At 68.4% G+C, this 56,366-nt stretch carries 53 protein-coding genes (2 of these 53 only partly in view); 21 read left to right on the top strand and 32 right to left on the bottom strand.

Annotated elements, in window-relative coordinates:
* The 6 genes from ACTWQN_RS28805 to ACTWQN_RS28780 all read right to left on the bottom strand — a co-directional run.
* Positions 1-91: the 5' end (the start) of a DUF742 domain-containing protein gene (locus ACTWQN_RS28805; RefSeq protein ID WP_443206738.1), read on the bottom strand. It extends 281 nt beyond the left edge of the window; only the first 91 of its 372 coding nucleotides appear in the window; it begins with the start codon at positions 89-91; its stop codon lies off the left edge, out of view.
* A gap of 10 nt (positions 92-101) precedes the next feature.
* Entirely contained in the window at positions 102-512 is a 411-nt protein-coding gene (locus ACTWQN_RS28800; protein WP_443206737.1) for a roadblock/LC7 domain-containing protein, read from the bottom strand.
* 35 nt (positions 513-547) lie between these two features.
* A complete protein-coding gene (locus tag ACTWQN_RS28795) occupies positions 548-2,809 on the bottom strand; it encodes a sensor histidine kinase (RefSeq protein WP_443206736.1) in 2,262 nt (753 codons plus the stop codon).
* 454 nt (positions 2,810-3,263) lie between these two features.
* Positions 3,264-3,983 (bottom strand): dipeptidase PepE, encoded by a 720-nt coding sequence (gene pepE / locus ACTWQN_RS28790; RefSeq protein WP_443206735.1) that lies wholly within the window; start codon positions 3,981-3,983, stop codon positions 3,264-3,266.
* Positions 3,984-4,249: 266 nt separating this feature from the next.
* Positions 4,250-4,699 (bottom strand): type II toxin-antitoxin system VapC family toxin, encoded by a 450-nt coding sequence (locus ACTWQN_RS28785; protein ID WP_443206734.1) that lies wholly within the window; start codon positions 4,697-4,699, stop codon positions 4,250-4,252.
* Entirely contained in the window at positions 4,647-5,048 is a 402-nt protein-coding gene (locus tag ACTWQN_RS28780; RefSeq protein WP_443206733.1) for a type II toxin-antitoxin system Phd/YefM family antitoxin, read from the bottom strand. The genes ACTWQN_RS28785 and ACTWQN_RS28780 overlap by 53 nt, the downstream gene beginning before the upstream one ends.
* Between ACTWQN_RS28780 and lhgD the strand changes: the two genes are divergently transcribed.
* Entirely contained in the window at positions 5,047-6,249 is a 1,203-nt protein-coding gene (lhgD, locus tag ACTWQN_RS28775; protein WP_443206732.1) for an L-2-hydroxyglutarate dehydrogenase, read from the top strand. The two genes, ACTWQN_RS28780 and lhgD, sit on opposite strands and share 2 nt — an antisense overlap.
* A gap of 224 nt (positions 6,250-6,473) precedes the next feature.
* Here the strand turns inward: lhgD and ACTWQN_RS28770 are convergent, their stop codons facing one another.
* The 3 genes from ACTWQN_RS28770 to ACTWQN_RS28760 all read right to left on the bottom strand — a co-directional run bounded on the left by ACTWQN_RS28770 (position 6,474) and on the right by ACTWQN_RS28760 (position 8,822).
* Positions 6,474-7,217, bottom strand: a complete 744-nt coding sequence (locus tag ACTWQN_RS28770; RefSeq protein ID WP_443206731.1) for an ESX secretion-associated protein EspG — start codon at positions 7,215-7,217, stop codon at positions 6,474-6,476.
* 157 nt (positions 7,218-7,374) lie between these two features.
* Entirely contained in the window at positions 7,375-7,764 is a 390-nt protein-coding gene (locus tag ACTWQN_RS28765; protein WP_443206730.1) for a phage holin family protein, read from the bottom strand.
* A gap of 92 nt (positions 7,765-7,856) precedes the next feature.
* A complete protein-coding gene (locus ACTWQN_RS28760) occupies positions 7,857-8,822 on the bottom strand; it encodes a Ppx/GppA phosphatase family protein (protein ID WP_443206729.1) in 966 nt (321 codons plus the stop codon).
* Between the two features lie 247 nt (positions 8,823-9,069).
* Between ACTWQN_RS28760 and ACTWQN_RS28755 the strand changes: the two genes are divergently transcribed.
* Positions 9,070-10,116 (top strand): LLM class F420-dependent oxidoreductase, encoded by a 1,047-nt coding sequence (locus tag ACTWQN_RS28755; RefSeq protein WP_443206728.1) that lies wholly within the window; start codon positions 9,070-9,072, stop codon positions 10,114-10,116.
* Between the two features lie 86 nt (positions 10,117-10,202).
* Here ACTWQN_RS28755 and ACTWQN_RS28750 read toward each other — a convergent pair whose 3' ends face one another.
* Together ACTWQN_RS28750 and ACTWQN_RS28745 are read right to left on the bottom strand one after the other, a co-directional pair.
* Positions 10,203-11,546: an MFS transporter gene (locus ACTWQN_RS28750; RefSeq protein ID WP_443206727.1), complete on the bottom strand. Its 1,344-nt coding sequence runs from the start codon at positions 11,544-11,546 to the stop codon at positions 10,203-10,205.
* A 227-nt stretch (positions 11,547-11,773) separates the two neighbouring features.
* The gene (locus ACTWQN_RS28745) at positions 11,774-12,742 is read right to left on the bottom strand and encodes a D-2-hydroxyacid dehydrogenase family protein (protein WP_443206726.1); all 969 of its coding nucleotides are present in this window, start codon (positions 12,740-12,742) and stop codon (positions 11,774-11,776) included.
* An 88-nt stretch (positions 12,743-12,830) separates the two neighbouring features.
* Here ACTWQN_RS28745 and ACTWQN_RS28740 point away from each other — a divergent pair, with 88 nt between their 5' ends.
* Positions 12,831-13,610 (top strand): cupin domain-containing protein, encoded by a 780-nt coding sequence (locus ACTWQN_RS28740; protein ID WP_443206725.1) that lies wholly within the window; start codon positions 12,831-12,833, stop codon positions 13,608-13,610.
* Here the strand turns inward: ACTWQN_RS28740 and ACTWQN_RS28735 are convergent.
* On the bottom strand, positions 13,558-13,998 hold the full coding sequence (locus ACTWQN_RS28735) for a hypothetical protein (RefSeq protein WP_443206724.1): 441 nt from the start codon (positions 13,996-13,998) through the stop codon (positions 13,558-13,560). The two genes, ACTWQN_RS28740 and ACTWQN_RS28735, sit on opposite strands and share 53 nt — an antisense overlap.
* Before the next feature lie 398 nt (positions 13,999-14,396).
* Here ACTWQN_RS28735 and ACTWQN_RS28730 point away from each other — a divergent pair, with 398 nt between their 5' ends.
* Positions 14,397-14,813: a hypothetical protein gene (locus tag ACTWQN_RS28730; protein WP_443206723.1), complete on the top strand. Its 417-nt coding sequence runs from the start codon at positions 14,397-14,399 to the stop codon at positions 14,811-14,813.
* A gap of 14 nt (positions 14,814-14,827) precedes the next feature.
* Here the strand turns inward: ACTWQN_RS28730 and ACTWQN_RS28725 are convergent, their stop codons facing one another.
* Genes ACTWQN_RS28725 through ACTWQN_RS28710 form a run of 4 tightly spaced genes read right to left on the bottom strand, consistent with a single transcriptional unit; the run spans position 14,828 to position 19,401 of the window.
* Entirely contained in the window at positions 14,828-15,613 is a 786-nt protein-coding gene (locus ACTWQN_RS28725; RefSeq protein WP_443206722.1) for an enoyl-CoA hydratase-related protein, read from the bottom strand.
* Positions 15,606-17,636: an acetate--CoA ligase family protein gene (locus tag ACTWQN_RS28720; RefSeq protein WP_443206721.1), complete on the bottom strand. Its 2,031-nt coding sequence runs from the start codon at positions 17,634-17,636 to the stop codon at positions 15,606-15,608. The genes ACTWQN_RS28725 and ACTWQN_RS28720 overlap by 8 nt, the downstream gene beginning before the upstream one ends.
* Positions 17,637-17,692: 56 nt before the next feature.
* A complete protein-coding gene (locus ACTWQN_RS28715) occupies positions 17,693-18,850 on the bottom strand; it encodes an acyl-CoA dehydrogenase family protein (RefSeq protein ID WP_443206720.1) in 1,158 nt (385 codons plus the stop codon).
* A gap of 17 nt (positions 18,851-18,867) precedes the next feature.
* Positions 18,868-19,401, bottom strand: coding sequence for a thioesterase family protein (locus ACTWQN_RS28710; protein WP_443206719.1), 534 nt, complete (start codon positions 19,399-19,401; stop codon positions 18,868-18,870).
* 161 nt (positions 19,402-19,562) lie between these two features.
* Here ACTWQN_RS28710 and ACTWQN_RS28705 point away from each other — a divergent pair, with 161 nt between their 5' ends.
* Together ACTWQN_RS28705 and ACTWQN_RS28700 are read left to right on the top strand one after the other, a co-directional pair.
* Complete coding sequence (locus ACTWQN_RS28705) at positions 19,563-20,360, top strand: IclR family transcriptional regulator (RefSeq protein WP_443206718.1); 798 nt, start codon at positions 19,563-19,565, stop codon at positions 20,358-20,360.
* 107 nt (positions 20,361-20,467) lie between these two features.
* On the top strand, positions 20,468-21,043 hold the full coding sequence (locus tag ACTWQN_RS28700) for a phosphonate degradation HD-domain oxygenase (protein ID WP_443206717.1): 576 nt from the start codon (positions 20,468-20,470) through the stop codon (positions 21,041-21,043).
* Positions 21,044-21,057: 14 nt separating this feature from the next.
* Here the strand turns inward: ACTWQN_RS28700 and ACTWQN_RS28695 are convergent, their stop codons facing one another.
* Entirely contained in the window at positions 21,058-21,513 is a 456-nt protein-coding gene (locus ACTWQN_RS28695; RefSeq protein ID WP_443206716.1) for a nuclear transport factor 2 family protein, read from the bottom strand.
* A gap of 91 nt (positions 21,514-21,604) precedes the next feature.
* Between ACTWQN_RS28695 and ACTWQN_RS28690 the strand changes: the two genes are divergently transcribed.
* Positions 21,605-22,177 (top strand): TetR/AcrR family transcriptional regulator, encoded by a 573-nt coding sequence (locus tag ACTWQN_RS28690; protein WP_443206715.1) that lies wholly within the window; start codon positions 21,605-21,607, stop codon positions 22,175-22,177.
* 108 nt (positions 22,178-22,285) lie between these two features.
* Complete coding sequence (locus ACTWQN_RS28685; protein ID WP_443206714.1) at positions 22,286-23,785, top strand: amino acid permease; 1,500 nt, start codon at positions 22,286-22,288, stop codon at positions 23,783-23,785.
* Between the two features lie 429 nt (positions 23,786-24,214).
* On the opposite strand, the gene ACTWQN_RS28680 is transcribed toward ACTWQN_RS28685, so the two are convergent.
* Positions 24,215-24,484 carry a UBP-type zinc finger domain-containing protein gene (locus tag ACTWQN_RS28680; RefSeq protein ID WP_443206713.1) on the bottom strand — a complete coding sequence of 90 codons (270 nt, stop codon included), beginning with the start codon at positions 24,482-24,484 and terminating at the stop codon, positions 24,215-24,217.
* Positions 24,485-24,592: 108 nt separating this feature from the next.
* Here ACTWQN_RS28680 and ACTWQN_RS28675 point away from each other — a divergent pair, with 108 nt between their 5' ends.
* The gene (locus ACTWQN_RS28675; protein WP_443206712.1) at positions 24,593-26,158 is read left to right on the top strand and encodes a Na+/H+ antiporter; all 1,566 of its coding nucleotides are present in this window, start codon (positions 24,593-24,595) and stop codon (positions 26,156-26,158) included.
* Positions 26,159-26,260: 102 nt separating this feature from the next.
* On the opposite strand, the gene ACTWQN_RS28670 is transcribed toward ACTWQN_RS28675, so the two are convergent.
* Positions 26,261-27,004 carry an IclR family transcriptional regulator gene (locus ACTWQN_RS28670; protein WP_443206711.1) on the bottom strand — a complete coding sequence of 248 codons (744 nt, stop codon included), beginning with the start codon at positions 27,002-27,004 and terminating at the stop codon, positions 26,261-26,263.
* A 219-nt stretch (positions 27,005-27,223) separates the two neighbouring features.
* Here ACTWQN_RS28670 and ACTWQN_RS28665 point away from each other — a divergent pair, with 219 nt between their 5' ends.
* On the top strand, positions 27,224-28,423 hold the full coding sequence (locus ACTWQN_RS28665; RefSeq protein ID WP_443206710.1) for an NAD(P)/FAD-dependent oxidoreductase: 1,200 nt from the start codon (positions 27,224-27,226) through the stop codon (positions 28,421-28,423).
* Positions 28,424-28,477: 54 nt separating this feature from the next.
* On the opposite strand, the gene ACTWQN_RS28660 is transcribed toward ACTWQN_RS28665, so the two are convergent.
* The 4 genes from ACTWQN_RS28660 to ACTWQN_RS28645 all read right to left on the bottom strand — a co-directional run bounded on the left by ACTWQN_RS28660 (position 28,478) and on the right by ACTWQN_RS28645 (position 33,788).
* Positions 28,478-29,101: a sarcosine oxidase subunit gamma gene (locus ACTWQN_RS28660; RefSeq protein ID WP_443206709.1), complete on the bottom strand. Its 624-nt coding sequence runs from the start codon at positions 29,099-29,101 to the stop codon at positions 28,478-28,480.
* A complete protein-coding gene (locus ACTWQN_RS28655) occupies positions 29,088-31,940 on the bottom strand; it encodes a 2Fe-2S iron-sulfur cluster-binding protein (protein WP_443206708.1) in 2,853 nt (950 codons plus the stop codon). The genes ACTWQN_RS28660 and ACTWQN_RS28655 overlap by 14 nt, the downstream gene beginning before the upstream one ends.
* Before the next feature lie 142 nt (positions 31,941-32,082).
* Positions 32,083-32,349, bottom strand: a complete 267-nt coding sequence (locus ACTWQN_RS28650) for a sarcosine oxidase subunit delta (RefSeq protein WP_443206707.1) — start codon at positions 32,347-32,349, stop codon at positions 32,083-32,085.
* A 212-nt stretch (positions 32,350-32,561) separates the two neighbouring features.
* On the bottom strand, positions 32,562-33,788 hold the full coding sequence (locus ACTWQN_RS28645) for a sarcosine oxidase subunit beta family protein (protein ID WP_443206706.1): 1,227 nt from the start codon (positions 33,786-33,788) through the stop codon (positions 32,562-32,564).
* An 86-nt stretch (positions 33,789-33,874) separates the two neighbouring features.
* Between ACTWQN_RS28645 and ACTWQN_RS28640 the strand changes: the two genes are divergently transcribed.
* The 5 genes from ACTWQN_RS28640 (at position 33,875) to ACTWQN_RS28620 (ending at position 41,517) form a co-directional block, all read left to right on the top strand.
* Entirely contained in the window at positions 33,875-34,531 is a 657-nt protein-coding gene (locus ACTWQN_RS28640) for a GntR family transcriptional regulator (RefSeq protein ID WP_443206705.1), read from the top strand.
* 277 nt (positions 34,532-34,808) lie between these two features.
* Complete coding sequence (locus ACTWQN_RS28635; protein WP_443206704.1) at positions 34,809-37,289, top strand: GcvT family protein; 2,481 nt, start codon at positions 34,809-34,811, stop codon at positions 37,287-37,289.
* 110 nt (positions 37,290-37,399) lie between these two features.
* Entirely contained in the window at positions 37,400-38,596 is a 1,197-nt protein-coding gene (locus ACTWQN_RS28630; protein WP_443206703.1) for a glycine cleavage T C-terminal barrel domain-containing protein, read from the top strand.
* A gap of 384 nt (positions 38,597-38,980) precedes the next feature.
* Positions 38,981-39,823 (top strand): methylenetetrahydrofolate reductase, encoded by an 843-nt coding sequence (locus ACTWQN_RS28625; protein WP_443206702.1) that lies wholly within the window; start codon positions 38,981-38,983, stop codon positions 39,821-39,823.
* The gene (locus ACTWQN_RS28620; RefSeq protein WP_443206701.1) at positions 39,820-41,517 is read left to right on the top strand and encodes a formate--tetrahydrofolate ligase; all 1,698 of its coding nucleotides are present in this window, start codon (positions 39,820-39,822) and stop codon (positions 41,515-41,517) included. Before ACTWQN_RS28625 ends, ACTWQN_RS28620 begins: the two co-directional genes overlap by 4 nt.
* Positions 41,518-41,597: 80 nt before the next feature.
* Here ACTWQN_RS28620 and ACTWQN_RS28615 read toward each other — a convergent pair whose 3' ends face one another.
* Both ACTWQN_RS28615 and ACTWQN_RS28610 read right to left on the bottom strand, forming a co-directional pair.
* Positions 41,598-41,798, bottom strand: coding sequence for a DUF397 domain-containing protein (locus ACTWQN_RS28615; protein ID WP_443206700.1), 201 nt, complete (start codon positions 41,796-41,798; stop codon positions 41,598-41,600).
* 19 nt (positions 41,799-41,817) lie between these two features.
* Positions 41,818-42,204, bottom strand: coding sequence for a Scr1 family TA system antitoxin-like transcriptional regulator (locus ACTWQN_RS28610; RefSeq protein WP_443206699.1), 387 nt, complete (start codon positions 42,202-42,204; stop codon positions 41,818-41,820).
* A gap of 248 nt (positions 42,205-42,452) precedes the next feature.
* Between ACTWQN_RS28610 and ACTWQN_RS28605 the strand changes: the two genes are divergently transcribed.
* The 4 genes from ACTWQN_RS28605 to ACTWQN_RS28590 all read left to right on the top strand — a co-directional run bounded on the left by ACTWQN_RS28605 (position 42,453) and on the right by ACTWQN_RS28590 (position 45,384).
* Positions 42,453-42,854 carry a helix-turn-helix domain-containing protein gene (locus ACTWQN_RS28605; protein WP_443206698.1) on the top strand — a complete coding sequence of 134 codons (402 nt, stop codon included), beginning with the start codon at positions 42,453-42,455 and terminating at the stop codon, positions 42,852-42,854.
* 162 nt (positions 42,855-43,016) lie between these two features.
* Positions 43,017-43,289: a hypothetical protein gene (locus ACTWQN_RS28600; protein ID WP_443206697.1), complete on the top strand. Its 273-nt coding sequence runs from the start codon at positions 43,017-43,019 to the stop codon at positions 43,287-43,289.
* A gap of 45 nt (positions 43,290-43,334) precedes the next feature.
* Complete coding sequence (locus ACTWQN_RS28595) at positions 43,335-45,035, top strand: alpha/beta hydrolase (protein ID WP_443206696.1); 1,701 nt, start codon at positions 43,335-43,337, stop codon at positions 45,033-45,035.
* Positions 45,036-45,090: 55 nt separating this feature from the next.
* The gene (locus tag ACTWQN_RS28590; protein ID WP_443206695.1) at positions 45,091-45,384 is read left to right on the top strand and encodes a hypothetical protein; all 294 of its coding nucleotides are present in this window, start codon (positions 45,091-45,093) and stop codon (positions 45,382-45,384) included.
* A 215-nt stretch (positions 45,385-45,599) separates the two neighbouring features.
* On the opposite strand, the gene ACTWQN_RS28585 is transcribed toward ACTWQN_RS28590, so the two are convergent.
* From ACTWQN_RS28585 to ACTWQN_RS28560, 6 genes are all read right to left on the bottom strand, one after another.
* The gene (locus ACTWQN_RS28585; protein ID WP_443206694.1) at positions 45,600-46,331 is read right to left on the bottom strand and encodes an ABC transporter ATP-binding protein; all 732 of its coding nucleotides are present in this window, start codon (positions 46,329-46,331) and stop codon (positions 45,600-45,602) included.
* Positions 46,328-47,146, bottom strand: coding sequence for an ABC transporter ATP-binding protein (locus tag ACTWQN_RS28580; protein WP_443206693.1), 819 nt, complete (start codon positions 47,144-47,146; stop codon positions 46,328-46,330). Before ACTWQN_RS28580 ends, ACTWQN_RS28585 begins: the two co-directional genes overlap by 4 nt.
* Positions 47,143-48,378 carry a branched-chain amino acid ABC transporter permease gene (locus tag ACTWQN_RS28575; protein ID WP_443206692.1) on the bottom strand — a complete coding sequence of 412 codons (1,236 nt, stop codon included), beginning with the start codon at positions 48,376-48,378 and terminating at the stop codon, positions 47,143-47,145. The genes ACTWQN_RS28580 and ACTWQN_RS28575 overlap by 4 nt, the downstream gene beginning before the upstream one ends.
* 2 nt (positions 48,379-48,380) lie before the next feature.
* Positions 48,381-49,427, bottom strand: a complete 1,047-nt coding sequence (locus tag ACTWQN_RS28570) for a branched-chain amino acid ABC transporter permease (RefSeq protein ID WP_443206691.1) — start codon at positions 49,425-49,427, stop codon at positions 48,381-48,383.
* A 179-nt stretch (positions 49,428-49,606) separates the two neighbouring features.
* Positions 49,607-50,827 (bottom strand): branched-chain amino acid ABC transporter substrate-binding protein, encoded by a 1,221-nt coding sequence (locus ACTWQN_RS28565; protein WP_443206690.1) that lies wholly within the window; start codon positions 50,825-50,827, stop codon positions 49,607-49,609.
* Between the two features lie 177 nt (positions 50,828-51,004).
* The gene (locus ACTWQN_RS28560; RefSeq protein WP_443206689.1) at positions 51,005-51,349 is read right to left on the bottom strand and encodes an ArsR/SmtB family transcription factor; all 345 of its coding nucleotides are present in this window, start codon (positions 51,347-51,349) and stop codon (positions 51,005-51,007) included.
* A 96-nt stretch (positions 51,350-51,445) separates the two neighbouring features.
* Here ACTWQN_RS28560 and ACTWQN_RS28555 point away from each other — a divergent pair, with 96 nt between their 5' ends.
* Positions 51,446-53,344 carry a heavy metal translocating P-type ATPase gene (locus tag ACTWQN_RS28555; protein ID WP_443206688.1) on the top strand — a complete coding sequence of 633 codons (1,899 nt, stop codon included), beginning with the start codon at positions 51,446-51,448 and terminating at the stop codon, positions 53,342-53,344.
* A 46-nt stretch (positions 53,345-53,390) separates the two neighbouring features.
* Entirely contained in the window at positions 53,391-55,037 is a 1,647-nt protein-coding gene (locus ACTWQN_RS28550) for a hypothetical protein (protein WP_443206687.1), read from the top strand.
* Here the strand turns inward: ACTWQN_RS28550 and ACTWQN_RS28545 are convergent.
* On the bottom strand, positions 55,032-56,366 hold the 3' portion of the coding sequence (locus ACTWQN_RS28545; protein WP_443206686.1) for an NB-ARC domain-containing protein. 753 nt of this gene lie beyond the right edge of the window; the window shows 1,335 of its 2,088 coding nt (coding positions 754-2,088); its start codon lies beyond the right edge, outside the window; the stop codon is at positions 55,032-55,034. The genes ACTWQN_RS28550 and ACTWQN_RS28545 overlap by 6 nt on opposite strands.

Below are 56,366 nucleotides of genomic sequence, written 5' to 3'. Positions count from 1 at the left end.
GGCCCGGTCGGGTGCGGCCGCGCACCAGCGCATAGGGCCGGACCAGTGGACCGGATGCCTCGTCCAACCACAGCTCGTCGTCCTTCGGCATGGGCAGGCCTTCACCCGCGGTGGAACGGTGCTGCCACCTCGGTGCGCGGCGCGGAGCTGAGGTAGTCGCCGACCCGCACGACGAGCAGGTTCATCTCGTAGGCGATCATGCCCACGTCGGCGTCCTCCTCCGCCAGCACCGCCAGGCAAGCTCCCGTCCCCGCGGCGGTGACGAACAGGAAGAGCTCGTCCAGCTCGATGACGGTCTGCCGCACCTGGCCGCCGCCGAAGTGCCTGCCGGTTTCCCGCGCCAGGCTCTGGATCGCCGAGGCCAGCGCGGCGAGATGCTCGGAATCCGCGGTGGACAAGCTAGCGGACTTGGCCAGCAGCAATCCGTCAGCGGAGAGCACGACGCCGTCGCGTGCTCCGACGACCCGGCCGATCAGGTCGTCCAACAGCCAGTTCAGCTCACCGTCGCTCATGCCCACACTGCTCCTCGTTGTCGCTGCGCCGGTAATCATTCGCCGCTGTCGCCCCGGCGCGCTTCGCGGGTACCGCGTTGGAACGCGGTCATGTTGCCACGCGTGCGCTCCGGTGAGTGCCCGGCCTGCCCAGCATTGTCCGAATCCCGCGCCAACGGCTCCTCCCGCAGCTGCGCAACGAGGTTCTGCTGGCGCAGCCGACGCGGCAGCGCCGGTCGCTGATCGGGATCCGCCGACGGGAACTGCGGCGGCTCGGTGGTCGCCGCCAGCTGGGTCGTCAGCTCCTGCGCCAGCGGAGCTGACGACCCGCGTTCCGGTTGTGGTTGCGATCGGGACAACCGCGGCTCGAACATCCGCTCGTTGGCCACGATGTCGTTGGGTAGCAGGACGAACGCCACCGTGCCGCCCTCCGGGGCCTCGCGCAGGTCCACCTCGATGTGGCGGCGGGCGGCCAGCCGCGCCACCACGAACAGCCCCAGCCGGGAATCACCGCGCAGCGTGATGTCCTCGAACTTCGGCGGCGTGGACAGCAGCACGTTGGCGTCGTCGCGGTCGGCCGCGCGCATGCCCAGTCCCTCGTCCTCGATCTGCAGCAGCACGCCGCGCGGCGTATCGCTGCTGTAGACCTGGACCTGCGAACGCGGTGAGGAGTACGAGGTGGCGTTGTCCATCAGCTCGGCCAGCAGGTGGATCACGTCGCCCACCGCCGCGCCGACCAGCGAGACCTCCGGTGTCGGGTGCACCCTGATCCGGTAGTAGTGCTCGGTTTCGGCGACGGCGGAGCGCACGATGTCCACCAGCCGCACCGGTTTGCGCCACTGCCGACCGGGCTGCTCACCGGCCAGGATGATCAGGTTCTCGGCGTTGCGCCGGGCCCGGGTGGCGAGGTGGTCGAGCTGGAACAGGCCGTCCAGCCGTTCCGGGTGTTCCTCGCTGCGCTCCATCTTGTCGAGCACCTTGAGCTGGCGGTGCACGAGTCCCTGGTTGCGGTGCGCGATGCCGAGGAAGACCTTGTTGGCGCCTTCCTTGGCCTGGTTCTCCTGCACCGCCGCGACGACCGCGGTGTGGTGGGCGGTGTTGAAGGCGTCCGCGACCTGGCCGATCTCGTCGGAGCCGTAGTCCAGCGGGGCGAGCTCGGCTTCGACGTCGATCGGCTCGCCGCGCTTGAGCCGGGACATGATCGTGGGCAGCCGCTCGCTGGCCAGCTGCAGCGTGTCGTCGCGCAGGTTCGCCAACCGGGTCACCAGGGTCCGGTCGACCAGCCGCCGGGCGTTGCGCGAGGCCAGCACGATGCCGACCACCATGGCCGCCAGCGCGGCCAAGCTGCCCAGGAGCGCCTGGAAGAACTGCGCGTCGCCGTTGCGCGTGCCGAGTTCGGCACCGGCGTTGGCCTGTTCGACCGCGATCGCGACCAGGTCCTCGGAGACCTCGTGGGTGATCTGCTGCCATTCGGCCTCGTTCACCGCGAAAGGCCCGCCGAGCTGCGACGAATGCTCGACGAGCGCGTTCTCAAGGTCGATCAGCTGTTGCCAGTCGGGGCCGGAGGTGAGCTGCCGGTGCAGGTCGGCGGCGCGCGGCTCGGCGGCTGGCATGTCGACGGTCAGCTCGGCGTGGTAGGCGCCGACCAGGTGCACGAACGACAGGTGGTCCTCGGTGCTGAACTCGCCGCTGACCAGCGCGGCGCTGCCCAACGACGCGGCCCGCGACATCTGGTCGGCGGCCCGGAAGATCTCGGTGGCCACCAGACCGGCGTGGCTGGACTGCAGGTCCGGCACGACCCGCGCCTGCGTGTCGAAGAGGTTGACCCCGGCGTCGAGCACCTGGTTGTAGTAGTCGAAGGTCTCCCGCCGGGACACCTGGCCGGTGTCGAGCCGGGCGCGCATCTGCGGCAGCCGCGACAGCAGCGTCTCCAGGTCCCGGACTCGGGTCGCGATCGCCTGCGGCGCATCGGCGACCAGGTTGCGCAGGTTGGCCCGCATCACGCCGACGGCCTTGTCGGTCTGGGTGCGCTGCGAGGTCAGCGCGGCCGGGTCGACGCCTGGGCGGCTGAGCCGTTCGATCGCCAGCCGACGTTCGTTCTGCAACGCCACCAGGCTGTTCACCGCCGGGATCGACGCGTTCTTGACCCCGGTGGCGACCACTCTGGAGTAATAGCCGTCGTAAACCGCCAGTGCCGAGTATCCGAGCCAGATGGTCAGCAGGATGATGCTGGGAACCACGCCGACACGCGTCAGGCGGGCCCGGATCGTCTTGTACTCGCTACCGGAACTGCTCGTCCGCGCCACAGTGCTCCGCAACTGTCGAACCACTCCGCGATCTGCCCGGCTCCCAGCGATACGGGTGATCGCATTTCACATCAGCAGGATTCCGCCGCCGGGTTTCGGTGCGGAATGCGGCACCAGCGCGATCGCGGCGGGACCACGGCAACGACCATCGGCGTGGCCGTGCACCTGTGTCCGCGTCTCGCGGTCGAACCAGTGCCACTGTCACGGGCGCTCTCCCCGTAGCCACCCAGCAGGATGAACGAACCATAGCACAGGGTGATCATGAAACCACGAGAACTGTTTTTTGTTGCAAGGCATGCCAAAAATTGCGCTGGTCAGCTACCACGAACACGGCGGAGTGTTACCACGTCGCAACTTGGGGTTCGCCTGGATTCGGGATGTGAGGCCGCGCGGGCGGGGATTTGGCGTACGCGAATGGCGAAGCCGCTTTTCCAGCTACGCGCGCAAATGGACCAACGGCGGATTCTCAGGCGTCGTAGTGCGGTTCGGTGCCCAGCAGGAAGGTGACGTCTTCGCCCGGCTTGAGCTCGCGGGGATCGGCGCCGCGGCTGAACAGCCGCGCTCCGGTGCTGCCGCCGAGTTCGGCGTGCTCACCGCGGACCCGCAGCCAGGAACCTTCCCGGATGCCCAGCACCGGAACGTCGTTGTCCTCCAGGAATTCCACGATCCGCTGTTCGCGGGTTTCGCCCATGTGCGTGCTGCCCGGCTCGGGGTCCTGGTAGTGCGGGTTGATCTGGAACGGCACCAACCCGATCGCGGTGAACGACCGCGGTTCCACGATCGGCATGTCGTTGCTGGTCCGCAGGCTGGGACAGGCCATGTTGGTGCCCGCGCTGGCGCCCAGGTACGGGGTGCCGCCGCGCACCGCCTCGCGCAGCGCGTCGATCAGGCCGAGCCGGTGCAGCGCGGCCAGCAGGCGGAAGGTGTTCCCGCCGCCGATGAACACCGCTTCGGCCTCGCGGACCGCCGCGACCGGATCGTCCGCCCGGTGGATGCCCGCCACGGTGACGCCGAGCGGTTCGACCGCGGCCTGCACGGTCGCGACGTACTCGTCGTGGTCGCCCTTGGCGAACGGGACGAACAGCAGTCGCTTGCGGTCGGCCAGCAGTTCGCCCACCGCTGGCATGGCGTGTTCGAGGAAACCCGTGCCGTGCTTCACCGAACTGGACAGCAGCAGCAGTTCCACGTTGGCTTTCCTTCCCGTAGCGACCCCGTTCGCGCCCAGGCTATCGCCACGGCGGCGATCCGCCCGCTGACCGATCAACCCACCGGTGGGCGGGCCATGTGCGATGTGCTGTGCCACGTCCCACGCGTTGGTCACGTTGCGCAGAACAGCGGCTGTGCTCTCGGGATGTGGATTTCACCGGCGCCGAACCGGTTTCCAAACTGCGCACTTCGACCCGGTTCGGTCGAGCGCGAAGGCGTGGCGCTGCACTTGGCGATGGAGAACGGTCAGACCGCATGCACCGTGATCATGCTCTCCAGCCCCTTGAAGTCGTCGGCATTTCGAGTGAAAAGCGGCAGGCCATGCGCAGACGCGACAGCGGCGATCATCAAGTCCACTCGTCGTGGGCGGGGATTGCGATTCGCAGCCAACGTCAACGCGACCAGCGTCCCGTAGCGCGCGGCTGCCTCGCCGTCGAAGGGCAGCGGATCGAACTCGACGATGGCGGCACCGAGCATTTCCAGCCGCGCCGCCCTGACCACCGGATCCCGCGCCATCGCGACGCCCTGGTGCAGTTCCGCCAGCGAGACCGAGGTGAGCTCCGATTGCGCGGGCAAGACGGCACGATCAAGCAGCTCAAGATCGATATAGGCGCAGGTGGCCAACACTCCTAGCGGCGGGCGATCAGCCACGGCCGCGCTCCCAGGGGTCATCGTCACCAACTCGGTCTTCGCCACCGAAGAACTCATCGGCGTCCTGCCGCAGGTGCGCATAGCTGACGCGAGGCAGCATCTTGTGCCGCTCGATCAGTTCATCGGTGGAAAACCGCCGCCGTGGTCGAAGCGGGCGAAGCTCGGCAACCTCCACGCCATTGCGGGTGACGTGATAGATCTCGCCCGCCTCCACCGCGTCCATCACCGCAGCGGAGTTGTTGCGGAACTCCCGCTGGGAAATGATCCTCATCAGCTCATTGTAGCCCCCTGTAGCACGCGAGGCTACGGAGCTGCGGAGGGCTCGCCGGTCCTGCGCTGTTGCGGGCGGCGCGGGCTGGAATCGGGCCGGGCGGGCGGTCAGGATGGCTGTCATGACAGGGACCAACGACGTGACGATCATCGGCGGCGGCATCGTGGGCCTGGCGGCCGCCCACGCCCTCAGCCAGCAGGACCCGAACCTCCGGATCACCGTGCTCGACAAGGAACGCCACTGGGGCGCGCACCAGACCGGCCACAACTCCGGCGTAATCCACAGTGGACTGTACTATCCGCCGGGCAGTGCCAAGGCGCGGTTCGCCCGCGCCGGTGGCGAGGCGATGTACCGGTTCTGCGCCGAGCACGGCATCCCCGCCCAGCGCACCGGGAAGGTCGTGGTCGCCACCTCGGAAGGGCAGCTGCCCAAGCTCGCCGAACTCGTGCGGCGCGGCACCGCCAACGGCGTTCGGGTCAGCGAACTGGACCTCGCCCAGCTGCGGGAACGCGAACCGAACGTGCGCGGCCGCAAGGCGCTGCTGGTGCCCGACGCCGGGATCACCGATTTCCCAGCGGTGTGCCGGAAACTCGCCGAACTGCTGGCCGCATGCGGTGCCGACTTGCGCACCGGCACCGAACTGGTCGACGTGCACCGCGACGGCGCGGAGTTGGTGCTGACCACCACCGGCGGCGAGATCCGCACCCGCCGCGCGGTGAACTGCGCCGGGCTGCACAGCGACGCCGTCGCCGAGTTGGCCGGGGCCAACCCACCGGCGCGGATCCTGCCGTTCCGCGGCGAGTACTACGAGACCACCTCCTTCCGCCGAGACCTGGTGCACGCCCTGGTGTACCCGGTGCCGGACCCGGCCTTCCCGTTCCTCGGCGTGCACATGACGCGGATGGTCGACGGCAGCCTGCACATCGGTCCGAACGCGGTGCCCGCGCTGGCCCGCGAAGGCTACGACTGGGTGACCTGGTCCGGCGACCACCTGCGCCGCCTGGCGCGCGACCCCGGACTGCGGGTGCTGGCCAAGAAGTACTGGCGCACCGGCGCGGTCGAAATCGCCCGCTCGGCGGTCAAGCCGCTGTTCGTCCGCGCCGCCCAGCAGCTGCTACCCGATCTGCGGGGCCGCGACCTGCTGCGGGCCGAGGCCGGGGTGCGCGCCCAAGCGGTCACCCCGGACGGCACGCTGGTCGACGACTTCCTGGTCGTGGAGGACGAGCACTGGGTGCACGTGCTCAACGCGCCCTCCCCGGCGGCCACCGCATCGCTGCTGATCGGCGAGGACATCGCGGACCGCATCAAGGCCCACGACCGGTGATCTCGTCCAGGGCTCGCCTTGTCCTTCATGTCGCGGATCTCGGAGCCGAAACGGCGTCTGAGCGCCTGTCTTCGATTTGCGTGGCGATGCGGGCAGCAAACCTGGCGATTTCGCGGCGAAAACGCCAGCCCCACCCGAGGCGGTCGGCCCGACACCGCCACGTCAAAGACAGCTGTCCGGGTCCGCCACCCGCAGCCGGAACAAGACGAGTTGAACGACGAGTACTACCGGGGTAGTGGCTGGGTCCGTTCGCTCACGCCGGTCCACAGGCCTTCGACGTACTCCTGCAGGGCTTTGCCGAGTAGGTAGGCATCAGCCGGTGCCACCACGGTGAACGTGTCGTCCGGGGATTCCGGGATCACCGCGACCCGCCCCGACGGCGCGTGGCGCACCTCGATGGCGAACGCCCCGGTGCGCACCGCGCCGGCCGCCTCGCGCAGGCCGACGGTCAGCCGCGCGGTCATGCCGTCCGCCCGCCGCATCAGGTCGCCCACCGCCTGCGCGTCCTCGGGCGGCACCCGGCGGCGCTTGAGCTCGTACGCCAGCCAGTCGACCTGCTGGTCCGCGCGCTGCTCGGCCGCGGCGCGCGCTTCGGCCAACACCTCGGTGGGCACCGTGACCTCGCAGCCATCGGCCGGTTCCCGATCCGGCAGGCAGCCGACCAGCGCCGGCCACGGCGCATCGGGGCGCACCTGCTCCGCGGTCACCGACTCGCCCCGCACCCGCACCCGCGCCGCTTGACCGCTGCCGACTGCCACCACGGCCCGCAGTTCGGTTTCATCGCTGTCGTTGACCTGCGCGAATCCGAATACCGACGCGCGCTCCAGGGTGGTGGCCAGCTTCGTCCACTGCTCGCCGGGCGGCCGGTCCGCGTCAGCCCGCGGCGCCGGAACCAGGAAGGCGGCGAGCTCCGCTCCGACCTCTCGATCGCGCAGCAGGCCGTCGAACTCCTGCAGGCTGCATCGCATCGTCGGCTCCGTGGTTCACCAGCGTTCCCCTGTGGACGGACTTGATCAACAGGATATCCGGTGCCCGGCATTTCAGCGGCCGGAATGCCCGCAAAACCGGCACGCCCAGCGCGGGTCGCCGCCAAAATCACCCACTTGCCGCCGGAGCGTTCGAACGTCAGTGATCCGCCACCTGCGGCCGGGTGCGGCGCACGATCCCGGCCAGCGCACTGCTGACGATCGTGACGATCAGCGCGCCCCAGAACGCCGACCAGAACCCGTCGACGTGGAAGGGCAGCCGCAGCTGCCCGGCGAGGTAGCTGGTCAGCCAGAACAGCAGGGCGTTGACCACCAGGCCGAACAGCCCCAGCGTCAGCACGTAGAGCAGGCAGCCCAGCGTCTTCGCGATCGGTTTGAGCACCACGTTGACGATGCCGAAGATGACCGACACCGCCAGCAGCGTGAGGATCTTCGCCAGGCTGTCCTGGCCTGCCAGGGTGATCCCCGGCAACGCGGTGGTGATCCACACCGCGACCATGGTGATCAGAATGTGCAGCAGCAGTGCCACGACGCGCCCCTCCCTGCCGGATTCCGCACGAACATCATCGACGCTACCGGCGCGCGCCACCCCAGGCGATGCGGCCTCCCGGTCCAGGCCGGTCAGTTGAACAGGGCGGCCATGAGCTGGAGTGCGTCGCCACCGGTGGCGTCGTGGGCTTCGGCGAACCGGAAGACCAGGCCTTCGCGCAGGCCCCACGGGCAGATCTCCAGTTCGTCCAAGCCGATGGTGCGCAAGATCAGCTCCGCGACGATCGCCCCGGCCAGGATGCGGCGGGACCGGCTGCGCGACACACCGGGCAGCGCCGCCCGCTGCGCCTGGTCCAGCTCGGCCAGCCGCGGGATCCAGGGCCGCAGCTTGGCGCGGACGAGCCGGTCGGGGTGGCGGGCCACCTTCCCCGGCGAGCTCTCGGTGAGCACGGCCAACTGCCGCAGGACCTTCGACAGCGCGATCGGATGCCCCAGGTCGGCGTCCGAGAAGTTGCTCAGCGAACGCGGGACGGCGCTGCGGACCGCCGCGACGAGTTCCTCGACGTGCCGTGGCCGCGGCGGGTCGTCCGGCAGGTATTGCCTGGTCAGCCGAGCCGCACCGAACGGCAGCGAAACCACGTCGGTGGGTCGCGCGTCGATGCCGGTGGCCACGTCGGTGGTGCCGCCACCGATGTCCACAGTGGTCAGTCTCGATCCGCAGCGACCGTGCCAGCGGCGGGCGGCGTGGTAGGTGACCGCGGCTTCGTCGCGCGGGCTGAGCACGCCGATCCGCACCCCGGCGGCGTCGCTCAACCGCTGCCTCAGCTCCGCGCCGTTGGCCGCATCGCGGACCGCCGAGGTGCCGAACGCGATCAGCACGTCAGGGCCCTTGTCGATGCCCGCGCGCACGCAGTGCCGCACCGCGCGCACCGCCTGCTCGACGCCGGGTTCGGTGACCGAACCGTCCGGTCTCGTGTGTTCGGCGAGCCGGGTCCGGGCCTTCACGCTCCAGTCCGCGCGCGGCATCCGGGACCGGTCGAGATCGACGATCTCCAGGCGCGCAGCAGTGGACCCGATGTCCAGCAGAGCCAATCTCATGCGGCGCCCATCCGCACGCCGCGCAGCTCGCGCGGCGGCTCAACGGCCCCGATGGACGACATATCCCCATTGTCGGGGCCAGCACGACAGAAAAGCTATCCAGATGGAGGATTCTTGAGAGGCGAGTCACATTTCCCGAGGTTCGACGGCGAGTGCCGATGTTCCGTACTCGGCGGTAACCTCTGGGCAACCTCGGCGGCGTGACCCAACGCTCCGGCATCGCTGCCCCAGATCGGAAGGAACGGCCATGCGCATCGGTATGCCGCTGAGCTACAGCGGAGGCTTCAAGGAGACCGTCGACGACCTGGCCACCTACGAGAAGGCCGGACTCGACATCGTGTTCGTCCCGGAGGCCTACTCCTTCGACGCGGTGAGCCAGCTGGGCTTCATCGCCGCCCGCACCGAGCGCCTGGAGATCGCCTCCGGCATCCTGCAGATCTACACCCGCACGCCATCTCTGACCGCGATGACGGCCGCCGGGCTGGACTTCGTCTCCGGCGGGCGGTTCACCCTCGGCATCGGCGCCTCGGGGCCGCAGGTCATCGAGGGTTTCCACGGCGTGCCCTACCAAGCGCCGCTGGGCCGCACCCGCGAGATCGTCGACATCTGCCGCCAGGTGTGGCGCCGGGAGAAGGTCCAGCACGCCGGAAAGCACTACAACATCCCGCTGCCCGCGGGCGAGGGCACCGGACTGGGCAAGCCGCTGAAGATCATCAACCGCCCGGTGCGCGAGCGGATCCCGATCATGATCGCCGCGATCGGCCCGAAGAACGTCGAACTGGCCGCCGAGATCGCCGAGGCGTGGGAGCCGTTCCTCTACCTGCCGGAGAAGGCCGAGCGGGCCTGGGGCGAGTCGCTGGCGGCGGGCAAGGCCAAGCGCGACGCCTCGCTGCCGCCGCTCGACGTGGTCGCCCAGATGCCACTGGCCATCGGCGAAGGCCTGGACGACCTGCTGGACTACGGACGACCAGACGCGGCCCTCTACATCGGCGGCATGGGCGCCAAGGGCAAGAACTTCTACAACAACCTCGTCCAACGCTACGGCTTCGAGCCCGAGGCCGAGCTGATCCAAGACCTCTACCTCAACGGCAAGAAGGACGAGGCGGCCGCCGCGGTCCCCCGCGACCTCCTGCAGAAGACCTCCCTCATCGGCTCGGAAGGCCACGTCCGAGAGCGACTGGCAGCCCTGAAGGAATCCGGCGTAACCACCCTCAACATCACCCCACTAGCCCCCGACACAACCACCCGCACCAAACTCATCGAACAGATCAAACAACTGACCACCGACCTCTAACCCCGTTCGGGTTATGAGTGAAGGGCACCTTCGACCGGCTTACTCGGTCAAAGGTGCCCTTCACCCGGCGGAAAACACCGTTCCCGTTACAGACCCTCGGCTGTTGCTTTTGTGGGTTGGGGGGTTTTGGTTTGGGTTGGGCGGGTTTCTCGTAGTAGTAGTGCCGAGGCCAGGGTGCATAGGCCCATCAGGAGTAGGAATAGCGAGACCGATGCTGAGGTGCCGGTGGCTGCGAGTAGGGCGGTCATGATGAACGGGGTTCCGCCGCTGACCAGGATTGCCGCTAGTTGGTAGGCCAGTGATGCGCCTGAGTAGCGGACTCGTGGTGCGAACAGTTCGCTGAGGTAGGCCGCCAGCGGGCCGTAGGTCAGGCTTGAGCCGATGCTGCCCACCGATGCCGCGATCGCCACTCCGACTATCGACGCGGTGTCCACCAGCCAGAAGAACGGGAACGCCCACAACGCCAGCAACCCGGCGCCGACCAGGATCAGCGGACGCCGACCCCAGCGGTCCGACAACGCGCCCGCGTAGTAGATCACGAACACCCCGATCAGCGACGACACCAGGGACACCGCCAGCAGCGACTGGCGCGCCATGCCCAGCTCGCGGGTTCCGTAGTCCAGCAGGCCCGAGATGCTGATGTAGAACACCGAGTTGGTGGCGAACAGCAGGCCCGCACCGAGCAGCACGGTCCGCTTGCTGTTGCGCAGCACCTCCATCAGCGGCGCCCTGACGACCTCCGCGTCCTTCTTCTCCTTGCGTTCCTGCAGTTCGCGGAACACCGGGGTGTCCTCGATCTTCATCTGGATGAACAGCACCACCGGCGCCAGCACCGCGCTGGCCAGGAACGGGATCCGCCAGCCCCAAGCCTGGAACGCTTCCGGGCTCAGCACCGCGCCGACCACCAGGAACGCGACGTTGCCGAGGATCACGCCCAGCGGCACGCCCATCTGCCCGAAGGTGCCGGCCATCCCGCGACGGCCGCCGCCGGCGTTCTCGGTCAGCAGCAGGACGATCCCGCCCCACTGGCCGCCGACCGCGATGCCCTGCAGGAACCGCAGCGTCACCAGCAGGATCGGGGCGAGCACGCCGATCGAGCTCGCGCCGGGCAGCACGCCGATCAGGAACGTCGCCGAACCCATCATGATCAGGCAGGTCACCACGGCCGGTTTGCGGCCGATCTTGTCGCCGAGGTGGCCGAAGACCAGGCCACCGATCGGCCGGGCGATGAACCCGGCCCAGAACGTGGCGAACGACAGCAGCACGCCGACCAGCGGGCTGGCGTCGGGGAAGAACAGGTGGCCGAAGACCAGGGCCGCGGCCGTGGCGTAGATGAAGAAGTCGTACCACTCGATGGAGCTGGCGATCAGGGCCGCGATCAGCAGCTTCTTCGGGGTTGCGTTGGCGTGCGTCGGGTCGCTCGCAGTCATCGACGGACTCCCTTGGCTTGGTGACTGGAGACCAAGATCATTTACAGACCGACTGGTTGGTACGACTGTGATGTGCGTCTCTGCCTGCGTCAAGACCGAAATCACATCTAGAGCAAAGCCGTCTCAGTGCACCCGTTTCGCGATCGATCGACCGCGCACCACCAGGGCTCGTGAGTGGTCGTTCCGGTGCGAACCGGAATCTCACGAGCCCGTGCTGCCGCGCTGAGTCACCCGGCGTTGAGCACGCGGATTGGGGATCCCTGCAGGTAGGCGCTGATGTTCTCGACGATTTCGGGGTAGAAGACCTGGTAGGTGCCGTCGGTGACGTAGCCGAGGTGCGGGGTCAGCACCGTGCGCGGCGTGCTGCGCCACGGATCGTCGACGGGCAGCGGTTCGCGGCCGAACACGTCGATCCCCGCCCCGGCGAGCCGCCCCTCGCGAAGCGCGTCCTGCAGCGCGGCCTCGTCGACGATCGGTCCCCGCGAGGTGTTGATCAGATACGCGGTCGGCCGCATCAGCGCCAACTCCGCCGCACCGATCAAGCCCCGGGTTCGCTCGCTGAGCACGGTGTGGATCGTCAGCACGTCCGAGGCCCGGAACAGGTCGTCCTTGGTCACCCGACGCACGCCCACCGCGGCCGCCGCCTCGTCGGTGAGGTTCTGGCTCCACGCGATCACGTCCATGCCGAACACCCGGCCGACGCTGGCGACCTGCGCGCCGAGCCGCCCGAGCCCGAGCACGCCGAGCGTCCGCCCCGCCACCTCCTGCCCAACGGTGCGCTGCCAGCCGCCTTCCCGGATCATCCGGTCCTCCTGCGGGATGTGGCGCAGCAGCGCGAAGATCAGCCCCCAGGCCAGCTCCGCGGTCGGCCCCCACGAGCGATCTCCGCCGCCGTTGCCGGTACCCGAGACGACGATGCCCAACTCGCGCGCCGCGACCATGTCGATCGATGCGTTGCGCATGCCGGTGGTGACCAGCAGTTTGAGGTTGGGCAGCGCTTCGAGCACCTGCCGGGGGAACGCGGTGCGCTCCCGCATCGCGGCGATCACCTCGAACGGCTCCAGCCGCCGCACCAACTCCGCCGGATCGGTCAGGTGCTCGTTGAACACCTCGACCTGCGCGGGCAATGCGCTCCAGTCGGCATAATCCCGCGCGACGTCCTGGTAGTCGTCCAACACCGCGACTCGAACCGTCATGGAATCCTCCTCGCCACACATCGAAAACCGCTCCGGATCCTATGCGCCTGATCGCGTCGACCGGGGTGGCCGGGAGAGACTGTCGAGCGTGACTGGATCTACGCTGCTGCACCTGCTGCCGCTGAGCACCTTCCACGCCGACCGGACCGCACCGATCCACGCCGCCAGTCTCGACCGCGAAGGGTTCGTGCACTGCTCACCGGACGTGCGCACCACGCTCGCGGTCGCCAACACCCTGTACCGCGAAACAGCCGAACCGATGGTGGCGCTGGAACTGGATCCGGCCAAGCTGTCGGCACCGGTGCGCTGGGAGGCCGCGAATCCGGCGCCGCCGCGGGGCGTGGCCGCCGACGCGCTGTTCCCGCACGTCTACGGGCCGCTGGAGCGGGACGCGGTGATCGGCGTCCGCTACGCGCGCCGCGACGCGGCGGGCCGCTTCCTGGCCCTGGAGACGCGCAGCCGCACCGCCGAGGAATTCGACCTGTTCCCGCACCCCGAAGGCGGCTGGTACCGGCGGACCTGGACCAGCCCGGTCGAGGTCGAGCGGCCGGGCGGGATGCGCCCGACCGCGACGGCGATCTACTTCCTGCTGCCGCCCGGACAGCGTTCCACCTGGCACACGGTGGCTTCCGACGAGCTGTGGCTGTGGCATCGCGGCGGCCCGCTGATCCTGTCGCTGGGCGGTGACGGCCCGCAACCGGTCACCGAACCCGAGCAGTTCGTGCTGGGCGCGGGCGCAGGGCAGGCGCCGCAGGCGGTGATCCCGGCTGGCACCTGGCAGTGCGCGAGCGCGGCCGCGACGGTCGAGACGCTGGTCAGCTGCGTGGTTTCGCCCGGTTTCGACTTCGCCGACTTCCGCGTTCTGTAGGCCGGTCGAACGAGTGCCGGGGGCCGGGGCGGCGCATCGCGCCGGGACCGCCGACCGATACCGCGCGACGGCTGCGGACCACTCCGGACGGCGTCCGCACCGTCTCGTAACCGACCGAGAACACGGCGAGGACCACGGCGACCACCGCGAAGACGGCCGACAGGGCGCTGCGGTGAGCTCGCGGCTGGGCGGTCAAGTTGGCGCGCTGGTGACGGTATTCGGCGACGAACCTGCTGGTTTCGCGATGTCTGCTGCGGGCCGGTTCGCGGCGCGGCACGCCGGAACCGAGCATCCTCCGCTCCACCCAGGACATCACGATCAGCATTCCGATGATCGCGCCGATGCCGACTGCGGCCGCCATCGCGAACCCAGCCAGTGAATTGATCACCGGCACCACCCCCCAAAGGCGTAGCGGACCACCCACTTCTCAGCGACTGTCGCATTCAGCGCCGAACCAGCACCGCACCCCTGCCGGTTCTGCTGTGGCCCTTGGGTTTCACCGTAGGTCCGGGCGGTCGCAGCCGCTGGGCGCGGCCCACCCCCCTCGCCCGAACAGGTGAAAAACGATCAGACCCGTAACGGTCGGATTCTTGATCGGACGAAGCACCGCCGATCACGCGAACCGGGCAACTCCGGAGCTACCATCGAGTGAGACGACTTCCGACACGCCCCGGCGTGACCTGGCGCATGTTCGGGCAACCGGCCGCGATCGGCGCGCGTGTTCTTCCAGCACGCCGATTCCACCGGCACATCGACGATCGCGATTCAGGGGGAGGTAATCGGGTCGTGAGGGGCTACACCGTCCACTTGCTCTTCCACCTGCTGGCGATGGCGGCTGGTGCTGCCTGCGGGGTCGCGGGTGCGTTGTGGTGGTTCGGCGGCTTCCCGACCGGCCTGTGGTTGGCGATCGGCGCGCTGATGGTCGGGATCATCGTGCTGATCCTGGAAGGCCTCTACATCACCGCCAGCCAGCCGCTGCCGTACCCGCCACCGCCGCCGGTGTCCCGCCCTCGGATACCGACGCCGCCGCAGCGGCCCCGGGAGCGCACCCGTCCGGATCTCGAACCCGCCGCGCCGCAACCGGAAACCCTGCTGCAACCGGTGGCGGACACCAGCAGGGCGGTGGATCAGGAGACCAAGACCACCGCCGCCGAAGCGCTCGACGAGCGGTGGACCAGCAACCCGCCGTCCCGGCAGAGCTGACGGCTGGTGCGGGTTCAGGTCCCGGTCCACCTCGGTGCGCGCCGCTCGGCGAAAGCTCGCGGACCTTCTCGGGCGTCGTCCGAGCCGAGCATCGCCCGGTAGTTCGGCAGGTCGCCGGTGCGCAACAGCCGGTAGCCGGATTCGACGTCCAGGGCGGCGGCGCGCCGGGTGATCTCCTTGACCGCGGCGATCGCCAGCGGGGCCGCCGCGCAGATCCGCTGGGCCAGTTCGAACGCCGCGCCGAGCAGGTCGGCGGCCGGGACGACGCGGTTGACCAGGCCCCACCGCTGCGCCTCGGCAGCCGCCATCCGGCGGCCGGTCAGCAGCAGCTCGCTGGCCACGGCCCGCGGCAGGCGCTCGGGCAGTCGGAGCACACCGCCGGAGTCGGCGACCATGCCGAGGGTCACTTCGGTGAGCGCGAACTCGGCGTGTTCGGCGGCGACGATCAGGTCCGCGGCCAGCGCGAGTTCGAACCCGCCGCCCAGGGCCAGCCCGTTGACCGCGGCGATCACCGGCTTGTCCAGGTCGAAGAACTCGGTCAACCCGGCGAAGCCGCCCGGCCCGTGGTCTGCGTCGATGGCCTCGCCACCGGCGGCGGCCTTGAGGTCCCAGCCCGCCGAGAAGAACCGGTCGCCCGCGCCGGTGAGCACCGCGACGCGCAGCGAGTCGTCGCGCCGCAGGCGGTCGAACGCCTGGTGCAGCGCACGGCTGGTGGCGACGTCGATGGCGTTGGCCTTCGGCCGGTCCAGGGTCACGGTGAGCACCCCGCCGTCGACGTCCAACCGCACCTGATCAGTCATCGGCACTCCTCGCTTCGCTAACCAGCACGTCCACCGCGACCGCGCCCCGGTGCAGCGCCAGCAGCGGATTCACGTCCAACTCGACCAGTCGTCCATTGCCGCGCGCGTGTTCGACGATCGCGGCGATCGCGTCCACCACGGCGGCCACGTCGGCGCCCGGTCCCCGGAACCCGGCCAGCAGCGGCCAGATCCGCAGTTCGCGCAGCGCATCCCGGATCTGCTCGCGGCTCACCGGCAGCAGCAGCGTGACCGAATCGCGCACCAGTTCCACCAGGACACCACCTGCGCCGATGGTCAGGGCCAGGCCGAACTGCGGGTCGCGGTGCACGCCGACGATCAGCTCCGCCACCACTCCGCCGATCATGCGCTCGACCAGGAACGCGTCGCTGAGCGCGGCCATTCCGGCGACCGCCTCGCGCACCTGCTGCTCGCTGGTCAGCCCGAGCCGCACGCCCCCGACTTCGCTCTTGTGCGCCAGATCGGCCGAAACCGCTTTGACCACAACGGGAAAGCCGAGCCGGGCAGCGGCCTGCGGTGCGTCGTCGGCGCTGGTCACGACACCTTCCGGGACGGCGAGACCGGCCGCCGCCAGCGCGCGCTTGGCGGCCCACTCGTCGAGCTGGTACCGCTCACCGGTGACCGCGGCCGGGATCTCCAGCGGGGCCGTCGAGTCCGCCCTCCGCCGCGCGGCACCGATTGCGGCCGCCGCGGCGATGGCCGCCAGGCAGTCCGCGACGCCTTGCATGGGTGCCACGCCCTGGCTCAGCAGCTGCTGCCCGATCGGCTCCGGGAGTCCTTCCGGCAGGGAGCTGACCACGCATCCCGGCGCGCCCACGGCGCGGTGCGCGGCCAGGAACGCATCCGCGGTGGTCGACCAGGGCCCGTCGACGCAGCGGTCTTCGCGGGGGAAGTCGACCAGCAGCAGGTGGCAGTCGAAGTCGGCGCCGAGCAGTTCCGCGAAGCACGCCGTTTGCGCTGCCAGATCGCCCCAGATGTAGGTGTGGTAGTCGAGCGGGTTCGCCACCGCGACCCGCTCGCCGAGCAGCCGCCGCAGCCGCCGCTGGGTGTCCGCCGGAAACGACGGCAGTTCGAGCCCGTGCCGTTCGGCGAGGTCGGCGACCAGTGCCGCCTCACCGCCGGAACAGCTGGCGGAGGCGATCCGGCTGCCGGTCAGCGCGCCGTGCACGTGGAGGAATTTCAGCGTCTCCACGAAGGCCTCCACGTGGTGCACGCGGGCCATGCCCAGCCGCCGGAACAGCGCGTCGCAGAGCACGTCCGAACCGGCCAGGGAGCTGGTGTGGCTGAGGTTGGTCCGCGCGCCGAGCTCGGAACTGCCCGATTTGAGCACCACGATCGGAATTCCGCTGCGCAGCGCCAGCAAGCCCACCCTCGACAGGCCCGCGACGTCGTCGATGCCTTCCAGGTGCAGGCCGATCGCGGTGATGCGGGGATCCGCCAGCATGGCCTCGACGAGGTCCGCGACGCCGGTCACCGCGCCGTTGCCGAGGGTGATCAGCTGGGCAAGCGGCAGCGACCGGCGCTGCATGGTGAGGTTCTGGCCGATGTTGCCGCTCTGGGTGAGCACCGCGACGCCGCGATCCACCCGGTGGCCGCCGTGCTGGTCCGGCCACAGCGCGGCACCGTCGAGGTAGTTGAGGGTGCCGATGCAGTTCGGGCCGATCAGCGCCATGTCCGCCGCGGCGGACACCAGGGCGCGTTGCAGGGCGGCGCCGTCGGTGCCGTGCTCGGCGAACCCGGCGGCGTGGCACACCACTCCCCCGGTGCCGCGGGCCGCCAGGTCGGCGACCACGTCGACCGTGGTTTCCCTTGGCACCGCGACGAAAGCCGCGTCCGGTGCGGCGGGCAGTTCGGCCGCGCTCCGGTAGCAGGGCAGTCCTTCGATGCTGGTGCGTCGCGGGTGCACCGGCCAGATCGGCCCGGCGAAGCCGACCCGGCGGCACTGCCGGATCGCCTCGGCCGCGGCGTCCCCGCCGAACACCGCGATGTGCCGGGGCGCGAGCATGCGGCGCAGGTTGGACGCTCGTGAGTCGGTTTTCCGGTCCTTACCGGAGAAGTCGCTCACGAGACTTCGCGCAGCAGGGCGCGGGAGATGATGTGGCGCTGGATTTCGCTGGTGCCGTCCCAGATCCGCTCGACCCTGGCGTCCCGCCAGAACCGCTCGACGGGCAGTTCGGCCATCAGGCCCATGCCGCCGAAGATCTGCACCGCGCGGTCGGTGATCCGGCCCAGCGCCTCGGAGGCGAACAGCTTCGCCATCGCCGCGTCCCGATCGGTCATGCCGCCGCTGTCCAGCTTCGCCGCCGCCCGAAGCGTGAGCAGCTCGGCCGCGTCCAGTTCGGTGGCCATGTCCGCGAGTTGGAAACCGACGCCCTGGAACCTGCCGATCGGCTGACCGAACTGCTGCCGCTCGGCGGCCCAGCGGGTGGCCATCTCAAGCACCCGCCGCCCCCGGCCGACGCTGGTCGCCGCGACGCTGAGCCGACTGGCGCCCAGCCACTCGCCCATCAGCTCGAAGCCCTCGCCTTCCCCGCCGAGGCGCTGCCCGACCGGCACCCGGCAGTCGACGAAGGCGAGTTCGCACTGGTGGTAGCCGCGGTGCGACACGCACGCCGAGCCGCGCCGCACGGTGAGTCCGGGGGCGTCGAGGTCCACCAGGAACGCCGTGATCAGGTTCTTCGGGCCGCGCGAGGTCTGCTCGACACCGGTGGCGGCGAACAGCACCACGAAGTCGGAGGTGTCGGCGTGGCTGATGAAGTGCTTGGTCCCGTTGAGCACGTAGTCGTCGCCGTCGCGCACCGCTCGGGTGGTCATGGACCGCACGTCCGAACCGGCGCCCGGCTCGGTCATGGCCAGGCAGTCGTGCCGCTCGCCCCGGATCGCGGGTAGCAGGTAGCGCTCGCGCTGCGCGCCTTCACAGGCCCGCAGGATGTTGCTGGGCCGGGCCACCAGCATCTGCAGCGCGTAGCTGGTGCGGCCGAGTTCGCGTTCGGCCAGCGTGATGCCGGTGGCGTCCAGTCCGCCGCCGCCGAGTTCCGCTGGCATGTTGGCGGCGTAGAGACCGGCTTCGATGGCCTTGCTCCGGATCTGCTCGGCCAGTTCGGTCGGCACCTCGTCGAGGCGCTCGACCTCGTCCTCGTGCGGCTCCAGTTCGACGGCCACGAACTTGCGCACGGTGTCTACGATCATCCGCTGCTCGTCGGTGAGCTCAAAATCCACTGCGTGCTCCTCGGGGTTCAGCGTCGGATGCCCATCGGGCGGCCGATGACGTCGGGGACCGGCAGCACCGCGTGCGCTTGGTGGATGGCGGCCAGCCGGTGCCGCAGGTGGTGCGGCAGTTCGCTGGACCGGCCCCGCCGGGTGTCGACGTGCACCAGCAGTTGTTCGGCGGTGGCCAGCAGGGCCTCGGTTTCGCCGTGGTGCATTTCGTGGAAGATGTGCACCCGCTTGGCGTCGTGGTCGAGCAACCGCAGGCTCAGCGCCAGCGGCTCGCCTTCGGCGACCTCGCGCCGGTTGTGGATGTGGGTCTCCACTGTGTACAGCGAGTGCCCGTTTTCCCGGTACTGCTCGTCGATTCCGAGGTAGCGGAAGAACGCATCGGAGTTGTCGCCGAAGACCAGCAGGTAGCACGACTCGCTCAGGTGGCCGTTGTAGTCCACCCACCTCGGGCTGACCGTGGTCCGGTGCAACAGCAGCGGCGCGGGGATCTCCGCCGAGTCGTCCCACGGACGGTGTCCGCTGCCTTCGTACGGGGTGACCACTCTTTCCATACCGCCTCGCATGTGGCTCGCATTATGCGCCGAGTGTTCGCAATATGCGAAGCTAGGTTTCGCGGGCGGCAGCCGTCAAGCAACTCCGCCTGACCGGACCAGCGCGACCGCGCCACCCCCGGGGACCGAGCCACTCCGGCGGGTGGCACTAGGGTGGAGGGATGCGCGCCGAAGTGGCCCACACCCAGGATGAGCAGCACGAATCCCGGTCCCCGACCGGTCGCGTGCAGTCCCTGGACCGCGCCGTCGCGCTGCTCAACGCCGTCTCGGCGAGCGCCCCGGACGGCAGGCCGGTGGCGGAACTCGCGGCGGAGTGCGGGCTGAACCGGGCGACCGCGTGGCGGCTGCTGGCCACCCTGGAACACCACGGGCTGGTCGAACGCGACCCGCTGACCAACCGCTACTCGATCGGTTTCGCGATCAGCCGGATGGCCGCGACCGCGGGCGTGGACGGCCTGGTCCGCCGCGCGCACGAAGTGCTGGAGCGGCTCAGCAACGCCACCGGCGAGACCGCGAACCTGGCCGTCGCGCAGCGACTCGGTCTGACCTATGTGGACGAAGTGGTGCCGCCGGTGGTGCTCAGCGCCCGGTGGCTCGGTCGGCAGGTGCCGATGCACGCCACCTCGGCTGGCAAGGCCTTCCTCGCCTGGCTGCCGGAAGCGGAGGTCGAATCGATGCTCGCCAACCCGCTGCCGGAGTACACCGCGAGGACCCGCACCGACCGCGACGCCCTGCGCGCCGAACTGGCGGAGATCCGCCAGCAGGGCTACAGCGTCAGCGTCGGCGAACTGGAAACGCAGGTCTACGGCGTGGCCGCACCGGTGCTGGACGCCAGCCACCGCCCGTTCGCGATCGTCAGCATCTGGGGCCCGCGGGAGCGGATACCGGAGTCCCGCTTCGTCGAACTCGGCCCGCTCGCCCGCGAAGCCGCCGAGGAGATCGCCGCCGCGATGAGCTGACGCCGGAAGAAACGGGCCGCCAAGTGGCGAATCCGGTCGCTCGCGGTTCTCCCCCGGTTCATGCGCAGGCATCTTCGAACTTGGTACTGCGTCGTTAGGGTCGGGCCATGACCACCCAGCGGACCGGCGCGCGACAGCTGAACCCCATCGATGAGCTGGCCGAACTGTTCACCGGCGAAGGCGGCGGGGACTACCACGGCGAGGCCGTCACCATCGCCGCGCACATGCTGCAGGCCGGTGCCCGCGCGCAGGCCGCCGGGGCTTCGAACGCCCTGGTGGCCGCCGCGCTGCTGCACGACATCGGGCACTTCTCCGGCCTGATCCCGGATCGCGATCGGGTGGCGGGCGCCGACGACCACCACGACGACCGGGGCGCGGACTGGCTCGCGCGTTGGTTCGACGGTGCGGTCACCGAACCGGTGCGGCTGCACGTCGCGGCCAAGCGCTACCTGTGCGCGGTCGAGCCGGACTACTTCGCCAGGCTCTCCGCGAAGTCGGTGCACACCCTGAACCTGCAGGGCGGACCCATGAGCGAGCAGGAAGTGCGCGATTTCGAGGGCTCCCAGCACGCCGAAGCCGCCGTCGCGCTGCGCCGCTGGGACGAGGCGGCCAAGGACCCGCAGGCCCCGACGCCCGACTTCGAGCACTTCCGCCCGCTGCTGGAGTCGCTGGTCAGGCCGTAACAGGTCCCCACCGGTCACTGGATCGGCAGCAGCACGCCCCGCTCGGATTCCGGGCGGGGGCCCAGGATCCGGCGCTCGGCAGCGGTGATCGGGACGTCGTTGATGCTGGCCTCGCGCCGCCGCATCAGCCCGTCCTCGGCGAACTCCCACAGCTCGTTGCCGTAGCTGCGCCAGTACTGCCCGGCGGCGTCGTGGCACTCGTACTGGAAGCGCACCCCGATGCGGTTGCCGCGGAAGCCCCACAGTTCCTTGCGGAGTGCGTAATCCAGCTCGCGCGACCACTTCTCGCGCAGGAACGCCACGATCTCGTCCCGGCCGGTGACGAACCGGTCGCGATTGCGCCATGCGGAGTCCGTTGTGTACGCCAGCGCGACGCGCTCGGGATCGCAGGTGTTCCAGGCATCTTCGGCCGCCTGCACCTTCTGGGCGGCGGTCTGCTCGTCGAACGGCGGGAACGGCGGACGGGACATCTCGGGACTCCTCACAGGTGGAGAACGGTCGTTCTCCACCTGTCCGATAAGATAGACAACGATCGTTCTCCCGACAACCCGTGGAGTTTGCGTGCAGCGCGACGAGGCCGAGTCGAAGCTGCTGGACGCCGCCGAAGCCCTGTTCTACGACCGCGGCATCCAGGCCGTCGGCATGGCCGAACTGCGCACCACTTCCGGGGTGTCGCTCAAACGCCTCTACCAGTGCTTCGCCTCCAAGGACGAACTCGTCGAGGCCTACCTGCGCCGCCGCGACGGGCGCTGGCGCACCGCACTGTCCACATACGTCGCTGGGCAGCGCGGCAGCCCCGAACGAGCGGTGTTGGCGGTCTTCGACTGGCTGCACGACTGGTTCAGCGAACCGGACTTCCGCGGCTGCGCCTTCCTCAACTCCTTCGGCGAGCTCGGCGACAGCTCGCCGGGGATCGCCCGGGCGGTTCGGGACCACAAGGACGAAGTGCACCGCTACCTGCGGAAACTGGTCGACGACCTGAACGTGGCAAACCCCGGCGACCTCGCCGAGCAGCTGCTCATCCTGGTCGACGGCGCGACCGCCACCGCCGCGATCAACGGTGACCCCGGCCCGGCCCGCACCGCTCGGGCCGCCGCCGTGGCGTTGATCACGGCTGCCTCACGATGTACTTGACCGTCTTGCCCCAATTGAGCCCACGCACAATCCTGTCCTCAAGATGCGCCGGATGTGGCGCGAGCGGGCCAGCCGACCTGCTGGGGCACCAGGGTGAGGAGGCCACCCATGACAATTATGCGTGTCAAATCTGTCGAACAGTCCATTCGCGACGCGGAAGCTCCGGAGTTCCGGTTGCGCCGCGTTTTGCGGGCAGTGGACCTGCTGGGGATCGGCATCGGCGCGATCATCGGCACCGGCATTTTCGTGCTCACCGGCGTTGCCGCGGCCACTGATGCCGGGCCCGGTATCAGCATTTCGTTCGTCATTTCCGGCATCGCCTGCGGTCTGGCCGCGCTGTGCTACGCCGAGTTCGCCTCGGTGGTGCCGGTCGCCGGATCCGCGTACACCTTCTCGTACGCATCAATGGGTGAATTCCTGGCCTGGATCATCGGCTGGGACCTGATGCTGGAGTTCGTCATCGGCGCCTCGACGGTGTCGGTGGGTTGGTCGCAGTACCTGGTCGAAGCGCTCGATTCCATCGGGATCGCAGTGCCCGACGCACTGACCGCGGCACCCGGCGCAGGTGGTGTGATGAACCTGCCCGCCGCGGTCATCGCGCTGGTGCTGACCGGGGTGCTGGTGGTCGGCATCCGGCTCAGCGCCGCGGTGACCAACGTGATCGTGGCGATCAAGCTCCTGGTGGTGCTGTTCTTCATCATCTTCGGCGCGTTCTTCATCAAGGCCGCCAACTGGAGCCCGTTCATCCCGCCGCACCAGCCCGCGGAGCCCGGGGCGGCTGGCTCGATGCTGGAGCAGCCGCTGGTGAACGCCATCTTCGGCAACGTCGGATCGTTCGGGCTCAGCGGCCTGGTGGCCGGTGCGGCGCTGGTGTTCTTCGCCTACATCGGCTTCGACATCGTCGCCAGCGGTGCGGAGGAGACCCGCAAACCGCAGCGCGACATGCCGATCGGCATCCTCGGTTCGCTGGCCATCTGCTCGGTCCTGTACGTGCTGGTGTCGCTGGTGATGACCGGCATCGTCAAGTACGACCAGCTGGACACCGCGGCGCCGATGGCCACCGCGTTCCAGGCGATCGGCGCGCCGTGGGCGGTCGGTCTGGTCTCGCTGGGCGCCATCGCCGGTCTGACCACGGTGATCCTCATCCTGATGCTGGGCCAGGCCCGGGTCGGCTTCGCGATGAGCCGGGACGGGCTGCTGCCGGTGTGGTTCGCCAAGGTGCACCCGAAGTACCGCACGCCGTACCGGATCACGCTGATCACCGGGGTCGTGGTGGCGATCATCGCCTCGCTGACCCCGATCGACGTGCTCGCTGAGATGACCAACATCGGCACCCTGTTCGCGTTCGTGCTGGTGTCCATCGGTGTCCTGGTGCTGCGCCGGACCCGGCCGGACCTGCCGCGGGCCTTCAAGGTGCCGTGGGTGCCGGTGGTCCCGATCCTGGCGGCGGTCGCCTGCTTCTACCTGATGCTCAACCTGGAGGGCTGGACCTGGATCCGGTTCGGCATCTGGATGTTGCTCGGCCTGGTCGTCTACTTCGTCTACAGCCAGCACCGCAGTCGGCTCGGCAAGGGCGAGACCATCGAAGAGGCCGCCGAAGAAGTCTGACCCGGCCAATCGAACAGAGCTCCCCGGCACCCGCGAACGGGCGCCGGGGAGCTCTGCTTGGGAGCCCCTCTTTGGTCTTGTTCTTGAAGCGGCGTAGCCGCTTAGCCCACCTGAGCAACTCGCGCCGCCGCGGGTTCTCAGACTCTGCCCACTGGCGTTCTCTGGGAGGACAGCCTCGACGTGGTGTATCGGCATACATGATGTCGGGGACCCCGGACCGAGATCGCCCGGGGTGCGGGGTGTCCCCGCACAGGCACTGCCTGAGTGCCTGTTTTTGAGGTGGTCGTGTCGGGCCGTCCGCCTCGGGTGAGGTGGGCGATTTCGCGCGAAATCCCCGTCTCCCATGCGGGGCGGGTGGCGATTCCGCGCGAAATCGCCAGGTCTGCCACCCGCACCGCCACGCAAAACGAGTAGAGACTGTCTACAACCTCAACCGAGCCGTTCGTCGAGGTAGCACCAGGTCCAGGACTCGCCTGGTTCGAAGGAGCGGATGACCGGGTGGTTGGTCTGCCGGAAGTGCGCGGTGGCGTGCCGGTTCGGGCTGGAGTCGCAGCACCCCACGTGTCCGCACTGCGTGCACATCCGCAGGTGCGCCCACACGTCCTCGCCCGCCGCGAGGCAGTCTTCGCAGCCGTCTTCGCTGCTGGGTGTCGGCTCGCGAGCGGCCGCCGCGAGCAGGTGCGCACAGCTACTGGACATCGGAACCTCCTGGTGGCGAGCGCGGTATCAGCGGCTCGAACGACAATGTCGTGTCGAACGTAGTCACTGGTCGCGGCCTTCGCAGCGACGCCCGGTACGGGAGAGGAAATGCACGAGTTACCCGAACTGATGGCCCTGCTCGTCGGGGCGCTCGCCGTCACCGCCGTCGCCCGGCGGGCGGGCCTTTCCGAGCCGTTGGCGCTCGTCGTGGTGGGCCTGGCGGTGTCGGCCATTCCCGGCGTGCCGGACTACGCGATCGATCCGAACGTGGTGCTGCTGCTGATCCTGCCGCCGCTGCTGTACTCCGCGGCCTTGAACAGCTCCACCATCGGCATCCGCGCCAACCTGCGACCGATCGGATTGCTCGCGTTCGGGTTGGTGCTGTTCAGCACGGTGGTCGCCGGGGTCATCGCGTGGTGGTTGGTGCCGGGCATGCCGCTGAGCGTGGCGCTGGTGCTCGGCGCGGTCATCGCGCCACCGGACGCGGTCGCGGCGACCTCGATCGGCCGTCGGCTGGGACTGCCGCGCAAGATCATGACTGTGCTCAGCGGGGAGAGCCTGGTCAACGACGCCGCCGCGCTGACCGCCTTCCGGGTGGCCGTCGCCGCGGTGATCGGCACCGGCTACTCGCTGCTGGCCGGGGTGGGCATGTTCCTGCTGGCCACGGTGGGCGGCGTGGCGATCGGCTACGCCTTCGGCTGGATCGTGCACCGGTTTCGGCGGCTGCTGCGCGACGACATGCTGGAGAGCGCCGTCGGACTGGTCGTGCCGTTCTTGGCCTACCTGGTCGCCGAGGAGGCGCACACCTCCGGGGTGCTGGCCGTCGTGGTGGCCGGTCTCTACCTGGGGCATCACGCGCCCTCGGGCAGCGCGGCGACCCGCCTGCAGGACCGGGCGGTGTGGAGCGCCGCCGACACCCTGCTGGAAGCGGTCGTGTTCGCGTTGATCGGCCTGCAGTTGAGCAGCGTCGCGGCGAGCGTGTCGACCGACTTCGGGCCGCTGCTGATCGCCGGGGCGGCGCTCACCGCGGGCCTGGTGCTGGCCCGCGGCGCGTGGGTCTTCCTGGTGATGTACCTGCCGGAACTGCTCAGGCGCCGCAGTCCCAACTGGCAGCACAAGGTGATCGTGTCGTGGGCGGGGATGCGCGGGGTGGTGTCGCTGGCCGCCGCATCGGCGATCCCGACCGCCACGCTGGCCGGTGCGCCGTTCCCGCACCGCGACGAGGTGCTGTTCCTGACGTTCTTCGTGACGCTGGCGACGCTGCTGCTGCACGGCACCACGCTGCCCTGGCTGATCGGCGCCCTGGGCGTCCGGGGCAGCGAGGACTACACCGACGCGCTCGCCGAAGCGGAAGCCCAGCACAACGCCGCCCGAGCCGCGCGGGAACGGCTCGACGAGCTCACCTCGGAATCCGAGCCGCCCGGCGACATCGTGCAGCGGCTGCGCCGCTCGGCGGAGCAGCGCAGCAACCGGGCTTGGGAGCGACTGGGCCGGTCGGCGGACGAGCTCGGCGAGAGCCCGACCGAGGCCTACCGCCGCCTTCGGGGCGAGATGCTCGCCGCCGAGCGCGCGGTGTTCATCCAGTTCCGCGACAACCGCCGCATCGACGACGAGGTGCTGCGCCGCGTCATGCACCAACTCGATCTGGAGGAACTCTGGCTCTCCCGCGACTGAAACGCCGTTCGGGTGAACGGTGAGGGGCACCCGTGACCAAGTTACTTGGTCACGGGTGCCCCTCACCCCGTCCTCATCGTTGTGAACGCGCGGGAAGTTCAGCTAGGCGAGGAAGCCGAGTTGGGATGAGAGTTCTTTGGCGGCTACGCGCATCGCGCCCACCACGTCGCGCATGCGTTTGCGGGAGAAGCGGTACGACGGGCCCGAGGCGCTGAGCGCCGCGATCACGTCGCCCTCGTGGTTGTGCACCGCGACGGCCGCGGCGTTGAGCCCGAGTTCGAGTTCCTCGTAGCTGGTCGCGTATCCGTCGCGGACGATCAGCTCGAAGTCCTTGCGCAACTGGCCCGCATTGGTGACAGTTCGAGTCGTGTACCGCTCCAGCTGCCGGACCAGCAACTCGTCCTGGTCATCCGGCGGTGCGTGCGCCAGCAGCACCTTGCCGCTGGACGTCGCGTGCAGCGGGGTGCGCTGCCCGACCCAGTTGTGCGCCGTGACGGCCGCGGTGCCCCGGGCCTGGCTGATGTTGATGGCGACGTCGTTGTCCCGGATCGCGATGTTGACCGTCTCGCCCAGGTCCAAGGCCAGCTGCTCGCAGAACGGTCGGCCCAGTCGAGGCAGGTCCATCCGCTCGGTCGCCGCCCCGGCAAGCCGCACGATGCCGAAGCCGATCGCGTACTTGCCGCGTTCGCCCAGCTGCTCCACCAGACCTCGTGATTCCAGCACGCTGACCAGCCGGGAGGCCGTCGACTTGTGTACTCCCAGCTCCCCGGCGATCTCGGTGATGCCGGCTTCTCCGTTGCGCGCCAGCAGTTCCAAGACGGTCACAGCCCGATCAACGGACTGCACCAGAGCGCCAGAGCTCCTTCCGCGTGATTCAGCTGCGCTACCCACCGGTCAACCGTATCCGTTCGAGGTGCACATACCGGAACCATCCGTTATCCCTCTTGACGTTGTCGCAACAAAAGGGTCAGATTTGTTGCACATACTACGCGCTGTTCCTCATTGTGCAACGGAGGTCGGCTTGTTGTCATTTACGGGAGCTGCGGCGCCCGCCGTGATCGAAGTATGAACACGGTTGCCGTCGTCGGCTCCTCGGTGGCCGGCTGGCGGGCGGCGCAGGAACTGCGCGAACAGGGCTTCGACGGGCGGCTGGTGATCATCGGCGCGGAACCGCACCGGCCCTACGACCGGCCGCCGCTGTCCAAGGAGTTCCTGGCCGGCACGCTGCAACCGGAAGATCTCGCGCTGGGCAGCGAGCAGGAAGAGGCCGACCTCGCCGCCGAGTGGCGGCTGGGCACCGCCGCGGTCCGGCTGGACGCCCGGCGCGGGGCGGTCGTGCTCGCCGATGGCAGCGAGGTCCGCGCCGACGGCGTCGTGCTGGCCACCGGGTCGGTGCGGCTGAGCCTGCCGGGCTGCGGGGAATCGCCTGGTAGCCACCGGCTGCGGACCGTCGACGACGCGCTCGCGCTGCGCGGCGACATCCGCGCCGGGGCTCGCGTGGTGGTCGTCGGCGGCGGGCTGATCGGCACCGAGATCGCCTCCACCTGCCGGTCGCTGGGCGCCGCGGTCACCCTGGTCGACGCCCAGCACCTGCCGTTGGCGCGGACCCTGGGCATCGAGTTGGCGCCGCTGTGCTTCGCGCAGCACGAGGACCACGGGGTGCGGGTGCGCTGCGGTACGCCCGCCACACGGGTGCTCGCCGACGACCGGGTCACCGGCGTGGAACTCGCCGACGGGCGGGTGATCCCGGCCGATGCGGTGGTCGTCGAGGTCGGCGCGGAGCCCGCCACGCGTTGGCTGCGCGGCTCCGGGTTGAAGCTGCGCGACGGCGTGGTCACTGACTCCGGGTGCGTCACGGCGCTGCCGAACGTGGTGGCGGTCGGCGACATCGCCCGGTACCAGCCGGTGCACCGGCCGCACACGGTGCGCAGCGACTACTGGTCGACCGCGATGAACCAGCCCCCGGTCGCGGTGCGCAACCTGCTCGCCGGGCGGACCGTGGCCGCCTACACCGGAGTGCCGCACTTCTGGTCGCGGCAGTACGGTTCGACGCTGCAGTTCGCCGGGTACGCGGGGCCGAAGGACAAGATCACCATCGTGGACGGTTCGCTGAAGGCGCGCCGGTTCGTCGCGACCTACCAGCGCGGCGGCCGAACGATAGCGGTCTTCGCCATGAACAGCCCCAAGCAGTTCGCCGCGCACCGCCGCCGCCTCAGCACCACGCTGTCACCCCCGACCCCAATCCCCTCCCACTCGGGTAGGTGATGAGTGAAGGGCACCTTTGACCGACTATGCCGGTCAAAGGTGCCCCTCACCTGTTCAACAATCTTCGTGGGTGGCGTCGAGGAGTAGGTCTGCCAGGTAGTTGGCGAAGGAGTCGCGGACGAGGATCCGGTAGGTGGGTTCTGGGGTCAGCTGCCAGAGGATGGCTTGGGTTCGGCCGAGCATGGTTTGGGCGCAGTGGCCTGGGGTGAAGGCTCTGGGGTGCAGGTCCAGGGAGCAGATCTTCTCCAGGGCCGCTCGGGCCATCGGGCCGGACAGGCGCAGCGTGGTGCGGTTCGCCGAAACGTCCACCGTGGATCCGAGTGAGTCCGACATGGCGGTGCGCACCGATGCGATGAGCTGATCGGCGTGGCCGTCGGGGGCCACCAACAGCCACTCGTCCGGGCCGAGCCACAGCGCCGCACCGTGCTCGTCGCCCGACACCAGGTTCGGTTCGTGGTGCGGCAGCGCCAGGTCCAGCGCGTGCTCGATCCTGGCCACCGCCGGGCTTCCCGCGTGCACCCGCAGGTTGACCTGGGTCAGGAACGGTTCCTCGGCCAGTCGGACACCACGCGGCCCGTCGGTGCTGCGCGCGGCGAGCTCCGCCGCGCGGTCGGCCAGCGGACTGCGACGCAGCGGCAGGGTGCCGATCCGGGGATCGGCGGGACTAGCGACCGTCACGGCGGGCTCCTTCCTCGTCGTAGAACACCGGCTTGGTCACCTCGACCGGGATCGACCGGCCGTCGACCGGCACGTGCAGCACCTCGCCGATGCGCCGCTGACCGCCGCGGACCAGGGCCATCGCGAAGGTCCGGTCCAGGATCGCGCTGCGGTAGCTGGAGGTGACGTGCCCGAGCATCGGCACCGGCGGCTCCAACGGCATCGCGGGGCCAATCGGATCGGGGGGTTCGACCAGGTGCGCACCCTCCGGCAGCAGTTCCGCCGGATCCACCGGCAGCAGCCCGACCAGTTGCTTGCGGTCCTCGCGCGCGGTGTCGGGCCGGGTGAACGAACGCTTGCCGATGAAGTCCTTGCGCTTGGACACCACCCAGTCCATGCCCAGGTCGTGCGGCGTCACGGTCCCGTCGGTGTCCTGCCCGACGATCACGAAGCCCTTCTCGGCCCGCAGCACGTGCATGGTCTCGGTGCCGTAGGGCGTGATGCCGAAGTCCTGGCCCGCCTCGTGCACCGCCTCCCACACCGCCAGGCCGTACCAGGCGGCCACGTTGATCTCGAAGGCCAGCTCGCCGGAGAACGAGATCCGGCAGATCCGGGCCGGGATCCCGTTGCCCAGCACGGTTTCCCGGAACTCCATGAACCCGAACGCCGCCGCCGAGACGTCCAGGTCCGGCGCCAGGCGGGCCAGCACCTCCCGGGCGTCCGGCCCGACCACCGCCACCGTGGCCCACTGCTCGGTCACCGAGGTGCAGTGCACCGCCAGGTGCGGCCACTCGGTCTGCAGCCACTCCTCCAGCCAGTCCAGCACCGCAGCGGCGTTGCCGGTCGTGGTGCTCATCAGGTAGCGGTCCTCGGCCAGCCGCATCGACACGCCGTCGTCGAAGACCATCCCGTCCGCGGTGCACAGCACGCCGTAGCGGGCCTTGCCGACCGGGAGCTTGGCGAAGGCGTTGGTGTAGATCCGGTTCAGGAACTCCGGCGCGTCCGGCCCGACGATCTCGATCTTGCCGAGCGTCGTCACGTCCATCATGGCCACCCCGGTGCGCGCCGCCAGGCATTCCCGCCGCACCGCGGCCGCCATGTCCTCACCGGGACGCGGGTAGAACCAGGGCCGCTTCCACTGGCCGACGTTCTCGAACTCGGCGCCGTGCGCCACGTGCCAGGAGTGCATCGGGGTGGTGCGCACCGGGTCGTGCAGCCTGCCCCGATCACGTCCCGCCAGCAGCGCGAACGACACCGGCGTGTAGGGCGGCCGGAACGTCGTGCTGCCCACCTCGCCCGGCGATTCGGCCAGCAGTACATCGGCGATGACGCCGATGGCGTTCACCGCGGACGTCTTGCCCTGGTCGCTGCCGGTGCCGATGGTGGTGTAGCGCTTGACGTGCTCGACCGAACGCAGCCCGGCACCGACCGCGCGCCAGACGTCGGCGACCGTGGAATCCCGTTGCAGGTCGACGAAATGGTCCGTCCACTGTGCTGGGTCACCGGACTCCCCCGGCACCAGCCACAGCGGACGGGGCTGCGCGACGGGCCGGTCACCGGTCACCGGCGGAACCGGTGGCGCGGCCACCCGGAAGCCGCTGGCGGTCGCCGCCTCGGCCCCGGCGGACAGACCCTGGGCGAGGCAACCGGCGAGGTCGTAGGTGCCGCGCGCGGCCCCGATCACCCTGGGCAGCCCGGCTTTCTGCACCGGCACGAACCCGGCCACCAACTGGTCCCAGCGCAGCGTGCCGCCCGCCTGGCCGAACAGGTGCACAGCGGGGCTCCAGCCGCCGCAGACCGCGAGCAGATCGCACCCGAGGTCCACCGGAGTCCCGGCGAGCAGCCCCTCGTCGTCGATCGCGGCGATCCGCGCGGCAGCGATCCGCAGGTCCCCGGTGGTGTCGAGGACGGCCGAACCGGTCAACACCTGCGCGCCCAGCGAACGGGCCTGCTCGACGAGTCGCCGCGGCGGTTGCGGCCGGGTGTCGACGACCGCGCGCACCCGCGCGCCCGCGGCGGCCAGGTCGAACGCGGTCAGGTAGGCGCTGTCGGACGTGGTCACCACGACCGCTTCCCGACCCGGCAGCACGGCGAACCGCTTGAGGTAGCTGCGCACCGCCGAGGCGAGCATGATGCCCGGCCGGTCGTTGTTCGCGAAGACCATCGGCCGCTCGTGCGCGCCGGTGGCCAGCACCACGCGCTGGGCCCGCACGTGCCACAGCCGCTGGCGGTTGTGGCGGCGCTCGGCGATGAGCAGGTAGTTGTGGTCGTAGTGGCCCACCGCGGTGGCGCGGGTGAGCACCCGAACCTCCGGGAGGTCGACGAATTCCCGGACCGCGCGGGAGATCCACTCGTCCGCCGTCCGGCCGTCGATGCGCTCGCCGCCGTCCAGCAGCGACCCGCCGAGTTCGCGGCCCTGCTCGACCAGCAGCACCCGCGCGCCGCTGCGCCCGGCTGCCAGCGCCGCCGCGATCCCGGCTGGCCCGGCGCCGACCACGACGACGTCGGCGTGCACGTACTTCTTGTCGTAGACCGTGGGGTCGGGGGCGTTGCTGAGCCATCCGATGCCGGAGAGGCTCGCCACCTGCAACCCGTCGTGGAGCTCCAACTGCGTCGCGGGCACCAGCGGCTCCGGACCACCGCTTAGCACCTGCACCAACGCGTTCGGCTCGGTGCAGTCGGCCGTGACGATGCCGCGCGGCCGGTCGCGGTAGATCGAAGGCCCGACCTCCATCCGGTCGCTGGCCAGCAGCGCCGACGCGAGCGTGTCGCCGGGATGGCCGGTGAGCTGGATGCCGTCGAAGGTGAACCACAGCGTGCGGGTGCGGTCGATGCGACCGCCCGTCCCGAGGCGTGTCATGGCTGGTCAGTACCGCCTCTCCGCGATTCACAGTGGTGGTTGCGTGCAGCACGAATCTCCCGTTTCGGGGTTTCGCGTGGCTGGTTTGCGTCACGTTCCCCTGAGGTGCGGTTCGGGAGGACTGAGGTTGACGCAAGGGGTGTCATGGCGCCACCTTTCCGGCTGTTTCCGGGTACATCTCGTTGGTCGCGGTGTCGCGGACGACGTTGAACCAGCGGCGGCAACCCGCGGTGTGCGTCCAGCGCTCGTGGAACAACCCGCGCGGGTTGTCGCGCACGAACAGGTACTCCGACCAGGCGGCGTCGTCGATGTCGGCAGGGCTGTCGGGGTAGTCGACGTGGGCCTGACCGCCGTAGTGAAACTCGGTCTCGTCCCGATCCCCGCACCAGGGGCAGCGAATCAGCAGCATTGCGGGCTCCGTTCTCCCGTCGACTTCTTTGCGGGCATACCCGAGTTGGGGCCGTAGAACTGCCGATTTCGCGCGAAATCGCCACTCGTTCCCCACGGGAGGCGACGATTTCGCGCGAAATCGCCCACCCCCGCCGGGCGAGCCCCCAGCCACTTCGAAGGCCGGCTCCGAGATTCCGCCACCCGTACCGCTACGCAAGCCATAACAGTCCTTCAGTGGGCGACGGCGGCGGCGCCGTGTTCGTCGATCAGGGCGCCGGTGGTGAACCTTTCGAGTCCGTAGCGAACGTTGAGCGGATGCGGCCGACCGGTGGCGATGGTGTGCGCGTAGACCCAGCCCACGCCGGGGGTGGCCTTGAAACCGCCGGTTCCCCAGCCGCAGTTGAGGAACAGGTTCTCGACCGGGGTGGGCCCGATGATCGGCGAGGCGTCCGGCGTGACGTCCACGGTCCCCGCCCAGGTCCGGATCACGTGCGCCCGCGCGAAGATCGGGAACAGCTCCAGCGCCGCGGCCATCTGGCGCTCGATCACGTGCACCGAGCCGCGCTGGCCGTAGCCGTTGTAGGAGTCGATGCCCGCGCCGAGCACCAGCTCGCCCTTGTGCGCCTGGCTGCAGTAGACGTGCACGTGGTTGGACATCACCACGCACGGGTGGATGGGTTCGAGCAGTTCCGACACCAGGGCCTGCAGCGGGTGGCTCTGCAACGGCAGCCGCAGCCCGAGCGTGTCGGTCAGCAGCGTCGTCCGCCCGGCCGCCGCGAGCGCGACTCGGCCCGCGCCGATCGGGCCGCGCGAGGTCTGCACCCCGGTCACCCGGTCGCCGTCGGTCTGGAACCCGGTCACCTCGCAGCCCTGGATGAGGTCCACGCCCATTTCGTCGGCCTTGCGGGCGAACGCCCACGCAACGTGGTCGTGCTTGGCGATCCCGCCGCGACGCTGCAACGTCGCGCCCAGCACCGGGTACCGGATGTCCTGGGAGAGGTTCAGGATCGGGCACAGCTCGGCGATCTCGGCGGGCCGCACCCATTCCGCGTCGACCCCGTTGAGCTGGTTGGCGAACACCCGGCGCCGGGAGTCGCGGACCTCCTGCTCGGTGTGCGCGAGGTTGAGCACGCCGCGCTGGCTGAACAGGAAGTCGTACTCCAGCTCGGCGGGCAGCTGCTCCCACAGGTTCAGGGCGTGGTTGTACAGCGCCGCGCTCTCGTCGAAGAGGTAGTTGGAGCGGATGATCGTGGTGTTGCGAGCCATGTTGCCACCGGCCAGCCAGCCGCGTTCGAGCACCGCGACATCGCGGATGCCGTGATTGCGCGCCAGGTAGTAGGCCGTCGCCAGACCGTGGCCGCCGGAGCCGACGATCACCACCTCGTAGTGCCGCTTCGGCTCCGGGTTGCGCCACAGCCTGGGCGGCGGCTCGGGCAGGACAGGACGTGTCAAGACCACGGCTACCTCCAGGACGACCAGGGAACATCTAGAAGTAGAAGTTGAACGACAACTGATATATCAGTCTTTCGGGTAGGCTACGAGACGTGTCCGCAGCCGTCAATTCCCGTTCCGGCGACAACCTGTCGCAGGCCGAGCGCGCGTACCTGACGTTGCGCGACCTGATCCTGACCCTGCGGCTGCCGCCCGGCTCGCCGGTGCAGGAGGAGCCGCTGACCACCGAACTCGGCATCGGACGCACCCCGTTCCGGGAAGCCGTCAAGCGCCTGGAGGCCGAGTCGCTGGTGGCGATCTACCCACGCCGCGGCAGCTTCGTCACCGAGGTCAACATCACCGACCACGCGCTGATCGCCGACGTCCGCCGCCGCCTGGAGGGCCACGCCGCGCGCCGGGCCGCCGAACGCGCCACCGACGCCGAACGGTCCGAACTGGACGAACTGCGGGTACTGGCCGAAAACCTCGGCGGCGAGCAGCCGGTGATCATGGACGTCGACTCGCGGGTGCACCGCACCATCTACCGCTGCACCCACAACCGCTACCTCGAAGGCACTCTCGGCCAGTACTACAACCTGGCGCTGCGGATCTGGCACCTGTTCTTCGACCGGTTGCCGGACGTCTCCGAACACGTCGGGGAGCACAGCGAACTGCTCAAGGCGGTCATCGCCGCCGACGCCGACCGCGCGGACCGCATCGCGGTCGCCCACGTCGACCACTTCGAGCAGGCCATCCGCCAACTGATCTGATCCGCTGCCCGCCCGAGAGCGCCGCGCCCGCGAGCGGCAGAGCCCGTGGCTGTTCGCAGATCAGGCCGCATTCCCTTAGCCCATAACGGGATCCGCCTTGATCCATTCGGCGGGTCGCTGCCGCCCGGAGGCCACGGTGCGTGGCCTCCGACCCGATCCGCGACCCGGTAGATCGACGTTCAAAATGACTCGCCCGTGTCCTTGACGCGGCCCATGGTCAAAGCGCACTGTTGCGTTTAACGCAGGGAGTTGTCGTAGACGCAACAGGGCGGCAGCGATGGATTCGAGCGCTGAAATCCTCCTTGTCGGGGCGGGCATCGTGGGGTGCAGCACCGCTTACCACCTCGCGCGCCGGGGCATCACCGACGTCCTCGTCGTCGAGCAGGGGCCGCTGTTCGCCACCGGCGGCTCCAGTTCCCATGCGCCGGGCCTGGTTTTCCAGACCAACCCGTCGGAGACGATGAGCCGCCTCGCCGCCCGCACGGTGCGCTGCTACGCCGGGCTGGAACTCGACGGCCGCCCCTGCTTCCACCAGGTCGGCGGGATCGAGGTCGCCGCGACATCGCAGCGCTGGGCGGACCTGGAGCGCAAGCTCGGGTTGGCGACCGCGTGGGGCATCCAGGGCGAGCTGCTCGATCCGCGGCAGATGCACGAGCGCATCCCGCAGATCGATCCGGCGCGCATCCACGGTGGCCTGCACGTGCCCACCGACGGGATCGCCAAACCGGTCCGCGCCGCCGAAGCGATGGCCCGCGAAGCGCGGCGGCTCGGCGTGCGATTCGCCGGTAACACCGAGGTGATCGGGTTCGACGTGCAGGACGGACGGATCCGCGCGGTGCGCACCTCCGGTGGCGACGTGGCGGTGCGGACCGTGCTGTGCTGTGCGGGGATCTGGGGCCCGAAGATCGGTCGGCTGGCCGGGGTTTCCATCCCGGTGCAGCCGCTGGCGCACCAGTACGCGGTGACCAGCCCGGTGCCCGGCCTGCCGCCGGGCACCGACGAGGTGGACCAGCCGATCCTGCGGCACCAGGACAGCTCCATGTACTTCCGGCAGATCCACGACCGCTACGGCATCGGCTCCTACCAGCACCGCGCGATTCCGGTGAACAGCAACGACCTGCAGCCCACCGCCGCACCCGGCGCGGGCGCGGAGGCACCGTCGGAGGGCGGCGGCTGGAAGGGCATGGCGTCGGTGCACCCGTTCACCCCGGAGGACTTCGCCAAGCCGTGGGCCGACGCCCGCGAACTGCTGCCGGTGTTGCGGCGCACCGAGATCGCCGAAGGCATGAACGGCCTGTTCCTGTTCACCGCGGACGGCATGCCGGTGCTCGGACCGTCCAACGAGATCGAGAACTTCTTCGTCGCCGAGGCGGTGTGGATCACCCACGCCGCCGGGGTCGGCCGCGCGATGGCGCAGTGGCTGACCGGCGAAACGCCCGACATCGACCTTCGGCAGGCCGATATCCGCCGCTTCGAGGACTTCGCGCACAGTCCGTCCTATGTGGCCGAGCGCGGTGCGCAGAGCTTCCGCGAGGTCTACGACATCATCCACCCGCAGCAGCCGCCGGAGCACCCGCGCCCGCTGCGCACCAGCCCGTTCCACGACCGCCAGCGCGACCTGGGCGCGGTGTTCCTGGAGGCGAACGGCTGGGAGCGACCGCACTGGTATGAGAGCAATAAGTCCCTGGTCGACGGCCGGGACATCGTCGAGCCTGGGCTCTGGGCAGGGCGCTACTGGTCCCCGATCGTCGGCGCCGAACACCAGGCCACCCGCGAGCGAGTTGCGATGTATGACATGACTTCCCTTCCTCGGGCGGAAGTCCGCGGGCGAGGCGCGCTCGACCTGCTGCAACGGCTGACCACCAACCAGCTCGACCGCCCACCCGGCTACGTCACCTACACGCTGATGCTGGACCGCACCGGCGGCATCCGGGCCGACATCACGGTGGCCCGGCTGGACCGGGACACCTTCCAGGTCGGTTGCAACGGGCCGCGCGACATCGCCTGGCTGCGGCGGCACGCCGACGAGACCGCGCAGGTCCGCGACATCACCGGCGGCACCTGCTGCATCGGTCTCTGGGGTCCGCGAGCCCGTGACGTGCTCGCCGCGCTGGCCGACCGGGACGTCTCGGCCGAGGCATTCCGGTTCTTCCGGGCCAAGCGACTGTTCGTCGGCGAGGTGCCGGTGCTGGCGCTGCGGTTGTCCTATGTGGGCGAGCTGGGCTGGGAGCTCTACACCTCCGCCGAGTTCGGCCGACGGCTGTGGGACCTGCTGGCCGCCGCCGGTGCCGAGCACGGCATCTTCCCCGGCGGCCGGGGTGCGTTCAACGGCCTGCGCCTGGAGAAGGGCTACCGCGCCTGGGGCGCGGACATGTGGAGCCTGCACGATCCCGACGAGGCGGGCCTCGCCTTCGCCGTCAAGGCGGACAAGGGCGAGTTCATCGGGCGAGACGCGTTGCTGCGGCGCCGGGAGCGGGCACCGCAGCGGCGGTTGTGCTGTCTGACGATCGACGACGGCACTGTGTTGATGGGATCCGAGCCGGTGTTCGCCGATGGATCCGGTGGTGGGGCAGTCGGTTTCACCACGAGCGCCGGTTACGGCTACAGCGTCGGAGCGAGCCTCGCCTACGCGTGGCTACCGGCCGACTGCTCCGGTGCGGGCACCCCGGTGCGGGTGTCCTACTTCGACCAGCGACATCCGGCCACGGTCGTCGCTGATCCCGTGTTCGACCCCGAGATGACCCGAATGCGCCGCTGATCGGCGCATTCCCCCTACCAGATCTGCAAACCGCCCGGCCGTGGCGATCGGCCAGTGGTGTGGGTATCGCCTACCCACATCCCGCTACTCGGACCCATTAGGAGCAAGCCATGAGCATTAACCCGAACCCCGGTGTCCTGCTCTACCCGCGCATCCGGAAGTCGCCGTTCTTCTACGCCTCGCGGCGGCACGGCGTCGGCCTTTACAGCGTCTACAACCACACCTACCACGCCCGCCACTACGGCGACCCGATCGGCGAGTACTGGGCGTTGTTGGAAGGCGTGACGCTGTGGGACGTCGGCGTCGAGCGGCAGGTGGAGATCACCGGACCCGACGCGTTCGAGTTCACCAACATGCTCGTGCCCCGAGACCTCACCAAGTGCAAGGTCGGGCAGTGCAAGTACGTGTTCGTCACCGCCGAGGACGGCGGCATCATCAACGACCCGGTGCTGCTGCGGCTCGGCGAGAACCACTTCTGGCTGTCGCTGGCCGACAGCGACGTGCTGCTGTGGGCGAAGGGCCTGGCGCACAACCTCGGGATGGACGTGCGGATCCGCGAGCCCGACGTGGCCCCGGTGCAGGTCCAGGGACCGAAGTCGCGGGATGTGCTGGTGGATCTCTTCGGTGAGTCCATTTTGGACGTTCCGTACTACTACGCCGTGGACCGGGAGCTCGACGGCATGCAGGTGGTGGTGTCGCGCACCGGCTACACCGCCGAACTCGGCTACGAGATCTACCTGCACAACGCCAGCCGGGACGGCGTCAAGCTGTGGGACACCATCTGGGAGGCCGGGCGGCCGCACGACCTGTCGGTGATCGGACCCTGCCACATCCGCCGCATCGAGGCCGGAATCCTCTCGTGGGGCTGCGACATCACCTACGACACCAATCCGTTCGAGGTGGGCTACGGCTTCGAGAAGACCTGGATGGTCGACCTCGACCAGGAGGCCGACTTCATCGGCAAGGACGCGCTGTGCCGGATCAAGAACGAGGGCATCTCCCGCAAGCTGGTCGGCGTGGAGATCGGTGGTCCGAGCGTGGGTTCGTTCAACGACGGCGAGATGATCGACGTCTTCGACGTGCACGACCCGCACGGGCTGCGCATCGGCGAGGTCACCTCGGCCTGCCACTCGCCGCGCCTGGGGCGCAACATCGGCTACGCGATGGTGCCGATCGCCTACCACGAGCTGGGCACCGAGCTCGTGGTGCACACCCAGCACGGCCCGCAGGAAGCCGTAGTCGTCGAGAAGCCGTTCCTGGACCCCACCAAGGACATCCCAAAACGCCTGGCACGGGCAACGGTGTGAGAGGACTGTTTTAAATGGCTTGCGCAGCGGTGCGGGTAGCAGACCTGGCGATTTCGCGCGAAATCGCCACCCGCCCCGCGTGGGAGACGGCGATTTCGCGCGAAATCGCCCACCTCACCCGAGGCGAACGGCCCGACACGACCACTTCAAAAACAGGCACTCAGGCAGTGCCTGTGCGGGGACACCCCGCACCCCGGGCGATCTCGCTCCGGGATCCCCGACATCATGTATGTCCGATACACCACGTCGAGGCTGTCCTCCCAGAGAACGCCAGTGGGCAGAGTCTGAGAACCCGCGGCGGCGCGAGTTGCTCAGGTGGGCTAAGCGGCTGCGCCGCTTGAACAGAGCAAATTGAAACGAGGAGCCGCCGGGGAGGTGAGTGCGATGGACGCCAACGTCGAGCAGTTGCGGCAGTCGCTGCTGAACGCGCGGTTCGAGGTGCTGCCGCTGCGGGGTGTCGAGGTGGAGGCCGAACTGCTGCCGCCGGGCACGACGGTGACCGTCACGTCGTCCCCGACCAAGGGCACCGAGGCGACCTTGGACGTCGCCGCCGGGCTGCTGGGCCGGGGGCTGCACGTGGTGCCGCACCTGGCCGCCCGGCTGATCGCCGACACCGCGCACCTGACGGCGCTGCTGGACCGCGTCGAAGGGCTGGGGTTGTCCGAGGTCTTCGTGGTGGCCGGGGATTCGCCCGAGCCGCTGGGCGAATTCCCGGACGCGCTGGCGCTGCTGCGCGCGATGGACGAGTTGGGGCGCAAGCCGATGCGGGTGGGCATCACCGGTTACCCCGAACGCCACGCGTTCATCTCCGACGCCTCCACCATCCGGGCCATGACCGAGAAGGCCCGCTACGCGGATTACATCGTTTCGCAGATCTGCTACGACCCCCTCGCGGTAGCGTCGTGGGTGAAGGACGTGCGCACCCGTGGCCTGCTGCTACCGATCTACATCGGGGTGCCGGGAGTGGTGGATGTGCACCGGCTCTTGCGGATCTCGTTGAAGATCGGGTTGGGTGAATCGATGCGGTTCTTGCGCAAGCAACACGGCGTAGTGTCGAAACTGCTCAGCCGCTACACGCCGGAGGAGCTGTTCGACGAGTTGGCCCCCTACCTCATCGACCCCGCCCGCGGCATCGCGGGCTGGCACTTCTTCACCTTCAACGAAATAGCGAAGACGGTGCAGTGGCGGCACGACATGGCCGCCAGACTCCGGGAGGTTCCCGCATGAGCATTCCGTCCGACCTGGACATCTCCCGTGCCACCGCGCTCCGGCCGCTGGAGGACATCGCAGCGCAGCTGGGCATCGGTGCACACCTGCTCGAACCCTACGGGCGCAGCGTCGCGAAGATCTCGCTGGACGCGCTTGAGGAGCTGTCCGACCGGCCGACGGCCCGCTACATCGTGGTCTCGGCGATCACGCCCACCCCGCTGGGCGAAGGCAAGACCACCACGACGGTGGGGCTCGGCCAGGCGTTGCGCCACCTCGGCAAGCGGTCCGCGGTGGCGATCCGGCAGCCGTCGATGGGCCCGACGTTCGGCATCAAGGGCGGCGCAGCGGGCGGTGGGTACAGCCAGGTGGTGCCGATGGAGGCGCTGAACCTGCACCTCACCGGCGACATGCACGCGGTCACCGCGGCGCACAACCTGCTGGCCGCGATGCTGGACAACCACCTGCACAAGGGAAATTCGCTGGACATCGACCCGCACCGGATCACCTGGCGGCGGGTGCTGGACATCAACGACCGGGATCTGCGCAACATCGTCACCGGCCTCGGCGGGCGGCTCGACGGCACCCCCCGGCAGACCGGCTTCGACATCACCGCGGCCAGCGAGGTGATGGCGGTGCTGGCGCTCGCCACGTCGTTGCAGGACCTGCGGCAACGGCTGGGCCGCATCGTGGTCGGCTACACCCGCGACGGGGAGCCGGTCAGCGCCGAGCAGCTGCGCGCGGCCGGGGCGATGTCGGTCATCATGCGGGAGGCGATCAAGCCGAACCTGATGCAGACCACCGAGAACACCCCGGTGCTGGTGCACGCGGGCCCGTTCGGCAACATCGCGCACGGCAACTCGTCGGTGGTGGCCGACCGGATCGCCAGTCGGTGCGCGGACTACCTGGTCACCGAGGCCGGGTTCGGCGCGGACATGGGCGCCGAGCGGTTCTTCAACATCAAGTGCCGCACCTCGGGGCTGCGCCCGGACGCGGCGGTGCTGGTGGCGACGGTGCGTGCGCTGAAGGCGCATTCGGGGCGGTACAAGGTGGTCGCGGGCAAGCCGCTACCGGCGGCGATGCTCGCGGAGAACCCGGACGACGTGCTGGCCGGGGCGGCGAACCTGCGCAAGCAGATCGACAACATCCGGTTGCACGGGGTGTCCCCGGTGGTCGCGATCAACGCGTTCCCCACCGACTACCACAGCGAGCACGAGGCGATCCGGCAGGTGGCCGAGGCCGAAGGGGCTCGGGTGGCGGTCAGCAGCCACTTCTCCGAGGGCGGCAAGGGTGCGCTGGAACTGGCCGAAGCGGTGGTGGCGGCGGCCGAGGAGCCGAACGGATTCCAGCTGCTGTACCCGGATTCGGCGGACCTGCGGACCAAGATCGAGACGATCGCGACCAAGGTCTACGGCGCGGACGGGGTGTCCTACCTCCCGGCGGCGGCCCGCGCGCTGGACAGCTACGAGGCGAACGGCTTCGGCAGCCTCCCGGTGTGCATCGCGAAAACCCACCTGTCGCTGAGTTCGGACCCCACCCTGCTCGGCGCGCCAACGGGCTGGACCCTGCCGGTGCGCGAGGTCCGCGCCTCGGTGGGCGCGGGATTCGTGTACCCGATCTGCGGCGAAATGCGCACCATGCCAGGCCTCGGCTCCCACCCGGCAGCCGAGAACATCGACATCGACGAACACGGCCAAATCATCGGCCTCAGCTGAGTGAACTTTTCGAGGTGAAGGGCACCTTTGACCGGCATAGTCGGTCAAAGGTGCCCTTCACTCATCACCGGATCGGGTGCTCAGATCAGATCGAAACGACCGGACTTGATGCTGCTGACAAGGCTCTCGAACGCGGTGTCCGATGTGCCGAGAACCGGCGATGATTCACCTAGTTTCGAATCGCGCACAAGGGCTAAACCAGGCAGGTTCGTCGCGACTTCAACGCAGGCGTTCGCCTGTCCCGAACGGCTTGACTTCTTCCACATGGGGTCGAGGCGCACCGTAATACTCCTTCACACGTTAGTGGTGTTCGCGGGCGATGCTACGCAGCAGATCGGCTGAGCGGTCTTCTGGAAGAGCTCGGGCCTGCAACGACGCGAAAAGACGTGCCAACTCGGCCACATCCCTAATGTCGTCGATGACGTGCCCACCAAGCGGTGTGTCGCTGTAGGCAACATCGCTCTGGCTGGGAACAAATCGGCCGCAGCATGGAGGCGGCGAAGACGCGTTGACTGTTAGGTATCTGGTCGCACGAATCGAGCCGAAATCGGCAGCGGCCGTGATCGATTTTACGAACCGACCACGATCCGCAGGACTCCGGCCGACGACGTCGACGAAGATGCCTGGCTTCGCACACTTCCGCTCAAACGACGAGCGCACGCATGATCCGCTGTTGCTGCGCCGCATTCTCGCTGAACTGCGGCACACATGGACCGGCTCGGTGCTGGCAGCATTCCCTCCCCGACACCCAGCACCGAGCCACCCGGCCGGGCGGCCAACAGCCCCTCGAAACCGCCCGGCCGGACCCACCTCCCGGCGCACAGCTAAATGGCCGACTCGTATCGTGGTGGTATCGGGACGCGGCAATCCGCCGCAACCGACTCCCGAATGCCGGAAGCCTCCCCTTTTCACTCGAACCTGGAAGACATTGCGTCATGCCGAGCTATCTCACCACCCGCACCGAAGAAACCCTTGCACGGCGGATGGCTACCGACTACCTCGAACACGGTGTGTCAATCCGCGTGCTGATGTTCCAGGAAGGGCTGTCTTACGGTGCGGTACATCGGTTACTGACCAAAGTGGCCGGTGTCGAGCTGCGGCGACGCGGTGGTCCGGATAATCACCCAGCGGTGCGCAGCGAGTTCGACGACCTCGATGATAATCGCCGCGACCAACTCTCTGCCAAGTGCGCCGATGCCTTCGCGCAGGGCACCCGGATTGCCGAACTTGCCCAGAAACTCGACCTGTACCCGTTGACCGTGCAGCGCCTGCTCGAACATGCCGGGGTCGCCCCGCTCCGGTTGCTCGACCGAGCACCGCGCCGTAGCCGTTCCTAACGCGGCCCCGAGATATCTGGCCACCTCAGCGCCCCGCAGCAGATCCGCCTGCTGCGGGGCGCTGCTCTGTCCGAGTGAGGTAAGCAGCGGATTGGGTAGAAATCAACACCACTCGTAGTTGCTTCGCTACCGTCCGATCATCACAACGATCATGGGATCGGGATGAGCGTCAGGATCGATCCAGTAAAGCTCTCCGAAATAGCGGGCAGTATCGAGCGCTCGACTGACGAACTGGCCAAGGCGCAGCCGCTTCCACCAGGAGATGCGGGGCCGTCCAGTGCGGCGGTATCGGCGACCGTGGCCGATCTACTGGGCGCCGCCGCCGGATACGTAGAGACCGTGCACAGAGGTGCGGCGGACCTAGATGCCAACAAAGCGACATACAGCGGCATTGATGACAGCACCGCCGGAATGTTCGACCAACTGGGGCGGTAGCAGATCATGACTTTGAATACGTGGGTTGCGGGAAACCCTGACACGATGCGCGCGTATGCGCGGCAGGTCCACAGCTTCGGGCCCCATACAGAGCGCGTAGCCACCGGCCAGTACACAGCACGGAATCAGGCTGCCAGCGAGTGGGAAGGCGAAGCATCAGAAGCGTTCCAGCGCTGGGCCGCCCAACAGGGCCGCGACGGCGACGCACTGGCTCAACTCTTCCCAGCAGTAGCGCGCGCTGTAGACGCGTGGTGCGGCCGGATCGACACCGTGAAATCGCGTATGGAGCAAGCCGAACAGGTCGCGCAAGAAGGCCAGTTGAAGGTGCTCACACCGCTGATCTATCCACCCAAACCGCTTCCCCCGGCTTCGCAGGACATCAGCCTGCCAGGAAAAGACCTTTCACCAACGCCGGAGGAGGCAGCGGCAGCCAAATTGCTTGAAGCCAAACAAGAAGCCGCCTTCACCGAGGCCCGAGAAACCGTCCGACACGCGCGGCACCTGGAACGCAACGCCCACGAAAAGCTCGTCCAAACTCTGACTTTGATCAAGGAGAACCTCAAGAACATTCCCCAGTCATCCGCTTGGGAGCAGACCGGTGCGCTCCCCACAAGTCCCGCCGCAGAAGCCTTGGCCAACGCAGCCACTTTGGTGGAGAACCGCGCCGCAGAGGCCACCAAGGGCATGTTCGAGCAGGCCATACAACAAGGCCCGGCGGCCACGCAAGCTATGTGGACATCGCTGTCGGCGGCCCAGCAGACGGATCTGATCGACCGATATCCCCAGATGGTGGGTAATACCAACGGCGTACCGATCTTGTTCCGAGACCAAGCGAACCGGAGACTGCTGCCGACAAGTCGCGAGGAGGTCCTTCGCAAGCTCAACGACGTTCGGCAGGCCCAACGCCAAATCAGTGACCCGAAAGACCCGGTTGCGCGCCAACTGGCAGAAAAGTCCGCCCAGCTCAACGAAGCCCTGAAAGGAATCCGGGACTTGGAGACTCACCTCACGCAGAGTGAGACGTACCTCATCGGCTTCGATCCAACTGCCGACAGCCGAGGCCGCGCCATCGTCGCCAATGGAGACCCGGACACGGCGCAGCATGTGCTGACCTACGTGCCCGGCACATTCTCGGACCTTGGTGGCGTCAACCACGACCTGGCGAACAACCGAGCGATCTTCGACCGGGCTCAACAGCTGGCACCTGAAGGTCAGAAGGTGGCGACGATCGTGTGGGAGGGCTACGAGTCACCGCCGAACTTGGGCGAAGCTGGCAAGGACTACTACGCGAACAACGCCAAACAGGACCTGTCGGAATTCCAGCAAGGACTCCGGGTCACCCACGACGGCGCACCGTCGCACAACACCGTCCTAGGCCACAGCTACGGATCGACCGTTGTCGGCTATGCAGCCCGCGATCACGGTCTGCACACCGACGACATTGCGTTCCTGGGATCGCCAGGAGTCGGCGTCGACAACGCTCATGATCTGGGCGTGCCACCCGAGCGAGTGTGGGCAGGGACCTCGGAGGCCGACTCGATCAACAGCGCCGGACCTCCCGAAATCGCTGACCGGCTCGATGGGGTTGACGACCAATGGTTCGGAGTCAGCCCGTCCGACCCGACCTTCGACGGCAATGTCATCCCCACCGACCCCACCACAGCGCACTCGGACTACTGGAAGAAACCCCAGACCGTCGACGAACTCGCCCGAATCGTCAGCGGCCAGAAAGACGTACAGCGATGACCTCCACGAACCGAGAAAGCAGACGGAGGTGAGCAGCGCTGGTGCACGGCGATCGATGTTCGCTCGCATCGCCGGGTCAATCGTCGCCGGAATACTGGCAATCGCAGGCCTTTTCATGTGGGTAGCCACGATCGACAGCATCCTCCGGTACGGCTCTGGTGGCGTCGCCCTGCCTTTCGCACTGTTCTGGACCGCCGTATGGCTTCTGCTGTGCTGGGCCGCTGCCGGGATGCTCGTCGTACTGTTCGGCATGCGAAGTCGGGCAGCAAAGGTCACCCTGTGGACTGCGGTCGTCATCACGGTCATCGGCCTCGTGATCTGGGGCATCGGTCTCGGCATGTCGAACTAGACACCAAGCTCGTCCGACGCGCTAACCACACCTGGCTTCACCGAAGACTCGCGGCCCCATACCCGCTGATACGTCCATTCGACGGACACGGTCTGATCATCGCCCTCAGTTGAGTGATCTTTTCGAGGTGAGGGGCACCTGTGACCCAGTTACTTGGTCACAGGTGCCCCTCACCCATCACCCGATCGGGTTTTTGGTTGGTGGCGGGTGCCGGGTCAGGTGCCGAGGTAGGCGTTGGCTATTTCGTTGTTCTTGGCCAGGTTTGCTGCGGTGCCGTGGAGTTTCAGGGTGCCGGATTCGAGGACGTAGGCGCGGTCGGCGACCGCCAGGGCGGCCAGCGCGTTCTGTTCGACGAGCAGGACCGTCGTGCCCTGCTCGCGGATGCGCGTGATGGTGTCGAAGATCAGATCCACCAGCACCGGTGCGAGGCCCATGGACGGTTCGTCGAGCAGCAGCAGTCGGGGGCGGGCCATCAGGGCTCGGCCGACCGCGAGCATCTGCTGTTCGCCGCCGGACATCGTGCCCGCCTGCTGCCGGATGCGTTCGCGCAGCCGGGGAAACAGCTCCAGCACGTTGTGCAGGTCCTCGGTGATGGCCTTCTTGTCCTTGCGGGCGAACGCGCCGAGTTCGAGGTTCTCGGCGACCGTCATGAGCGGGAAGATCCGCCTGCCCTCCGGCGCGTGCGCGATGCCCCGGCGCACGATGTCGTGCTCGGCCACCCCGTTCAGCCGCCGCCCCTGGAAGGTGATCGTGCCGCGGCGCGGGCGCAGCAACCCGGAGATCGTGCGCAACGTGGTGGACTTGCCCGCACCGTTGGAGCCGATCAGCGTCACGATCTCGCCGCTGCGCACGTGCAGCGAAAGCCCTTGCACCGCGGCGATGTTCCCGTAGTGGACGTGCACGTCGTCGAGGTCGAGCAGGGGCTCTGGTCCGTTGTCGCCGGTCATGACTCCCGCCCCAATGCGTTTTCCGGTTCCTGCGCGGCCTTGCCGAGGTAGGCCTCGATGACCCTCGGATCGGTGCGGACCTCCGCCGGGTCGCCCTCGGCGATCCGCCTGCCCCGATCGAGCACCGTGACGCGGTCGGAGACCCGCATCACCACGCTCATGTCGTGCTCGATGAGCAGCACCGACAGGTCCTTCTCGTCGCGAACGCGGCGGACGAAGTCGGTGAACCGGGCGGATTCCTGCGGGTTCATCCCGGCCGTCGGCTCGTCCAGCAGCAGGATCGACGGATCCAGCGCCAGCGCCCGGGCGACCTCCAGCCGCCGCTGGTCGCCGTAGGAGAGGCTGCGGGCGTATTCCCCGACGGCGTGCGGAATTCCCACGTACTCCAGCAACTCCACCGCGGTCTCGGTGGCCTGCCGTTCCTCCCGGCGCTGCCGAGGGGTCCGCAAGATCGTGCTGATCGGCCCGGAGCGCAGGTGCGAGTGCATCGCCACCTTGACGTTCTCCTCGGCGGTCATCAGCCCGAACAGCCGGATGTTCTGGAACGTCCGCGCCATGCCGAGCGCGGCGATCCGGTGCGGTGACAGCGCCGTGATGTCCCGCTCCCCGAGCACGACCCGGCCGCTGGTGACCCGGTACAGCCCGGTCAGCACGTTGAACAGGGTCGTCTTGCCCGCCCCGTTGGGGCCGATCAGGCTGACGATCGCACCCCGCGGAATCGTGAACGTCACGTCGTCGATGGCCACCAGGCCGCCGAAGGTGACCGTGATGTGCTCGGCCAGCAGCGCCGTGGTGTGCTGCGCGGTCATGGTCATCGCCCTTCACCGGCCTTGTCCAGCCGACGTTCGGTCAGCACCTCGTCCAGTTCGGGTGCGGCCTGCTCCAGGTCGGCGCCCTGCGCCTCAAGATCTGTGCGGCTGGGTTCGCGCAGGATGAGCCGGGTGCGCGACTCGGGCAGGATGCCTTCCCGCCGGTAGAGCATCATCAGCACCAGAATTCCGCCGAACAGCAGGAAGTTGTACGACGGGAAGTTGATGTCGGTGCCGAACTGGGCGTTGAAGGCGTTGCCGAACTGCGGCAGTCCGGTGGAGTTCACCCAGGCCAGCAGCAGTGCGCTCAACGCGACGCCCCAGACGTTGCCCATCCCGCCGAGCACCACCATGGCCAGCAGCGTGATCGAGATCGAGAAGTTGAACCGGTCCGGCAGCACCGCGGACAGGTGCGTGGCGAACGCGACACCGGCGAGCCCACCGGCGACCGCGCCGACGGCGTAGGCGGCGAGCTTGGTGCGCATGATCGGCACGCCCATCATGTTCGCCGCCAGCTCGTCCTCCCGGATGGCCAGCCACGCCCGGCCCAGCCGACCTTCCCGCAGCCGCTGCGACATGAAGATCACCAGCGCCGCGATCAGCGCGAAGATCACGTACTTCCACACCAGGTCGAACGGGCCGAGCCGGACCGGGCCGATGTTGATCGGGTCGACGGGTGCGATGCCCTTGGTGCCGTTGGAGAGGTTGAAGCCGAAGATGTTCTCCCCGTTGGTGAAGACCTGCGGGATGATCTCGCCGAAACCGAGCGTCACCAGCGCCAGGTAGTCGCCCTTGAGCCGCAGCGTCGGCGCGCCGATGATCACGCCCCACAGCGCGCAGAACGCCGCGCCGACGATCAGCACCGTCCAGAAGTTGAGGTGGATCCCCGGCAGTGCGGCCGGGGTGCCGTCCAGGAAGTGCACGTTGACCTGGTGGAAGAAGCCGGACATCAGCCAGCCCGCGGTGTAGCCGCCGAGCGCCCAGAAGGCCACGAACCCCAGGTCCAGCAGACCGGCGTAGCCGACCACGATGTTCAGCCCCAGCGCGCAGATCACCCACACCAGCGCCTCGTTGACCGCGGTCAGCGGCAGCCAGGTGCGGAAGAAGCCCTGCGCACCGGAAGGCAGGTTGGGGATCAGGTAGTAGTACGCGAGGAACACCAGCACGGCCACCAGCACCGCGCCGACCGGCCAGCGCAGGTGGGCCGGAACCACCAGGTGTCGCTTGGAGTTCGCCATGGCTACACCTTCTCCGTGGTCGGCCGACCGAGCAGGCCCTCGGGCTTGAACACCATGAGCAGGATGAGGATGGCGAACACCACGCTCTGCGACCACTGCTGGCCCAGGCCGAAGGGCAGCCCGTCGTTGAACGCCTGGATCAGTCCGATTAGGACACCGCCGAGCACGGCGCCGGTGATGTTGCCGATGCCGCCGAGGACCGCGGCGGTGAACGCGATCAGTCCCATCTGGTAGCCGAGGTTGTACGCCGTGGTGCCGACGACCTGCTGGTACATCAGCCCGGCGGCCCCGGCCAGCGCCCCGCCCAGCGCGAAGGTGAACGCGATGGTGCGGTTGACGTTGATGCCCATCAGCCGCGCGGCGTCCTTGTCCTGGGCGGTGGCCCGCATCGCCCGGCCCTGCCTGGTGTTGCCTACGATCCAGCGCATCAGCAGCAGGAGCGGGACGGTCGCCGCGATGACCACCAGGACGCTGTAGGAGATCCGCACCTCGCCGAGCTCGATGGCCCCGTCGGGCAGCACGTTCGGCCACTGCTGGGGCGTGGAGCCGTTCCACTTCAGCCCGATGAACTGCAGGATGAAGCTCATCCCGACGGCGGCGACGAGTTGGGCGAGCTTGGGCGCCATCCGCAGCCGCCGGTAGGCGATCAGCTCGATCAGCACGTTGAGCACGGCGCAGAAGGCCATCACCGCCACCAGCGTGACCAGCAACAGCAGCCAGCTCACCGGGCCAGCGGTGGTCTGGCCGAACACCGTGGTCAGCAGGAACGCGCTGAACAGCGTGCCGAGCATGAACAGGTCGCCGTGCGCGAAGTTGATCAGGTCGATGATGCCGTAGACGAGGGTGTAGCCGAGTGCGATCAGCGCGTACAGCAGTCCGATGTTGAGGCCGTCGGCGGCGACGGAGAAGAACTGGGCGGGGGCGTGGATCAGGTTGAACAGGAGCCAGCCACCGACCCCGACGAGGATGAGGGTGGCTGCCGACCGCTCCACGATGTGCCGGATGGCCAGTGGCCGGGCGACGGGGCGGCTGATGGCGGTGTCTGCCATGGGGTTCCTAGTGCCAGGTGTGCGGGCTTTTGGAGGGTGCGCGGGTTGGATTGCGTGGCGGAACCTCAGAACCCGCTGAGAGCGGGTGGCAGCGGCTGACGCCGAGCTGCGGTCATACCCAATACGCGCACGTTCTTCCGGGCCTGGGCACCGCGACGGATGCCCAGGCCCGGGGGGGATCAAAGCGGCCAGGGTTTGACGAAGGTCTCCTTGCTGTCCCTGATCTGCATCACCGAAACGTCCCGGATGCTCGCGTCCCCGGTCTGCGGGTCGATCTTGACCTCCTTGCCGACCACCGACTGCTCGGCCGGGATGGTCACACCGGCGAACACCTGGTCCCGCACGCCTTTTCGAGTGCCGTCGGATTTCTCGATGGCCGCCAGGATCACCTGCAACGCCTCGACGCCGTAGAGCGCGTAGCTGGAGGCCGGGTCCGCGCCGTACTTCGCCCGGTAGGCGTCCAGCAGCGTCGCGCCCGCACCGCCGCCCTGGCGCAGGGTTTCCGCGGTCAGGCCGGAGAACGTCAGGTACGCGCCCTGGGCTTCGGCCAGGTTGTTGAACTCCGGGTAGCCGCTGAAGCCGTCCGGCACCATGAGCTTCACCGCGTTGTTGTCGCCGAGCACCCGGACCTTGTCCCGGACCAGCTGGCCGCCGTTGTTGTCGAAGATCCCGGAGAGGTAGATGCAGTCCGGATTCAACGCCTTGATGCTGGTGAACAGCGCGGCATAGCTGGGCTGCTTGAGGTCCCACGGCGCGTTGCCCAGGACGGTGACGCCCTGCTTGGGCGCTTCCTCCGCGAAGACCTTGGCCACGCCCTGGCCGTAGGTCTGGTTGTCGTTGAGCACGTAGCAGCGCTTGACCCCGAGGTCCTGGGCGGCGAACCGGGCCGCCGCGACGCCCTGGTAGTCGTCGGTGCCGATGACGCGGGCGAAGTTGCGAACGCCACCCGGGTAGAACTTCTCCGGCTCGCCCGGATCCCACGGTTTGGTCAGGCCGGGGTTGGTGGAGGCGTGCGAAACGATCAGCATCGGGCCGGTGGGATCGGAGTTCAGCACCGGCACCTCGATCTTGGCGCAGCCGGAGTTGAACGGGCCCATCACCGCGACCTCATCCGGGTTCGCCACGTGGTCCTGCGCGTTCTTGGCGCAGGTGGCGTCGTCCCAGGCACCCTTGGCGGCTGTGGAGTTGTCGTAGACCTTGAGCTCCACGTCGTAGTTGCCCGCTTTGTGCCCGACCTGCTCCAGGTAGAGCTGCATCGCGTTGACCGTCGCCTCGGAGGCGTCCTTGGCCGCGCCTTGCAGCGGGAGGTCCACCCCGATGATCAGTTTCGAACCGCCACCGCCGCCGACCGTGCCGCCGGAGGAGTTGCCACCGCAGGCGCTGATAGCGATGGCGAGCAACGCGGATACTGCAATGAATCTTCGTGACCTGATCATCGTGCTCCTTGATTTGCCCGCTTTAGCGGGAGAAATCTAGGAGGCCCTTGTTACGCGCGAAGAACGCGGACGTTGCTTGCCCGCACTCACCCTCAGCAATCCAATTGCGCCGTTCGGGGTATTCGCACGAAATGATCTTCGTCAGTCGGGCAGCCCGAGCCGCAGGTGTTCGATGTGGTAGACGGCCTCGTCGAGCAGTTGGGCGACGTGGTTGTCGTACAGCGAGTAGACGACGCTGCGGCCGGAGCGGTTGCCGGTGACGAGGCCGAGCGCGCGCAGCAGCCGCAGCTGGTGGGACACGGCGGACTGCTCCATGCCGACCGCCTCGGCGAGCTCGCCGACCGCCATCGCCCGCTGGCGCAGTTCGCTGAGGATCAACAGCCGGGACGGGGTGGCCAGCGCCTGCAGCGTCTCGGCGACCGACGCCGCCGAGGCCGCGTCCAGCCGCGCAGCGGGCGTGACTTCGCGCTTGACCCCGTGACCCATGTCCGGAATTCTAGCCATTCGAGATACATGAACGATTGATCAGGCATTCATGTATCGTGCCCGGTTGTCCGTCCCAACGCCGGAAGGGTGCTCGCGATGACCGCCGTCACCGACCGCAGCACAACCCGAGCAGTCGAGCAGCCGAACATCGGGCGCCGCCTGTTCGCACTGCCCGAGGCGCGCTGGGCCGCCGCGGCGCTGGCGGCGTTCCTGCTCGGCCTGGCCGTGCAGCTCGCCGACGGCCCGACCTGGCTCTGCTGGGCGTTGTACCTGGTCAGCTACGCAACCGGCGGCTGGGAACCCGGCCTGGCGGGATTGCGGGCGCTGCGCGAGAAGACCCTGGACGTCGACCTGCTGATGATCGTCGCGGCGCTCGGTGCCGCCGCGATCGGGCAGATCACCGACGGCGCCCTGCTGATCGTCATCTTCGCGACCTCCGGCGCCCTGGAGGCCTTCGCCACCGCCCGGACCGAGGACTCGGTGCGCAGCCTGCTCGACCTCGCCCCGGAGACCGCGGTGCGGGTGCGCGACGGTGTCGAAGAGACCGTCGACACGGCGAACCTGCGGGTGGGCGACGTGATCGTGGTGCGCCCCGGCGAGCGGATCGGCGCTGACGGTGAAGTGCTCGACGGCGCCAGCGACGTCGACCAGGCGACCATCACCGGCGAAGGGCTGCCGGTGCCGAAGCAGCCCGGCGACGAGGTGTTCGCGGGCACCCTCAACGGCACCGGTGCGCTGCGGGTGCGGGTCGTCAAGGACGCCTCGGAATCGGTGATCGCCCGCATCGTGGCACTGGTCGCCGAGGCCACTGCGACCAAGGCACCGACGCAGCTGTTCATCGAGAAGGTCGAGCAGCGGTATTCGATCGGCGTGGTGGTGGCGACCATCGCGGTCTTCGCGATCCCCCTGCTGTTCGGCGACGATCTGGCGGGCGCCCTGCTGCGCGCCATGACGTTCATGATCGTCGCCTCGCCCTGCGCCGTGGTGCTGGCCACCATGCCACCGCTGCTGTCCGCGATCGCCAACGCCGGGCGGCACGGCGTGCTGGTCAAATCGGCGGTGGTGATGGAACGCCTCGGCGAAACCGAGCGGGTCGCGCTGGACAAGACCGGCACCCTCACCGAAGGCACACCGCGCGTGGTGCGGATCGACCCGGCACCAGGGCACGACGCCGCTGATGTCCTCGCCCTGGCAGCCGGTGCCGAGCACCTCAGCGAGCACCCGTTGGCCCGGGCGATCGTCGCGGCGGCACGCGACCACGGGCTCGCCATCCCGGCCGCCGAGGACTTCCTGGCGACACCCGGCCACGGGGTGTCGGCCGCGGTCGAGGGCCGGAAGGTGGCCGTCACCAGCCCCCGCGACGCGGAACCGGCCGCCGAACTCGAAGCGGCCGGGCACACGGCGGTGATCGTCACCGTGGACGGCGCGGTCGCCGGGGTGCTCGGCATCTCCGACCGGCTGCGGCCGGACGCCGCCGCAGCGGTGCGGGCGATGCGCGCGCTGACCAGCGCCGAACCGGTGCTGATCACCGGCGACAACCCGCGCGCCGCCGCACACGTGGCGGCCGAGGTGGACATCACCGACGTGCGCGCGGGACTGCTGCCACCGGAGAAGGTCGCCGCGGTGCGGGAATCCGGACGGCCGACGATGGTCATCGGCGACGGCGTCAACGACGCTCCCGCGCTCGCCGCCGCGCACTGCGGTGTCGCGATGGGCCGGGCCGGTTCCGACCTGGCGTTGCAGACCGCCGACGTGGTGATCGTCCGCGACGAGCTGGCCGCTGTGCCGAAGGTCGTCGACCTCTCCCGCCGCGCCCGCCGACTGGTCAAGCAGAACCTCGTGATCGCGGGGACGTTCATCACCGTGCTGGTGGTGTGGGACCTCGTCGGCCACCTGCCGCTGCCGCTCGGCGTGGCTGGGCACGAAGGCTCCACCATCATCGTCGGGCTCAACGGGCTGCGGCTGCTCGGCGAGCGCGCCTGGCGCCGCCGCTGACCGGGCACGACTATCGTGACGCCATGGCGACCTCCTGGGCCGAGTCGTGACCGGCAACGGTCGTTCTGGCGATCACCACGCACGCTTCGACACCGTCCGGACCAGCAGGCGCGTCCTGGTGATCGTGGACAACGTCACGGCGCTGACGCGACTGCTCGACGTGGTCGACCTGTTCGAAGGAGACTTCCGCGTCGAACTCGACTTCGCGTGGAACAGCGCCGACCCAACCCCGAACGGCCTCGCCGAACTGTTCACCACCAAGGGCATCTTCCCGCTTTCGAGAGGTGAAGTCACTAGACGGCATTTCGATCTTGCCATCACGGCTGGCCACAGTGGACTAATCGATATTAAGGCACCGATTCTTTCTCTACCACACGGAATTCGCTACACCAAGATCATTCAGGATTCCTACCAGGACGGGCGCCGAGGAGTATTGGGTCTATCGAGAGATTTAGTGCTCCACGAAGGTCGTCCGATCCCTTCGGCGATCGTGCTCTCGCACGACGAACAACTGGCACGATTACACGCTTTAGCCCCAGAGGCCGCCGACGTCGCGGTCGTCACCGGTGATCCGTGCTATGACCGACTACGAACGAGCATGCCCTGGCGGCTGCGCTTTCGTCAGGCACTCGGCGCCGACGATGATCAGACTGTGCTCGCAATAAGCTCAACCTGGCGGCCGAAATCGTTACTGGGCGAAGTTTCGGACCTGTACGAGTTGCTGCTCGCCGAGCTGCCTATCGACGCCTTCCGTTTGGTGGCGATCCTTCACCCGAACATCTGGTACCAGCACGGCCCGCATCAGGTGCACCGATGGTTGGCCCCGCACCAACGGTCTGGTCTGATCGTTGTGCCCCCCGAGCACGGATGGCGGGCGAGCTTGATAGCTGCGGACCAACTGATCGGTGACCACGGCTCCGTGACCGCGTACGGTGCAGCGCTCGGTTTGCCCACTTCGCTGGCAACTTTCCCGGAATCTGAGGTCGCCCCCAACTCGGCGGTGGCGCTTCTTGGGTCGCTGGCTCCTCGACTGGATCTGACACAACCCCTCCTGCCGCAACTGCAGAAGGCAGCGGCAGAACACACGCAAGAAAAATCCGCCGCGCTGCATGAAATAATCACTTCACGTCCCGATGAGGCAGCGAAGCGCCTGCGGACGCTGTGCTACTCGCTGCTCGCCCTAGACGAGCCACGGACCGAACCAATGGTGCCACCAGACAGCGCAGCTGGACTCCCCGATGAAGCGTGGCCGTGGCGCCCCACGGCAATGTACGTCAGCGGAGTGGTTCATAGCGGGCAGGGTGTCTCGCTGGACCGCTATCCGGCGGAAATGCTCCGTCCGGAACAGATCCCTGTTCACGGCCACTTGGTCGTGGCCGCTGACCACCCCGGCCGAAGGCTGAGGTCGATCGCTGACATCCTTGTTTTGACAGACGCCCCTCAGTGGGGACGCCACGCTGAACGCTGGCTAGAAGACGCCCTCGCCTCGCACCTCGGCCTACAACTCGCTGCTGCAATCCACGGCGACTCGTGCACCATCCGGACGCACGAAGGCAACCTAGTCCGTCTTAGCGGAACCGACGACCCTGTGCTTTACGCATCGGCGGTATTCGAGTGGCTGGCCGCCGGTCGCGAACTCACTGACCTCGCCCCGAGCGTTACGGTCAACGGTCGGCCAGTAGCAGTGTCATGACTGATTTTGCAGCAGCGCCCGCGCCCGCCGATTTCCCAACACAGTGAGGATTTCGGCTGCTTCCCGCCGCTGCGCCGACGCTGCGCGCTCATCCCCGTTGCGGGCGCTGAGATCCGCAAGCAGTTCCAATGCTGCGGCCTCATCTGCAGGCATCCGCGCGTCCTGGCATAGTCCGAGAGCCTTGCGCCCCCAACGCCATGCCTGCTCCAGGTCGCCGCATTGCAGCTGCGCTTCGGCCAGCGAGAGCGCGACTTTTCCGCTGTTCGCCAACTCGTCTAGCACAGTGCAGAAAAAGTTAAATGCCTTAACTAGACGCGGAATCGCCTCCGCCGCTCGGCTAGCCTGCACCAAAATCCGCCCGGAGTGCATGCGATACAGCGCGAGCGGCCGGGGTTGACGCGTGGACTCGAAACAACTCTTTACGATCTTGCGGGACTTGTTCAACCAATTGAGCGCCTCATCGATTTTCCCAACTTTTTCACAAATTAGACCACGCCATTCAAGTGCACTCTGCATCCCCCATTCGTCGCCGTTTTTCTCTGCGATCCCATAACAGATATCGAAATGAAACATCGCAACATCGTATGCACCCACCGCGTATAGCGCTGAACCGTACTGCGAGTGCATGCGTACCTGGGCTTTGTGATCGCCAAGTTCTTCAGCAGCTCTTATTCCGATCTTGTGGATCTCGATTAGATCTACGAAGTAATTGCGATCAGTGAGGTACGGAAACAGGCTCTCACACAACTGCCAGGCGCGGTCATAGAGCCCAACCTCAGCCGCAATGCCAACCAGCGCCGAAAGAGTGTCGCGCTCTGCCTCCAAATCATCCAAGGCTTTGTCTGCCGCATTCTCTCCGCAATAAGCAGGACGCACATTATCGTACCGCATACTGAGCCTGCGTCGCCGGGACAATACAACATCTCGCGCCATTACGAATTCGTGGTAGAACTCGACCATTCGACGCAACGCGGGCTGCGCTTCGTCGTCAGCAACGATCTTCGACTTTGCATGCTGACGCAGCAGAGCGTGCATACCATATCGCCCACGGCCGATCGAAACTACGAGATGCGCTCGCGACAATTTCCTCAACAGGTCCTCTGCCGCAAGGACCGACTGTCCAAGAAGAGCTGCGACTGCCGCCAACGAAAATTCAGGGGCAGGATGACATCCGAGTAGCCGATACGTATGCTGATGCTCTTCTGACAACGCCGAGAACGCGAGCTCAAACGCCCTTTCGAATGGGCGTTCCTTATCGATTTCCAAATGCCGCAACAGATCTGGCACTACATGGTCCACGTAGGATTCGATTGAAGATCGGCCGCTCAA

The organism is Saccharopolyspora antiqui, assembly GCF_052246905.1.
Classification (GTDB): Bacteria; Actinomycetota; Actinomycetes; order Mycobacteriales; family Pseudonocardiaceae; genus Saccharopolyspora.
Note: the sequence above shows the minus strand (reverse complement) of the source record. Positions and strands in the feature narration are given on the sequence as shown.

Coding starts and splice junctions, on each gene's coding strand:
- ACTWQN_RS28680 (WP_443206713.1), bottom strand. CDS start 24,484: ATGTCCAGTAGCTGTGCGCACCTGCTCGCGGCGGCCGCTCGCGAGCCG.
- ACTWQN_RS28610 (WP_443206699.1), bottom strand. CDS start 42,204: ATGCGGCGCAGCAACAGCGGATCATGCGTGCGCTCGTCGTTTGAGCGG.
- lhgD (WP_443206732.1), top strand. CDS start 5,047: ATGACAGGGACCAACGACGTGACGATCATCGGCGGCGGCATCGTGGGC.
- ACTWQN_RS28685 (WP_443206714.1), top strand. CDS start 22,286: ATGACAATTATGCGTGTCAAATCTGTCGAACAGTCCATTCGCGACGCG.
- ACTWQN_RS28600 (WP_443206697.1), top strand. CDS start 43,017: ATGAGCGTCAGGATCGATCCAGTAAAGCTCTCCGAAATAGCGGGCAGT.
- ACTWQN_RS28555 (WP_443206688.1), top strand. CDS start 51,446: ATGACCGCCGTCACCGACCGCAGCACAACCCGAGCAGTCGAGCAGCCG.
- ACTWQN_RS28575 (WP_443206692.1), bottom strand. CDS start 48,378: ATGGCGAACTCCAAGCGACACCTGGTGGTTCCGGCCCACCTGCGCTGG.
- ACTWQN_RS28665 (WP_443206710.1), top strand. CDS start 27,224: ATGAACACGGTTGCCGTCGTCGGCTCCTCGGTGGCCGGCTGGCGGGCG.
- ACTWQN_RS28625 (WP_443206702.1), top strand. CDS start 38,981: ATGGACGCCAACGTCGAGCAGTTGCGGCAGTCGCTGCTGAACGCGCGG.
- ACTWQN_RS28580 (WP_443206693.1), bottom strand. CDS start 47,146: ATGACCATGACCGCGCAGCACACCACGGCGCTGCTGGCCGAGCACATC.
- ACTWQN_RS28630 (WP_443206703.1), top strand. CDS start 37,400: ATGAGCATTAACCCGAACCCCGGTGTCCTGCTCTACCCGCGCATCCGG.
- ACTWQN_RS28695 (WP_443206716.1), bottom strand. CDS start 21,513: ATGTCCCGTCCGCCGTTCCCGCCGTTCGACGAGCAGACCGCCGCCCAG.
- ACTWQN_RS28800 (WP_443206737.1), bottom strand. CDS start 512: ATGAGCGACGGTGAGCTGAACTGGCTGTTGGACGACCTGATCGGCCGG.
- ACTWQN_RS28675 (WP_443206712.1), top strand. CDS start 24,593: ATGCACGAGTTACCCGAACTGATGGCCCTGCTCGTCGGGGCGCTCGCC.
- ACTWQN_RS28700 (WP_443206717.1), top strand. CDS start 20,468: ATGACCACCCAGCGGACCGGCGCGCGACAGCTGAACCCCATCGATGAG.
- ACTWQN_RS28725 (WP_443206722.1), bottom strand. CDS start 15,613: ATGACTGATCAGGTGCGGTTGGACGTCGACGGCGGGGTGCTCACCGTG.
- ACTWQN_RS28560 (WP_443206689.1), bottom strand. CDS start 51,349: ATGGGTCACGGGGTCAAGCGCGAAGTCACGCCCGCTGCGCGGCTGGAC.
- ACTWQN_RS28585 (WP_443206694.1), bottom strand. CDS start 46,331: ATGACCGGCGACAACGGACCAGAGCCCCTGCTCGACCTCGACGACGTG.
- ACTWQN_RS28755 (WP_443206728.1), top strand. CDS start 9,070: ATGCGCATCGGTATGCCGCTGAGCTACAGCGGAGGCTTCAAGGAGACC.
- ACTWQN_RS28770 (WP_443206731.1), bottom strand. CDS start 7,217: ATGCGATGCAGCCTGCAGGAGTTCGACGGCCTGCTGCGCGATCGAGAG.
- ACTWQN_RS28720 (WP_443206721.1), bottom strand. CDS start 17,636: ATGCTCGCGCCCCGGCACATCGCGGTGTTCGGCGGGGACGCCGCGGCC.
- ACTWQN_RS28710 (WP_443206719.1), bottom strand. CDS start 19,401: ATGGAAAGAGTGGTCACCCCGTACGAAGGCAGCGGACACCGTCCGTGG.
- ACTWQN_RS28605 (WP_443206698.1), top strand. CDS start 42,453: ATGCCGAGCTATCTCACCACCCGCACCGAAGAAACCCTTGCACGGCGG.
- ACTWQN_RS28570 (WP_443206691.1), bottom strand. CDS start 49,427: ATGGCAGACACCGCCATCAGCCGCCCCGTCGCCCGGCCACTGGCCATC.
- ACTWQN_RS28705 (WP_443206718.1), top strand. CDS start 19,563: ATGCGCGCCGAAGTGGCCCACACCCAGGATGAGCAGCACGAATCCCGG.
- ACTWQN_RS28595 (WP_443206696.1), top strand. CDS start 43,335: ATGCGCGCGTATGCGCGGCAGGTCCACAGCTTCGGGCCCCATACAGAG.
- ACTWQN_RS28745 (WP_443206726.1), bottom strand. CDS start 12,742: ATGACGGTTCGAGTCGCGGTGTTGGACGACTACCAGGACGTCGCGCGG.
- ACTWQN_RS28750 (WP_443206727.1), bottom strand. CDS start 11,546: ATGACTGCGAGCGACCCGACGCACGCCAACGCAACCCCGAAGAAGCTG.
- ACTWQN_RS28760 (WP_443206729.1), bottom strand. CDS start 8,822: ATGAGATTGGCTCTGCTGGACATCGGGTCCACTGCTGCGCGCCTGGAG.
- ACTWQN_RS28620 (WP_443206701.1), top strand. CDS start 39,820: ATGAGCATTCCGTCCGACCTGGACATCTCCCGTGCCACCGCGCTCCGG.
- ACTWQN_RS28590 (WP_443206695.1), top strand. CDS start 45,091: ATGTTCGCTCGCATCGCCGGGTCAATCGTCGCCGGAATACTGGCAATC.
- ACTWQN_RS28650 (WP_443206707.1), bottom strand. CDS start 32,349: ATGCTGCTGATTCGCTGCCCCTGGTGCGGGGATCGGGACGAGACCGAG.
- ACTWQN_RS28655 (WP_443206708.1), bottom strand. CDS start 31,940: ATGACACGCCTCGGGACGGGCGGTCGCATCGACCGCACCCGCACGCTG.
- ACTWQN_RS28780 (WP_443206733.1), bottom strand. CDS start 5,048: ATGACAGCCATCCTGACCGCCCGCCCGGCCCGATTCCAGCCCGCGCCG.
- ACTWQN_RS28635 (WP_443206704.1), top strand. CDS start 34,809: ATGGATTCGAGCGCTGAAATCCTCCTTGTCGGGGCGGGCATCGTGGGG.